The sequence below is a fragment of the Thioalkalivibrio sp. ALD1 genome (genome assembly GCF_000381245.1).
Taxonomy (GTDB): domain Bacteria; phylum Pseudomonadota; class Gammaproteobacteria; order Ectothiorhodospirales; family Ectothiorhodospiraceae; genus Thioalkalivibrio.
The window spans coordinates 115,343-165,215 of record NZ_KB906245.1; the positions used below are offsets into that span (position 1 = coordinate 115,343).

Consider the following 49,873-nt stretch of genomic DNA (forward strand, 5'->3'; position numbering starts at 1 on the left):
GGCCACGTTCACGTAGTCCTGCGAGATGTTCCGGATGCCGACCGAGGTGTTGATGATGATCGGCCAGATCGCAGTGATGAAGATCACGAAGATCGCCGACGGGTTGCTGGCCTGGAAGGCAGCCAGGGAGATCGGCAGCCAGGCCAGCGGCGGCACGGTGCGCAGCACCTGGAACAGCGGGTCCAGCCCGCGCATCGCCCAGGTGGACTGGCCGACCAACACGCCTAGACCGATCCCGGCGACCACCGCCAGGGCATAGCCGTAGGCCACCCGCTCGAGACTCGCGAGCAGCTGCCAGGCCATGCCCACGTCGTTGCCACCGTGGTCATAGAACGGATTGACGATCAGTTCCCAGGTGTCGGTGACCACCTGACTCGGGGCGGGCAACACGGCTCCCTGGGAAGACGAGAGCATCTCCCATATGAGCAAAAAAAACGCAGTCACGATCACCGGCGGCAGGACTACCGTGGCGGCGTTGCGCAGGCGCCGCGACCAGACGCCGGGATCGGCGGGCACCGCGCCGGACCGGGCCGGAGGCGCTGTCTGTCGGGCCACTGGGGCCGTGGAGGTTTCCCTCACCGCCGGGCGTTCGCGCCCGGCACCGAAGGTCATGGTGCGGTCTATAATGGCACTCATCATCCAATCCTCTTGAATCGTCGGTACAGGTGTCGTCGGGCCGTCGCGTCAGGACGCGATGGCCTTGATCTCCAGGCTGTCGAGGTAGGCCTGCGGGTCTTCCGGGTCGAAGACCTTGCCGTCGAAGAATTCCTCCTTGCCACGCGAAGTCGACTCGGGGATGGCGGCCGAGTCGATGCCGAGCGTGTCGGCCGCCTCGCGCCAGATATCCTCGCGGTTGACCTCGTCTACCAGGGCCTGCATGTCGAGATCCGGCGGCAGGTAGCCCCAGCGGATGTCCTCGGTAAGGAACCACAGGTCGTGGCTCTTGAAGGGATAGGAGGCCTGATCGTTCCAGTAGCGCATGCGGTCGGGGTGGTCCTCGACCACGCGGCCGGTGCCGTAGTCGAAGTGCCCCTGCATACGGTCGATGATGTCGCCGTACGGGGCATGGATGTAGCGCCGGCGCGAGCAGATCTCGGCGACCTCCTCGATATTCGCCGGGTCCTCGCAGTACATCTGCGCCTCCATCACCGCCATGGTCAGGGCACGGGCCGCATTCGGGTTCGCCTCTACCCAGTCCGCGCGCATGCCCAGCGCCTTCTCGGGATGGTTGTGCCAGAGTTCGCCGGTGGTGTTCGCGGTATAGCCGATGCCCTGGTTGATCAGCTGCATGTTCCAGGGCTCGCAGACACAGAAGGTGTCCATGGAGCCGACACGCATGTTGGCGACCATCTGCGCCGGCGGCACGACGATGGTGGAGATGTCGCGGTTTGGGTCGATGCCGCCGGCCGCCATCCAGTAGCGAATCCACAGGTCATGGGTGCCGCCGGGGAAGGTCATCGCCGCGCGCACCTCGTCGCCCCCGGCGCGCTTTTCCGCCAGCGCGGTCTTGAACTCGCCGGTATCCAGGCCGACCTTCAGATCGGCGTACTCATCGCCCACCGAGATGCACTGCCCGGCCAGGTTCAGCCGCGCGAGGATGCTCATCGGCGTACCGCGGCGATGGATCAGGTAGGGCATCGGCGTCAGGATGTGGGATCCGTCGATGCCGCCGCGGCTCGAACCCAGTTCCAGGTTGTCGCGCACCGTGCCCCAGGAAGACTGCTTCAGCACCTGCACGTCTGGCATCCCGTGGTCGGCAAAGAAGCCCTTCTCCAGCGCGATGAACAGCGGTGCGGCATCGGTCAGGGCAATAAAGCCCAGCTTCGCCTCGGTGGTCTCCGGCTTGCCGTTGCCCGCCTTCGCATAGCCCCAGGGCGCGGCCCCGGACACGCCCAGCGCGGTCGCGCCGATCCCGGCGGCCATGCCGCCCAGGAAACGCCGGCGCGACAGGCCGGAGGTCTTTTTCGTGTCATTCGTGTGATCGGTCATTTCGGGTTCACTCCCCTTGTCAGATTTCCGCCCAGAAACGAAAAAAGGCGTCGCATCAGCCCGGCCGCGGTTGCAGCCGGTTGATGGACGCCTTTGTCCAGTCCCATGGGAGGCCCGGTCATCGGGTCTCCCAGTTGTCAGGTGACGAACCGCCATTGGCTCGTCTTGCTCAATGTCCTGCAGGAGGTGTGCCAGTTAGCCGTTACTAATCGACCCCGCGAGGAAGAATCGCACCGTGGCGCGGGAAAATCGGATGGTCTCGGCTACTCAATCGAACCCCGGGAGACCCACGCCGACCGCAATCCCGCAGACAGCGGCACCACCCTGGGGCGCGCTGGCGGTGCAGGTGAACTGCATTGGTGCACCGCGCGAGGAAACTACTACAAGCCCTTGCCCAGCAGATCCGACATCGCGACCGTCGCCTCGGCGACCTCGGCCAGGCGCCGGTTCTGGTTCATCGCCGTCTGGCGCAGGAGCTTGTAGGCCTGGTCCTCGCTGAGGCCACGGTGCTGGATCAGAAGCGCCTTGGCACGCTCGATGGTCTTGCGTTCGGCCAGGGCCTGGCGTGCCGCATGCAGTTCGTCCTCCACCGACTGCAACCGGGCGGCCTGGCGCTGCACCAGGTCCATCACCGAGTGCCCGACAATCGGGACGTTGAGCACCGTCTCGCCATCCTCCTCGTGATCCAGACCCTCCGGCGCCCCGAAGAACACCGCATACGGAACGCTGTCACGCAGCTCGGATTCCGCCAGTTGGGCGATGCGGTCACGCACCGCGCCCAGGTCCGCGCGATCCGCCGTAATGCGTGCCGAGCAACGCTCGTTCAGGTGCATCTCCAGGAGGTCCTCGATCTCCTTCATCGCGTCGATGCGCGCGGTGGTGCAGGCAAACCAGGTCTCGGCACGGGCCGGGTCCGGCAGGGACTCGTCCCGGGTGCAGGCCAGACGGCGCAGCCGCTCGACCTCCGCCGAGAAGCCCGCGCCCTGCAGTTCCTGCCAGGCCGCGCAGGCCGGCTCCGGGGCAAACGCGGAGAAGATCCGAAACGAGCGTTCCTGCGTATCGATCCGATGCAGCAGGGACTGACGCAGTTCGCCATCAAACGCGCCCCGGCCAAAGCCGGCGGCCCCGATCGCGCGTTCCTGGCCCGCCAGCTCCTTGCCCTGCATGAAGTTCAACAGGGCGACCAGAGCTCGCGAGACCTCCGGGTCCGTGGCGGAATCGGCGGCCTCGAACACCACCGCCAGTAGCGACCGGATCAGCTCGCTGAAGCCGCGCATCGCCTCCATCGGCGAGAGCGTGCGTTCGCTGACCTCCGCCCGCAGGCTGGGCAGGCCCGACAGGCCATGCAGCGCCAGCGCCATGCGCCCCAGCAGACGACTGCGCGCGTGGGCACAGGCCCCGGGCTCCAGCCAGCCATCGAGGTGTTCGCGAAACGCTTGGGCGGTAGTGTCGGATTCGGCTCGGTACTGCGCCAGCTCGTCCGCATAGCGCTGCCCACCGGAGCCGATCCAGAGGCTGGAGGCCCCGCGTTCGCGCTGGAGCTGATGCACCAGCGCACGGATGCGCCCGACCAGCTGTACTGCGTCCAGCAGGCGCTCCAGGCTCACCACCTCGCACTTGCGCGAGGCGACCAGGAAATCGCCAATGGCCTCTTCGAAGGAAAAACTCGGGGATGCGTTCTGGGTCATGCTCGTCGTCCGCGGATCATTCCCGGAACAAACAAGCATGCGATGTGCCAGTTCGAGGGACTGGCACAGGAAGTGCGGGTAAATACGGGCGGGGGATCACACCCCGCCCGCGGACCGGCCCGCTCGATCAGAAGCTCATGGAGCGATCGAACTCGGCAACGGCCTGGACGTACTGACCCATGCCGGCCATCTCGGCATTCGGCAGGAAGTTGTGCTCGCCGACGTCGCGGCCGTTGGCGCAGGCCTCGCAGGCCCAGAACGGGACGCCTTCCTCGACCAGCGAGTCCACGATGTCCTTCATCGCCGGCATGTTGTGGCCGACGATCTTGTCGTAGACATTGCGGTTGGCGATGTTCACGGCCTCGCCCTGCAGCCAGACGGTCACGTCATGGCCCTGCTGCTTGGCCACATTGGCGGCGATCATGCCGAGGGTGGCACGGGTGGGGTCGTCGGTACCGGCGGTGACAGAAACGATAAAACGCATGGGACTCTCCTTGGTCACGTCAAAGTGGCAGGCACCGTAGCGACCCAAGCCGGGGCCGTCGAGTTCCCACAAGCCTCAAGGAGACGCCGAGTCAGGAAGCGCCTTTCGACGCAATACTCATGCGATAGAGCTTGAAGGCCATCAGCAACCAGGGGATGGCGTGCATGATCAGGTCGAGGATATCGATCGCGCGAGTCAGTTCGCCCTGGAAGAGCCAGCGGATCTTCTCGACGATGTGCGGCTCGGGGACATAGGGCGACAGCCCCAGGGTGGCCACAAACAGAATGAACAACCACAACGGGGCACGGTCGACCCAGGCAACAAACGCTTTCATGGCGCGCATCCTACCCGAAGCCTGGCCCAGCTTGCGACTGCCCCGGGACCGGGCGCGTCCTGGAGAGCCGTTCTCAAGGCGTCGTTATGCCACGCAGGAGAACCGGCGGACAATGCGCCAGGTCCTCCGGGCGGTCGATGTCGGCCCGCGCTTCCAGCTCCGCCCAGACAAGACCCTGAGCCCGGGCCCGCTCACGGGTCTGTTCCAACACCCAGTCGCTGCCCCACTCGATGGCCTCGAACAGCTCCGGTACGGGCCGCGCGGCGGCCAACAGCACGTAACCGCCATCCAGCGCCGGGATCACTACCACATCCTGGCCTCCGGCCAGTGCACTACGTGCGGCGACCAGATCCCCAACACCCAGCGTCGGGGCGTCGGACCCCATCACCAGTGCCGGAAACGGCCCGGCCTCCAGTGCATGGCACATGCGGGCCCCGAGGTCATCACCCACCTGGCTGTGCAGGGAACAGCCAAAGCGTTCGGCACAACGCTCGAGGAACGGATGATCGGTATCCGGGGTGCACCACAGCTCCACATGGTCCGGTGCCACTTGACGGGCCACGTCCAGCGCGTGCTCCAGCAACCGCTCGTGCAGCCGTGCGGCGCCCTCGGCGCCCAGCGCTGGGATCAGCCGGGTCTTGGTCCGGCCCGGATCGGGCGCGCGGGCAAAGACCAGTACACGCAGTGCTTCCGACGGCCGCCGGTCAGGCATCGCCACGATACAGTCGCGCCAGCCCATCCGGGCTTACACCCAGCCAGTAGGCCAGGCGCAACCGCCACATCAGCCAGATCGTGCGCCATGCGCCCTTCTGTTCCCAACGCCGCGACGACGTGACCAGCCGGGTGCGCAGGCACCTTGGGCGCCCCACCGAGCGCTTCAGTCGCCGCGAGAGCTCGATGTCCTCCATCAGCGGCTGATCCGGCCAGCCGCCCACGGTATCGAACGCCGAACGCGTGACGAAGACACCCTGATCCCCGGTCGCGATCCCGCTCAGACGCGAGCGCAGGTTCATCATCGCACCGATCAGCGCGAATATCGCGCGCCCCCCCGACAGCCGGACATCGAAACGCCCCCAGGCGCGATCGCCCCGGGCCACCGCATCACGCAGGGCGTGCACCGCCACCCCAGCCCTGTCCGGGAACGCCGTGTCCGCATGCAGGAACCAGAGCACCTCGCCGCGGGCGCGCTCGGCACCGGCATTCATCTGCCGTGCGCGGCCGGGGGCACTGGACAGCACGCTCACGCCGCGTTGCTCTGCCTGCTGGACAGTACCGTCCGTGCTCCCCCCGTCGACCACGATCACCTCACAGTCGAGGATTTCGCCCAGCGTATCCAGCAAGGACGGGAGGGATCCGGCCTCGTTCAGCACCGGGATGATCACGGACAGGAAGGGTGACTCCCGTGACATGGTTACCGTGGGACTCAGGCGGGCGACTGGACGGATTTCTGCCCCTGCCAGATCCGGTGCAACAGCCGAGGAAGCAACAGCACAAGGGCCAGTACGGCGAGAATCGCGAGCCCCAGCTGAACCCGGTTGTCCGCATCGCCTGCCACCATCTCTCGCGTGGCGTGGCCCAGCCAGGAATAGGCGAACAGGCTGGGGATCAGTGCGACCAGGGTCGTGACTGTGAACACAGTGAGCGGCATGCGCACCAGGCCCAGGGCGTAGTTGGTCGGGGCGAACGGGAACACCGGCACCAGCCGTGTCAGTGCGACCACGCGCCAGCCCTCGGCCTCCACATCCTCGCGCAGCCGTGCGCTGCGCGGACCCAGACGCGGTTCCAGCCAGGGTTGCAGCAGGGTACGCGCCAGCGTGAACGCGATGATCGCGGCGATGGTCGCCGCCAGCAGGCTCAGAGCCCCGCCGGTGAACGGCCCGAACAACGCCCCTCCCAACAGGATCCAGAAGGTGCTGGGCAACGGAAACAGCGCAAGGACGACAAAGGCCAACACAAACACCATGTAGGCGCCCGCCCCCCAGCTGGCGAGCCACGCCTCGACGTCCTGCAGCGGCAACAGCTCGGGCCATTCGGTGGTAAGCGCCACCCAGCCCAGCGATCCTGCCAGCAGGATCGCGGCCAACAGCCACCAGCGTCCGGGATGATGTATCTGCATGGGTCCCTATTCCTTGTCGTCGCCGCGCAGTCGCTCCAGCCGCTCGGCCAGCGCGCGCTCCGTACCCTCGCGTTTCGCTCGATAGAAGTGCTGATCCTCCAGCCCTTCGGGCAGATAGACCTGCCCGCGCGCGAAACCATCCGGTTCATCATGATCATAGCGATATCCCGCGCCGAACCCCTCCTCGCGCATCAACTCCGTAGGGGCATTGCGAAGATGCAGGGGCACGCCGGGGCTGCCCGTCTCGCGGATGCTTGCGCGGACCTCGTTCAACGCCGCATAGGCGCTGTTGCTCTTGGGGGCGGCGGCCAGCTCGATCGCCACCTGGATCAGCGCGAGGTCGCCTTCCGGCCGCCCCAGGCGCTCCATGGTCTGCCAGGCCGCCAGCACCCGCGCCCCCAGCCCCACGGCCGCCAGCCCGATGTCCTCGTAGGCCATGCGTAGCAGGCGCCGACCGAGATAATCCGGGTCGCAGCCGGCATCCAGCATGCGCGTGAGCCAGTACACAGCCGCACTGGGGTCTGACCCGCGCACCGACTTGTGCAGGGCGGAGATCTGGTCATAGAAGGCATCGCCCTGGCGATCGAAGGCCAGGCTCTGCGCCCCCATCACCGCGCGCAGCGCGTCGGCGGTGATCTCGCCGTCGCGTGCCAGATCCGAGGCGGTCTCCAGCCAGTTCAGTGCGCGCCGGGCATCGCCATCCGCCGCACGCGCCAGCCGCTGGCATTCGGTGGCCTCCAGCCGCAGCCCGCGCCCCCCGAGTCCGCGCTCGGGATCGCTCAGCGCCCGGTCAATCAACGCCTCGATCGCCTCGGCGCCGACGGACTCCATGCGATAGACACGCGCTCGCGACAGCAACGCACTATTGAGCGCGAACGAGGGATTCTCGGTCGTCGCACCCACGAAGGTCAGTGTCCCGTCCTCGATGTGCGGCAGCAGGGCATCCTGCTGGCCCTTGTTGAAGCGATGGATCTCGTCGATGAACAGCAACGTACCGACCCCGTTGCGTCGCCGGGCCTTGGCCGCGTCCACCACCGCGCGCACGTCCTTGACCCCGGCCAGTACCGCGGACAGCGTCACCAGGCGCTGCGCCCCGGCCGCCGCTACCAGGCGGGCCAGCGTGGTCTTGCCGCAGCCCGGAGGGCCCCACAGGATCATCGACGGGGTCTGCCCCTGCTCGATCGCCTGGCGCAAGGCGGCATCCGGGCCGACCAGATGATCCTGGCCCACCATCTCGTCCAGCCGCGCCGGGCGCATGCGCTCGGCCAGCGGTGCGTTCGGGTCCGGACCCTGTACGGCCGGTTCGGGCTCGGGGGGCAGTCCGCCCGCATCCGGACCGAACAGGTCGTCTTCGGAAGTATTGCTCATCATTTCAGTGTACCGCGCCCGCCGCGAACATTGGCCGAGACATGGCACACTGAGCGGCGGGCTGGCTCACAAGCCCTGCACAGTTGCGCCCTCTTCACTGACGAAAGGTTTCCATGCCGCGAAACGGAATCACAGCATGAAGATGCCCTGGCAATCCCTCCGCCTGCCGAAGGGCCTCGGCTGGCGCAAGATCATGCAGGTCGTCCTGCGGCCCGAAGCGGAGGCCCCCGATGCCGACGTCGTGGCCGAGCGGGCGCGCGAGCAGGCCCCCGTGCTGTGGCTGCTGGGCAAGGTGCAGTCCGGCAAGAGCACGCTGGTGCGCGCGATCACGGGCGACTCCAATGTGGCGATCGGGACCGGTTTCAAGAGCTGCACCCGGACTGCACGCGCCTACGACTTCCCGGCCGAGGCGCCGGTGCTGCGCTTCCTGGACACGCGGGGTCTGGGCGAGGTCGCCTATGACCCCGGCGAGGATCTCGCCGAGCTCGCAGGCCACGCGCACATGGTGGTCGCCGTGGCGCGCGCGATGGATCTGCAGCAGGAGCCCGTCCTGAATGCCCTGCGGGACATTCGCCGCCGGCATCCGAACTGGCCGGTCCTGGTGGTGCAGACCTGCCTGCACGAGGGCTATCCCGACGGGCGCGATCATCCGCCCTACGCCGAGCTGGACCGCAGCCCCGGGCTGGAGGAACTGAACCGCGCGCGGCGCACCCAGGCCGAGGCCTTTCGCAACCTGCCCGGGACCGGACCGGTGCAGATCGTGCCCGTCGATATCACGCCCGAGGACGAGGGCTTCACCCCGACCCACTACGGGCTGGACGCCCTGCTCGACGCCCTGGAGAATCTGGCTCCCGAACGCATGGGGGTGATCCTGCAGGGGCTGCGCCAGTCCACAGGCGGCGACGCCCGTCGGCTGCGCGCCCGATCGCACATCATCGGCTACGCCAGCGTGGCCGCGACTACCGATGCCGTACCCCTGCTGGGTCTGTTCTCCGTGCCGGCGGTCCAGGGAAAGCTGCTGCACAGCCTGGCCAGCATCTACGGGGTCACCTGGGATTCCCGCAGCCTGCGCGAGTTCTCCGCGGCGCTCGGTTCCAGCACCCTGCTCGGCCTGGGCCTCAGCCACGGCGCCCGGCAGGTCGGCAAGCTGGTCCCGGTCTACGGCCAGACCGCGGGGGCGGCGGCGGCGGCCGCCACCAGCTTTGCCACCACCTATGCGCTGGGCTATGCCGCACGTCACTACTTGGCCCGTCGACATGACGGGCGCGAGGCCACCGCCGGGGTAGAACAGGCCTACCGCGATGCCCTGCGCGAGGCCCTGAACCTGGCCCGGCACCGCCAGGCCGGGCCCTCGGGGAACGACACGCCATGAAACGCCGCTGGCTCACCCGCCTGCAGGTCACGGGCGTCACCTTCGCCGCGGTCCTGCTGCTGTCGCCCTTTGTGGTGGCCTTCGTCCTGGGTCTGCTCTGGCTCTACGAACACAATATCCTGCTGATCTGGATCGCCGCGGCCGCCATCGCCGCGGGCAGCGTATGGGGCATGACGCTGTGGGCGCGCTACCGGATCAAGGTCCACACCCGCGAGCGGACGACCGAGCCCGTGCGCCCCGCCGATGGCGACTGGGCGCCACTGGAGCACGCCGCCTGGGCCGAGGTCATGCGCCTGAGCGAGCATGCCAGCGGCGAGATCGTCACCGACTACGACCGTCTGCGGGAGGCGGGCGAGGAAACCCTGCGTACGGTGGCCGCGCACTATCACCCGGAACAGGAAGACCCCATCTGGGAATTCACCGTGCCCGAGGCCCTGCTGCTCAGCGAGCGGGTCAGCGCCCGGCTGCGCAAGATCCTGCTGGAGGAAGTCCCGTTGTCGGATCGCCTGCGCATGGGCCAGATCCTGCGCATCTGGGGCTACCGCCCCATGGTGACATCGGGGTTGTCCTACGGGCGCACGGCCTACAAGGCCTATCGTATTGCTCGCCTGGCCAATCCCCTGCACGCCCTGGCCGCCGAGCTGCGCGACCGCTTCTTCAACGAGCTCTCTGGCACCGCACGCGAATACCTGCTGCGACGGGTCGCACGCATCTGGATTGAGGAGGTCGGCCGCGCGGCGATCGAACTCTACTCCGGCCGCCTGCAGCACGATGCCGACGCCCTGGCCAAGATCGCCGACCAGGAGACACAGGCGAGTAATCCTGCAGAGGAGGCGTTCCCGGGCCGGCCGAAGATACTGGTCGTGGGCCAGCCACAGGCCGGGAAATCCACGCTGGTCAACGCGCTACTGGGGGAATACCGCGCGGCTACGGACGTGCTGCCGCTGACCGCCGAGCAGGAGGGCTATCTGCTGACCCTCGCGGACGGCCAGGAACTGCTGCTGGTGGACACCCCGGGGCTCGGCGACCGCATGGATGTCGATACCCTGGTTGAAGCCACCCGGACCGCGGACCTGGTGCTCTGGGTCGCACCGGCGCACCAGGCCGACCGTTCCCCGGACAACAAGGCGCTGCAAGCCATACGGCGCTTCTTTGCGGAGCACCCGGATCGACGCCAGCCCCCCATTCGCATTGTGGCCAGCCATATCGATCGCCTGTCCCCCGCACGCGAATGGGAACCGCCGTATGCGATCGACCCGCCGGAAGCCCGGCCAAAGGCGCAGAACATCGCCGCCGCCCGGCAGGCGATCGCCGCGGACTTCGGCCTGCCCGAACAGGAGGTGATTCCTGCCCGGCTCGATGGCGCAACGCCCTACAACATCGACGGCCTGACCAGTGAACTGGAAACGCTGATCCCGGCCATGCAGCAAACCCGCAAGACCCGGCTGCTGCGCCACCCGTCGTCCCGAAGCTGGCGCCAGATCTGGCGCCAGACCCGCAAGGGGGCCGGTCGCCTGTTGGGTCGCCGATGACCCTCCGTCGACGCCAGCATCAGGGCGATCCCTCCCTGGACTCCCCGACCGCCTGGCTCGCCTGCGGGCTCTCCCTTGTGGCGCTGTTCGTGGCCTTTGGCATCGCGTACAGCTACGGGGCGTTTTTCTCCTCCATGGCACAGGAGTTCGGTACAAGGCATGCCGGATCCGCGCTGTTCTTTTCCGCAACTGCCCTGTTGTTCTTTGGCCTGAGTGGCGTAACCGGTCCTCTGTCCGACCGTATCGGCCCGGGCCCGCTGCTCATTGCGGGTGGCCTGTTCATCGCGGCGGGTCTTGTCGGGACGGCGCGTGCCGGCGAACTCTGGCAGGCCTATCTGGCCTATGGTCTCGGCGTGGGTATCGGGGCGAGCTGCGTGTTCGTACCCGTCGTGGCCGCGGTCGGGCGCTGGTTCTCCCGCAGGCGCTCCATGGCCCTGGGCATCGCGGTGTCCGGCATCGGGCTGGGCGTCCTCGGCTTTGCACCCTTGTCCGCCTGGCTGATCGAGCTCCACGGCTGGCGCTCGACATACCATTTCTACGCGCTCGCGGCGGCCATCATCCTGCCGCTGGCCGGTATCCTGTATCCGCGGCCCGGGCGCGCGCCGGATGGTACCCATGCCGCCACCACCCGCTGGGGTGGGCGCCGCTTCGCCCAGCTCTACCTGGCGACCTTTCTGCTCAATACGATTATGTACGTCCCGTTCGTGCACCTGCCGCCCGCGGCCGAGGCGGGCGGCATCGATCCGCTGCGCGCGGCGGGTCTGGTCGGGATCATCGGGCTGGCGAGCGTGGTCGGGCGGCTGGCGATCGGCATGCTGGGCGATCGCTATTCCCTGATGCATCTCTATCGCGGGTGCTTCGTGCTGATCACGCTGAGCTTTCTGATCTGGGGCACCGCAGACAGCTATGCCACCCTCGTGCTGTTCGCGGTGGTACTTGGTTTCGGGTACGGCGGGTACATCGCCCTGACACCGGCGATCCTGGCCCGCCTGTTCGGCCTGTACAGCCTGGGCCGCCTGCTGGGCATGACCTACACCGCCGTGGCCCTCGGCGCGGCGCTGGGTCCGGTCCTCACCGGGCTTGGGGTCGACCTGACCAGCAACTATCTGATGATCCTGATCGTGCTCCACCTCGTCGGTCTTCTGGCCGTTCTCGCCACCCTGCCAATCCGCAACGAGGCCGTCACGGCGAGCACGCACTCCCGACACGACAGTGATCCCTGAACTCCTTGCCTATCATCACGATCCGCCCCGCTGCCGCAAGGCGGCATGAACCCTGGTCGCATCCGGAGATCGAATTCTTCGACAGGCCGCCGATAAAGCGACAGCCGCAACCCGGGAGGTACATTCGATGCGAACGTGGCCCGCCCTCCTCCTGGCTGCCTCGATCTCATGGATCCCCGGTGCGGCACTCGCGGTGGAGGTACTCGAACGGCATTTTGATACCGATGGCGACCGGTACACGCTGGAGGTAACCTTCCTGGTCGAAGTCCCACCGGAGACCCTGTGGTCGTACCTGACGGATTACGACGCACTGAACCGTTACTCGGAATCCATCCGCGAGAGCCGGCTCGTGTCCCGATCCGATGACCAAGCCGAGGTCGCAAGCGTCGTGCACAGCTGCGTGTTCGTGTTCTGCCGGACCATCCGCCGGCACGAGCGAGTGACCGAATACTACCCCGAACGCATCGATGCCGAAGTCGACCCGGAACACAGCAATCTGCTCTCGGGCGCCACCCGCTGGGATCTCCAGCCCGAGGCCGGCGGCACCCGTCTGACGATACACATGCATGTGGAACCGGACTTCTGGATACCCGGATTCATCGGGGAGACCCGCATTCAGCGCGCCACCCTGCGGGAGACGACCGAGCTGCTGCGCTACATCGAACGCGATTACCGCTCCAGCCGCTGACGCGCAGGCACCAGCACTGCAGGTCCTCTACGAACGTCCGAGCAACGGGTGCCCTGCCAGCAGCCGGTCAAGACGATTACGCAGTTCGTCGCGTACCGGACCAGCGCGATCCGCATCGAGACGGGAGGTAAAGAGGGACTCGTACCATTCCTCTTCTTCGTCCATGTCCCAGTCGACCTCGCGCAGCAGGGCCTGGCCGGCCTCCGGGATTGCGGCGGGGAGCTCGCGACCGGTCAGCAGGGCCCAGACCCCGGTCCAGCAGCGCGCCAGCGCCAGCGGGTGATAGCCGCCGCCTCCCAGGACCAGGAGCCTCGGCGTGCCGTCGGCGTGGCGCGGGCTGGTCTCGATCACGTCGTCGATGCAGGCGAGGAAGCACTGGGTGGAGATGCCGAACTTGCCGAGCGGATCCGGCAGCAGCGCATCGGTACCGGCCTGAACCACGACCGCATCCGGCTGCCAGCGAATGCGCACGGCCTCCCAGACGGCCGTGAAGGCGGCGCGAAACTCGCTGTCGTTGGTCTCCTTCGGCAGCGGCAGGTTCACGACGTTGCCCAGCGGTCCGGTGTCCTCGATGCGGCCGCCCTCGAAGGGGTAGCCGTATTCGGTATCCATGTGCAGGGAGACGGTGAGCACGTCCGGGGCGTCGGTGAACGCGGCCTCGACCCCGTCGCCGTGGTGGGCGTCGATGTCCAGATACAGCACGCGCTGCCCGGCCTGACGCAGGCGCAGGATCGCCAGTGCCGGGTCATTGAAGTAGCAGAATCCACGGGCCTGGTCGGGGGCGGCATGGTGCATGCCCCCGGCCGGGTTGAAGGCCATGCGGCCGTCCAGCACCACCTCGGCCCCCTGGATGGAACCCCAGGTGGCGGTCGCCGGCGTGGAGTAGAAACCAGCAAAGAACGGGTTCTCGAAGTTGCCGATGTTGTGGCGGTCGCGGTAGCGCTGGAACACCTTGCCGAGCGCCTCGGCGCGCTGCATCGCGGCCACGTACTCGCGGGTGTGGAACCACTCGAGCTCGGCCGGCTGTGCCTTGCGCGATACGGCCATCTCCTGCGGCGTGATCGCGTCATAGGCCTCGATCAGGTCGATGGTCAGCGAGACGCGCGGGATCCCGAGCGGGTGGTTGTCGCCGTAGCTGTGGCCGCGGTAGCGCGGGGCATGCAGCAACGTGGCATGACGGCGGGCCGGCTCCGGGTGCCGGTCCGCGGCCCCGGTGGAGGCATCGATGGCTTCGGGGGTGGCACTCACTGTCGCAGCCTCAGGTAGATCTCGGGCAGACGGCGCGGCAGCTCGTCCACGTGGTCGATGATGGTGTAGTGACCGGGACCGAAGATCGCCGGCAGGTACTCGGAGCCGGACGGATCCAGAGTGATGCAGAACGGGTGCACGCCGGCGTCCACCGCCTCCTTCATCGCCATGCGCGTGTCCTCGTGCAAGTAGCGCTGGTCACCGCCGTCGTCGTAGTCGGCCGGGCGGCCGTCGGACAGGATCAACAGCAGCCGGCGCTGGGCCGAGCTGCGCCGGAACGCCTCCAGCGAGTGCCGAATGCCCGCGCCCATGCGCGAGGCCAGGCGCCCGGAGACCCCGGCGATGCGGGCGCGGACGGTGTCGTTCAGGTCTTCGTTGAAGTCCTTCAGCCAGTAGTAGTTGACCTGGTCGCGCTGCTTGGAGGCGAAGCCGGAGATCGCGTAGGGGTCGCCGACCTTCTCGATCGCCTCGGCGAACAGCATCATCCCCTCGCGCACGCGGTCGACGATCTTGCCCTGCCCGCCCGGGTGGCGCGCCATGATCGAGGTGGACATGTCCGCCAGCATCATTACGCCGGTGTCGCGGTGCTGCACCGCACGACGCCGGTAGATGAAGGCCTTCGGCGACAGCCCCGCCTTCTTGTCGGCGATGAAGTCGATTACTGCCTCGGTGTCGAGCTCGTCGCCGTCCATCTGCTTGCGCTGCGGCGCCAGGCGCATCGGACGCTGCATCTCGAGACCGCGGGTCAGGCGTTTCAGGGTGTTGGCGTTATCCGACAGGATCGTGGCCGCGAGCTCCGGGTTCTCGTCGTCCAGCACCCGCTCGTAGAGATTCACCCAGTCGGAGATGTAGCGCTGCTCGCGGTAGTCCCATTCCGGATACGGGATGCCGTCCTTCTTCGGGATGTAGGGCGCGGCGCGCTTGGCCACCTGCGCCGGCTGCGGGATACCGGTGCCGATCCGCCCGCCGGTGCCGGAGGTTTCCTGCTGCGGGGTCTGGATGTCGGCGTCCGGGTCCTTCTGCGCCTGCTCCGGGGCCTGCTGCGGCTGTTCCTCCTGCTTCTGCTGCTCAAACTTGTGCTCGTCGTGCGCCTCGTGGTCACGGAAGTCGGCCAGACTGCCATCGCGTTTCTTCTGCGGATACACCGGCAGCGACTGGTTCAGCGACAGCCCGGGCAGATAGGCCTCCGCGCGTTCCTCGATGGTGATCTCGGGAAAAGCTTCGTCGGCGAACAGCTCCTCGCCAACCGCCCAGGCGGTGACGACGTCCGCGTCCGACTCCAGTACGCGCGTCAGACGCGGGTCCTGCGGCTCACCCCGTAGCAGGGCCTGGTGGGCCTTCAGCGCGAAGTCGAAATAGACGCCGGCCGCGCCCTCCGGGCGCCCGTGGACTTCGGCCAGCGCCACCAGGCGCGGCAGGAAGTTCGGGATGCGCGGGGCCAGACGCGCGTTCACACGCAGGTCCTCGGCCAGGTCGAACAGCACCTGGAAGCGGAACATGCGCGCCTCGAATGGCGCGAACAGTGGGCGCCAGGTGATGCGCGAGCGGTCATCCAGAGGCGGATGCTCGGCACCGGCGCGCTCGAACAGGCGCTCGACGTCGGCGTGCGCATACGTATCGAAGGCGAGATGCGCGGCCGCGTGCTGGGTGGCGACCATCGCCTCCTCGCGCGAATCCATCACCGCCGGCATAAACAGTCGCCGGCCGTCGGTCTCGAGCATCGGGCGGCCCTCGCCCGGCTTCCAGCTGGAATCGGCCAGCGGGATATCGGCATCCAGCCAGGCCAGCAACACCAGGCGCAGGAAACGCCCGTGCATGCGCGGGCGAAAGCCCGGCAACGCCTCCAGGAGCAGCTTCAGGCTCTCGTCGCTCTCCAGGCGAAAGTAGGCCTCGCCGCGCGAGCGCCCGGCCTTCAGCAGGTCCGCGCCGCGCCGGGCCCAGGACAGCAGGCCCTGATCACCGACCAGATTGCGGGCGATCGGCGCACCCTCGAGATAGGCGTCCAGGGTCAGGCCGCGTTCGTCGAACAGTGTCTCGGCCGGCTCGATCAGCGCACGCAGGCCCTCGATGCCGCGCCCGGCGGAGAGCTTGTCGAAAGGCGTCTCAAAGTAGGCACGGGCATCGGGCAGGCTGCGTTCGCACCAGCGCAGACCGATCTCGGCCCACTCGCGCTCGCCGGCCTCGCCCCAGGCGTCATACACGCGATCGGCCTGGGCCATAAAGCCTTCCAGTGCATCGGCGGAGTTGACCCACTGCTTGAAGCGGGCAGCCTGCTCCAGCCACAGGTCCACTGTCTGCATGTGCTCCGCGAGTCGTGCGGAATTGCGCATGAAGCTCTTGCCGGCCTCGCGATCGTGGAAGAACAGGTCGCGCACGGTCTCGATCCAGCGCCGCGCGGTGGCCGCGCCGAACGCGCGGATGGCCGGGAGGGCCTCCTTGGTGTCACGGTGGGCGACGAAGCTGATGTCCTCCAGATGCTGGAGGATCTCCTCGATCTCGACGAGATCTTCGGCTTCCGTGTTCGCCCCGCCGCTGTTGCGGGCCTGGTCGCTCACGCGGCTTCGGACTCGGGGAAGTGGGCGTCGAAGATCTCTTCCAGCGCCTGAATCAGCTCGGGGTCATCGGTGATCGGGGCGATCATCGCGGCGCGGCAGGCCACGCGCGGGCTCAGCCCCGCCTGCATCAGCTCGCCGGCATAGGCCAGCGCACGGGTAGAGGTCGCCTCTTCCAGTCCGTGGTCCTTCAGGGCCCGCGCCTTGCGTCCGGCGGCCACCAGCTTCTCCACGCGGTCGGCGTCCAGGCCGCCGGATTCCTTGGCCACGATCTCGCGTTCGACATCCTCGGCGGGGTAGTCGAAGTGGATGCCGACGAAGCGCTGCTTGGTCGAGGGCTTCAGGTCCTTCAGTACCGTCTGGTAGCCGGGGTTGTAGGAGATCACCAGCATGAAGTCCTCGTGCGCATCGATGATCTGGGACTTCTTGTCGAGCGGGAGCTGGCGGCGGTGGTCGGTCAGCGGATGAATCACCACGGTGGTGTCGGTCCGCGCCTCGACGATCTCGTCGAGGTAGCAGATCGCGCCCTCCTTGACCGAGCGGGTCAGCGGTCCGTCCTGCCAGACGGTCTCCTCGCCCTCCAGCAGGAAGCGACCGACCAGGTCGGAGCTAGTCAGGTCCTCGTGGCAGGAGACGGTGACCAGCGGCTGGCCGAGGGTGTGCGCGACATGTTCCAGGAAGCGGGTCTTGCCGCAGCCGGTCGGGCCCTTGAGCATCACCGGCAGGCGCTTCGAGTACGCGGCCTGGAAGATCTCGATCTCGTCGCCCTGGGCCTTGTAGAACGGGGCATCGCCCGTATCGCCGGGCTTCTCGATCACGTCGCGTTCCACACCGCGGATACGGTTAATCAGGTTCTTCATGGGGTCTCCGATGCCGACCGCGGGGGCCGGGGCTGGTGTATGCGCGGGAGCGGCGTTACCCTCCGCCGGGCTGGCGGCATGCCCTGTGGCATCCCGTCGTGTTCCCGCAGGCTTTGTTGTATCATTGGCTGTTTATATTCTATCGAACCTGCGCACTTCCATGAACCAAATGCCCTCCCCGGTACGGGATCGGGCAGGTGAAGGCGCCCGCAAATCGGATTCAGCGCTTCAACAGAGGACCCGGTATGAAACTTGTCAAACTCGTCAAGCTGAACAACCTGCAGTACAACCCGAATCGCGATCCGGAAGTCTACCGGCGCCCGATCAACGAGGAATTCCGGGTGCAGGCCCTGCTGAACGGCTCCGGCACCGCACAGTGCAAGTTCTCGGTGGAAGGCGAGGCGCTGTGCGAGAGCAGCGTGTCCCTGCCGGGCACCTTTGACTGCAAGTTCAGCTTTGATACCGCCGGCACCCGCATGGGTGACCTGGTGATCGAGGCCAACGGCGAGACCTACCACGAGAAAATCCGCATCGACGTGCTGGAGCACGCCTGGATCGGCTAGGAGCCATATCCCGCGATCCGCGTCACGCCGCGGATTCGCGAATCAAAAAGGCCCCGAGGCAGACGCCCGGGGCCTTTTTGATGGGACGCTCAGCCCCAGTCGTACATGCGGATGAACTCGGGGATCTTGTCGATCATCTCTTCGCGGTCGAAGAAGCGATCCGCCCGCGCCAGACGCATCTCGTCGCGGATGTCCTGGTCCCCGCCAAAACAGAACACGGGCAGGTTGATCTGATACTCCATGCGCAGGATGCGAATCACATCCAGCGGGTCAAACACCTCGATCTCGTCCAGGTCCAGCAGCAGGAAGCGATAGAGCAGCACCTCGTTCCAGGCACCGAGATCCTCCAGATCGGTCACCGGGTGCAAATGCCAGTCATCCGGTAATGCGGCGCGGATCTGCTCGATCATCGCCTGATCCTGGCTCATCAGGATCAGGCGTTTTTCCAGCCGCCGTTCAATGGTCGGTTCGGACATCGGTTCGCCTCGTAAAGCTTGTTTGGGGAAGTATCCAGCGGCGCGCGGACCCGAATCAGGCGGCGATTCCGCGGTAGAGGCCATCGATCCGGGCGCTGACCTCGTCGACAATCACCGCGTCGAGCTGGCCGTTCAGGCGCGAACGCACACGCAGTCGCTCCGGCGACTCACCCACCAGGGTCTCGCGCAGCACGCGATCCACGCTCGGGTCCTCGCACCAGATGCGCGCAATGTGTGTCCCGGCGATATGCAGACGCAGGCGGCCGCAGTGCCCGCGCGTCTCGAATACATGGTTGTCGCGATTCACACGGATACCGTCGCGCACGGCCGGCCCGCCCTGACTGTCGGCCAGGTCGGCGAGCTCCTCGCGCCCGGCCGCCAGCCACCGGTCCCATTCCGCAGGCTTTGGACGGTAAGGCCGCGCGGGGGTACTGAAGCGGCGCTCCAGCACCTCGCTCAGCGCCGCCCCCAGTTGTTCCGGCGTCGGGGCCGCCTCGGCGCACTGTTCCGCACAATCGGTCATGCCCTCCTCCAGCGCCGGGCGCAGCCATTCTCGGTAGCCGTCGCTGGGGGCATGCACGCAGGCGAGAAATTGTTCCACCGGGAAGCGGCGCAGGAAGCTGGCACCAAACACACAGCCCTCGTTCAGCGTGGCCGCGCCCGTGCCCATGATCTTGCGTCCCTGCACCCAGACGTCCTGGCCGCGCGCCTCGACGCCTTCGAGCCCCAGGTCCCGCAGGACATCCATCGCGATGCCCAACCCCAGCGCGAACAGGTGCCGGTGGCCACGGGCAAGGACCTGGCGGGGCTGAATCAGGAAGAAGCAGGCCTGGTCGGCATCCACCCACACGGAGCCACCCCCGAGCGGACGGCGCACCACGGGCACGCCATTGGCCTCGCAGGCGGCAAGGTCCAGATCCACGGCCGGGTCCTGGCTGGCGCCCACGGAGATGTGCGCCTCCTGCGAGTGCACCCACAGCACGCGCAACGGCGACTCCGGCGGCGTGCTGCCCGCCAGGCCGGTATACAGGGCGTGGAGTTCTTCCGCGGAGCGGGCCCCGGCATCAATCCATTCCGGGGTGACCGTGGATGCGACCAAGGATCAGCCCTCGGGTTTGTCCTGCTCGGACGGGGCCTCGTCGTCCTTGCCGGGCTTGTAGAAGTAGCGGAAGTAGAAGTCGCTGCGCGAGAGGTCCTCGTACAGCTTGGCACGCTCCTCGACACCCCCGCGCATGATCTCGACCATGGCCATGGCCTGCTCGCCGTCGATGATGTGGATCCCGCCGGTCAACTCCTGGTCGGTATTCAAAAAATGTGCGGCCAGCTCTTCCGGCTCCTGGATATACACCAGGAAGGACTTGCATTCAGGGTCCTCTAGATCCAGCGGCTGCATCACGATCTTGCCCAGCCAGGCCAGACGCGCCACCTGGTTGAACTGGTGGATATCGAGCTTCTTGCCCTTCTTGTACTTGTTGAGCTCGTTACGGATCTCGCCGATGTTGGCGATCTTCATCGATTTCATGGGGCGTGCATCCTGCCGCGAATGAACCGGGAGCATAAACAAGTCCAGCCCCCGGCCGTAAAAAAACCCCGGCGGACCGGGGTTCTTGAGAGGAACCCTGGGCTATTAGCTGGGTTCGTTCGCCATCCCTGGCGTTATGCTTCTACCAGTCGAAACCGTCGTCTGCGGGCTCCTCAAAGCCGGCCACCTCGCGCAGGGCATCTTCCAGCGCGCCCGGGACGCGGCGAAGCTGCATGAAGCTGTGATCGCCGAGCATGCGCAGATCCGGCCAGTGCAGCGCCGCACGAAAACGCATGTGCAGCGCCTCGATATCGCCCCCCTCCACCAGGATCTCGTATGGCACGTAGGCGGTGTGGCGAAGCTCGCGCACGTCGATCGTCTCCAGGGTGTTGAGGTCGGTGGCCTCGGAATCGGCGCCATCATCGGCCCGAATCGCCACGCCGATCAGCGTAGCGTCCGTTCCGGGGATATCCAGCCGGTAGATTTCCGATACCCCCGCACGCCGTTCCTCCAGCCCGCGATCGAGCTCGGACAGGGCGGCATCACGCGAGCCATGGCTACCCAGATCGTACGGGGCGTCGAAACGCTCCATGCCGAAGGTGTAGCGGTAGCGCTGCAGTTCCCTCGGCGTCATGCCGTCTTCCGAGCCAAAGTGCTGCTCGTCGCCCAGCACGTCGGCCAGGCGCGAACTGACGTCGTTCACCGACGCGTCGATGCGATAGGCATGCCGAAAGTACTCGAGGTTGTTGTAACTGACCTGAACCTCGCCGTTGGTCGCGGTCACGGCGACCCGGATGGGTGCGATGTATGCCGCCCGATCCTGGGAGCCCGCCACCGCCAGCAGGTCATCGTGGGTCACCACGATCACATGGCGATCGTCGCTGACGGCATATTCGCCCAGGGTCTGGAAATCGGCCCCTTCCAGGCGTTCGCGGACCGTCTCCGCCTCACTGCCGACATCGGAACCGGACGTGGTATAGGCCAGCACCAGTGGGCGATAGACATCGTCCGCCAATGCCGTGGCGGCCGCGCCCAGGGTCAGCAGACACACGCTGAAAAACGCGAGAACGGCAGGCACGCGAATGCCTCCGCGCAATGCGTGGATTGCTCGCATGGGATCCTCCTTTGGATTTGGTTCGAGCACAGGCTCGATCAGAATGCCTTCCGACGAAAGGGCCCGGGCCCCACCCCCCGATGGGTCCCGGTGCCCGGCGCCGTCCGCCTTCCCTGGCGACAACCGGCCCCTACTCAAGGGCCGGTCGCTCATCCCGAAGCCCGCGCCGGGCACCGGTGCGGCCGACGACGGCCGCCCGGACACAATCGATCAGAAGCGGTACGCGTACCCGATCTCGAGTTCGTACTGCCGCATCTCGATCTCGATATCCTGCCCCTGGTACATGATGTTATCCCCGGATACTCGGTTACGCGGTGCGTACATCGCCGCGAAATTGACCTCGTGAGGACCAAACTCGCGAGTAAATCCGGCGGTAAAGTGATGCTTCACCACCCCGGGTGCCAGGATGTTCAGCATCACATCACGGGACTGAACGGGGTTTTCACCGCGGTTGTACCCGACTCGCCACGTCCAGCCGTTGCCACCGTCGATCTGCGCACCAAACTTGAAGATATTCACGTCCTCCCAGCCGAACCCAGGTCCGCCGTCGGCTCCGAACGGTGCCTGATTGGTGCTGGGATTCGAGATCGCATCGATCTCCGAGTAGCGAATCTTCTGATAGTCGGCCGATAGCGTCACACGGGGGCTCACGTCCAGCGAGACGCCAAGACCGTATGTCGACGGGATATCGAATTCTCCCCCATTGGCAAACAGCCCCGCGTAGCGATCGAAGTCACCCGCACGGATTTTCGAGCGATAGCTCGCGCCGACCCGGGCACCTTCGGCAAGCTCGGCCTGAAACCCGATCTGGGCGCCGTAGCCCCAACTGGAATCGGTGCGCCCACTACTCAGGTTGTCAGGGTCTTCGCTCATCGGGCCGAACGACCCAATCCCCTCGGCGCTGAACCGCTGGTAGCTAATGATCGGACTGAAACCAACACTCACCCGGCCATCGGCGAACTTCTGGGCATAGGTGGGAATGATGGCCAGCTGTTCGAGATTCACACCCGCAGTGCCATCACAAAAAACACCTCGCCCTGGCACGGGATTGCCCTGCTGATCCTGGCACTCTCTATCAATGGCCGGATAATCAGTGTTCATCCCTCCGTTACCAAGCAACGCGATGCCCCAGGAGCGATCCGCATCGATCTGCTGGACAAAGGCGAGGGAGGGAATGAAGAAGTTGTTGCTGTCGCTGTCGACACTGCCGCCGGCAAGCGGAAATTCACCTTGCTGTGGCTGCCGGTGCGGATCGCTAGCCTCGAACGAGCGTTCCGGGCGGAAGTAGGCGACCGATGCGTCGAAGCGGGTTTCCATGCCGGCGATACCGGCGGGGTTGATGCCAGGGGCGTAGGCGTCCTGGGAGATGGCCATGCCGACCCCGCCCATGCCCTTGGCCTTGGTGCCGAAACCGTGAGCGAAATAGCCGTTGGTGGCATTGGCGACGCTGGCGCTGCCCATTGCAAGGCCGACCGCGAGCGTCACCAGACTGCGGCGAATGATGCGTGCTTCCATGTTGTTCTCCTTTGGTGGTCTTCTTGTTGTATGGTCCCGGCACCTCCGGTTACCTGCGGCCCCCTTGTCTGCCGCGGGTCCGGTTTTGTGGTGCAGCGACCACTCGCGGGTGGACGACCCATCCCCCCGGGAGTTCTTTCGGCGGGGCCCCTGACATATCCCCACTCGAAACCTGAATATTCAAAAAGTCTAATCGACCCCCCTGACGTGCGAAAGCCCCGGAAGACCGGGGCTTTCAGCATACATCGAGTTTTATGCGGACTTCTCGTCCTCGGCCTCGTCGGCATCGAAGTCGAAGGTGCCGACATCCTCCCCGGCCATTTGCCGCTGGACAAACCCGACGTCCGTCGAGTTGAGGGCAAACGGAAAGGACAGGATGTCCGTCGGGCTGGAATCGCCGTAGGGGCGGTTACAGGCCGAGACCTCCTCGTCCGACTTCCCGGGGCAGCCGGAGGTCTGGAACGGCTTGCCGGAAGCAATCAATTCGTCGACCTCGGACTGCGGCAGGCCGAAGTCCACCACCTGGCCGTCGGCATTGAACTTCATGTCGTCGATACGGCCGCCGGCGTAGTCGATCACGAAGCGGCCCAGCTGTACGCGGCGCCACTGGTCACGCGGGACCGGGTTCCAGTCCTCCATCAGCGAGCCCTCTTCCGGGAAGAAGGCAAACATGTGGTTGTGGCCACCCAGGTCGCGGATGCGCTGACAGACCTGCAGGATCTCTTCCTCGGTCTCGCCCATGCCGCAGATCAGGTGTGCACCGAACTTTTCCGGGCCGAAGATCTCGGCGGCCCACTCGATCGCCTGCCAGTACTTGTCCCAGGTGTGCGGGCTCTCGACCGACTTGCCGCGGGTGCGCTCGAAGATCTCCGGCGTGACCGCGTCCAGTGCGACGGTGAAGATGTCCGCGCCCTTGTCCCGCAGGAGCTGGAGGTCCTCGTAGCTCATGGTGGTCGGGTTGGACAGGATCGACACCGGGATGTGGTTGACCTCGGCGACCCATTTCTCCAGCAGCTCGACGGTGTCGGCATCGGAGTTCGGGTGCGTGATCATGGAGATGCACATACGCTCGAACTGACCGGCGTCGGAGTTGTTTTTGACGCGTTCGATCACCTCGTCGTACTTGGCGGTCGGCCAGTCGACGCGGATGAAGTTGCGGTCGGCGTAGTCACGCGATTCCTCGCGGTGGCGCGCCAGGCCGCAGTACGAGCAGTTCGCACGGCAGCCTTCCGGGTAGGTCACCAGCAGGTTCAGGCAGTGGGTGCAGGACGTGCGGTGCATGGTGCCCGGCACCAAGCCCAGCGTGATCGCAGCCGCCGTGGACATCTGCACGTATTCCGGCGAACGCATGTCCGGGGTCTTGATGTGATAATCGGGCCGGTAAAAGTTGATCGGCGCGACCATCTCCTCTGCACTTGCACTCATGGAATTCCTCCAGCGTTGTTCACCGGGTGCGGGGCACCCGCCAACCGGGCCTACGCGGCCTGGTCACCATCGTTGAAATATTCGGAAAAAGCAATCCATCCGCGGCGCTGCGTGGCATCGTCCTGGGCCCGCGGCGTCCGCCAGTGTTCATTGAGGAACGCGCGGCGCTTGCAGGCGCGTTCCAGGGCCGGACCGTACTGATCGCGCATCTCTTCATCGTAATCGTCGAAGGCCTCGGCGTCACCCTCGAGATGCGCGATCGCGGCCTCGCCCGCCGCCTCGCCCGACACCACCGCCGCGGCAATCCCCGCCCCGGTAATCGGGTGGGTAAACCCTCCGGCATCACCCACGAACAGGACATCGCCCTGGTACAGCGAATCGCGCAGGCCACCAACCGGGATCGCGCCACCCGTGCGGTGGCGGATCTCCTCGCCCAGCAGCCCCTGCTCGACGAGCTGGGCATGCAGGGATTCCAGCGGCGTCTTCATGTCGTGTTCGATACGCTTGTCCGCGCCCAGCCCGAGGTTCGCCCATTCCCCCTTGGGGAACAGCCAGGCGTATCCACCCGGGTAGTCGTCCGACAGCCAGACATCGGTCGCGGTGTACGGCTTTTTCAGCGGCACCGTGTACTGCCGGGTCTGCACGACCGGAAGCGCGGGCAGGCCCAGAGACTCGGCCACGGGGGAATGCGGGCCATCGGCGGCGATCAGCACACGGTACTCGACCGTGTGCTCCTGCCCCTGGTGCTTCACGGTCGCCACATGCCGTTTGGCCTCCACGCGTTGCAGCGGTGTCGAGGTCACCAGTTGCGCGCCGTTGGCCTTCGCCGCCTGGATGATCGCCCGGTCGAACTCGCCGCGATCCACCATCAGGCCAGGGAAGTCGGAGTGCTCTACGGCCCCGGAGGGCAGGAAGCTCTGCATCGAGTCGATGCGCTGCAGCAGAACGCCGTCCGCCCTGGCATAAGCGCCCATCGGGTTCGGGATGAACTCGGCACACTGCACCGGCTCGCCGAAGGCCTTGTTGCGCTCCACCGCCAGTACCGACAGGCCGGCCGACGCGCACACACGTGCCGCCGAGGCGCCGCCCGGCCCCAGTCCGACGACCACGACATCGACTTTTCCGGGGAGCATTACGACTTCCTCCCGGCCAGGAGAGTACGCAGGGACTTCATCCCGCCGATTCCTCGGTCTCGGCCATCGCCAGGGCGGACTGGATCGCTGCGATGACGTCATCCACCGTCAACTGCAGCATCTCGACATCACGCTCGGCAAAGAAGGCGCGCACGCGCTCTTCCATCTCGGCCTGTGGCGTATCGCGCAGGGCCGCTTCGAGATCGGCAATGGTGCGCGCGGGCTTCACGAAGATATCGCCGGTCAGCCACAGCTGCTTCAGGCGCTTGCGCTCCGGGTCCAGGGCCACACCGACGCGCATCAACCCGCCGTCAGACTTGAAGATGCTCTCGAACATCGGGGCATCGGTGGCCGGACGATTGCGTTGGTAGACCCACTCTTCGGTGTCGATCTCGGACAGGGCCTCTTCGAAGGACTTCTGCTCCTCGGGCAGCAGATCCGACGGCGCCAGTTCGACCGCGAACTCTGCCGCAAAGGCCCTGGCGATCGCGTCCTTCACGTAGTCCAGGTCCGGGCGCTCGCCCAACAGCGTGGCCAGATTGACCACCCGGTCACGCGCCGACTCGATCGCCTTGTTGGAGAGCTTCTCGGCCGGAATCCGCAGAATGCGCAGCATGTCCTCGACATCGAACTCGATCAGCAACGTGCCCTGATACATGATCGAGTCGCCGTCGAATGCACCCCCCGTGCCGGAGATCTTGCGGCCATCGACCTCGATGTCGTTGCGCGGACGGAACTGTGCATCCACGCCCAGCGTACGGATCCCGGCGGCCGCGGCATTGCAGATGCGCTGCGCGATCTGCCCCATGTCCGCCGTCCCGAGGAAGCGTTTGTCGAGGTACAGCTCCCAGCCAAGCTGGGTGGAATCGAAGTAGATCGCGCCGCCGCCGGTGATCCGGCGCTGGATCGCAATACCATTTTCCTTGCAGTACTCGGTATTGATCTCCTGATCCACGTTCTGGTGAAAGCCCACCAGCGCGCAGGGCTCGAACTGCAGGAAACGCAGGGTGTGCGGAGACACGCCTTCCTGGTGGCACTCGAGCAGAGACCGGTTAAAGGCCATGTTCTCGGCCGCCGGGCGCAGACCGGTGTCGAGAACGCGCAGGGTGTTTTGATCTCGTTCAGACATGGCAACCGCCTCCGGCCGCGACATTGCCCTCGGTCACGATGCGGATCCCGCCCAGGCCCTGGCGCGCCTTGCGTTCTTGCTCGCGACGCCGGGTTTCCTCGGCGACGATGGTGTCGAGATCGATCTCGACACCGCTGTCGACCGCGGTACCGTCCGCCATCACCTCGTCGCCCACGGCAATCGAACAGCAGGCCGGCGTCACACGGACCTTCTTGCCCAGACGTGCCGCCAGTTCGACCACACCCTCGGCCGGGTGCGCAATACCGGACAGGCCGGCCATCACCGCATAGCTGTCGATCTGGCTCTTGGCCTCGCCCGGCGGACGCGCACAGCCCAGCAGCAACGGGGTATCCCCCAGGCGCTCGCGAGCATCGTGGAAGAAGCGCCCGACCGCATGCACGTCCGGGGTCTCGAACGGGCGACTGGCAGGGGCGTAAAACGGCATCACGACCACCAGCACCACGGCGTCCGGCAGGTGGCGCGCGAGCATCTCCAGCGCGTTCCACTCGCCCAGCAGCTTGCCGTAGTGCAGGCCGATCACGATGTGCGGCACCACCTTCATATTGGTGTTGACCAGGCTCTCGAGCGTCTGCTCGAAGTCATCCACGCTACGGCGCAGATGGTAGACCTGCGTGATGGTGTCCTGAGCACCGATCACGTCCATCATCGCCGCGTCGATGCCGGCCTGCTCCATCGACGTCGCGATGTTGTCGTCGACCAGTGCAGTGTGCAGCGCGATACGGAATTCGGGGAATTCGTCCTTGATGCGGCGAATCGTGGAGTAGTACGGGTCGTACTCGACCTCATTACGATGATTCGAGCCGCCGGTCAGGAGCATGCCCTGCGCTCCGGACTCGATCACATTGTTTACCTGGGCCCAGAGGTCTTCCGGGGTACGCACCGGGATCATCGGCTCCAGAATCTTGGCCTTGCAGTGATCACAGGCGAGCTTGCAGTCACCACCGGTGATCGACATCGCCGGCCATGCGCTCTTGCCGCAATCCGCAAGCTCGCTGGACTGGTACGACTTGAACGTCGGGGTGTAGAAATGCACCGATCCGGGATCAGAGCCCGGCTGAGCGCTATGCTGGAGATCGTTCACCAACGCCGCATCGACAGGGATGTCTTCCAGGGGTTCAACCCGCTGGATCACCTCGTTCCAGGTCGTCATCAGCTTGCTCCGGATACCGCAGAATCAAAAAAGGCCGCCGAACGCTGGGGAACGGCGGCCCGAGGCTCGATCGGCACTTAACAGCCGCCGAAACCGTCCGCTTCCATCTTGGATTCGAACGCGGACAGGGCGTCGGAGCCGGTCTTCAGGTCGCCGGCTTCGCCGTCCCAGTCTTCCGGCTTCAGCTTGATCAGCCAGCCTTCGCCGTAGGGATCTTCGTTGATCAGACCCGGGTTGGAGGCCACTTTGTCGTTGGTCTCGGTCACTTCACCGGTCACCGGGGTCTTGGCCGGACCGACCCACTTGCCGGATTCGACGGTGGTGCAGGACTTGTCCTTCTTCACGTTCTTGCCGACTTTCTTGGGGGTGTAGGACACGATCGTGCCGGCCAGCGAACACGCGTAGGAGGTCAGGCCCACAGTCGCGGTGCCGTCGCTTTCCTTGCGCACCCACACGTTGTTTTCAACGTTGTACATCAGATCTTCCGGAATATCACAACCCCGTACTGCGCCCATGTTTTCCTCCAAGCGTGAAAGTAAAAATGCGGGAAAAATTAAAACGTTATCGTTTTGTCGCTACGCAAAATCAGGTCTGCCAGCTCGCTCGCCCGATTCACTTCATCGACCTCGTCGATGAGATCCGAAGACGCGTCGATTCTATACCCCGGCAAAGCGGGCTGGCAAACGTGCAAGCGCACACCTGCGCGTTTTGCGTCCTGGATAAAATCCTTGATCAGCTTGCCGTCTTCCATAGCCCGCAGATCGTCCGCGACCCCCTTCTCCATCAGGCGCACGCCTTCCATGGTGAAAAAGATATAGACATCCACATCCATCGAGGCCATAACCGCTCCAAGATAGAACGGCGTGGCACATCGATGCGGAGTCGACGGACCGGAGGTCATGATGATCACGACCGTCTGCTCGTCATTGTCCAGATAATATTCGTTGTCCAGATCGGCCATCGTGCTCTCTATCGCAGCTTGCGCTGACACTCGATGTCTTCATCCTTGGCCCGCTTGCAGTAGCCTTCCTCCGCCTTGTCGCCGGTGAGGAACTGCTCCAGGGCGTCGTCGGCGCCGTTAGTGGCCTCGACACGCGCGATCCATGCATTGTAGGGGTCGGAGTTCAACAGTACCGGATTCTCCAGCACCTCTTCATTGCCCTCGACGATCTTGCAGTCGATGAAGTTCGGGATCGGCCCGGCCCACTTGCCGCTCTCGATGGTCGCCACCGGCTTCCCCGGGGGCCGCCGAGTCCCGGGTCGGCGCACTCGCACGTGGATGATCTTGCCCGCGATGGTCTGCGACAGATCCGTCATCCCCACGGTAAGGGTGTCGTCGTCCTCGCGACGAAGCCAGATCTGAAACTCGTCGTCGTAGAACAGTTCGGGATGAAACTCGCAACCGTTGCAATCCATGTTTCGCCTCGTTCCCGGCATCGACACAAAAAACGGGCGCGAGGCGCCCGTTTTTCGAAGATACTACTGGGCCATACGGGCCTTGAATCCGGGGATCAGATGACCCCCTTCTCCTTCAGCAGCCCGATGGAGTCACTCACGTTCTCGTGGATACCCAGCTTGCGCGGGGAGAGCCCCATCGCCAGACCCAGCAACTGCGTGAAGTACAGCACCTTCACGTCGGTCTTGATACCGAACTCGGTCTCGGCCCGGACCTGGTGCATTTCCAGACCGGAGTGGCAGGTCGGACATTCGGTGGCGATCACCTCGGCCCCGGAATCTTCAGCCGACTGCAGCAGGTTCAACACCAGCTGGGTCGACGTATCGGAATCCGAAAGGGTGTGCGCACCACCGCAGCAGGCGGTCTTCAGCGGATAGTCCACGTTGACCGCGCCGGCGGCACCCAGCAGATCGTCCATGAAATGCGGCTGATAGCTGGAATCCGATCCCGGGCCATTGTCCTTCTCGGGGAAGATCTGGCGCGGACGGGTGTACATGCAGCCGTAGTAGTTGGCGATCTTGATCCCGTTCAGGCTCTTGGTCATCTTCTGCTTGATGCCCTCGGGCCCCAGCTCTTCCATCAGCCACTCGAGCAGATGCAGGGTCCGGACATCACCGGTGTAGACCGGGTCGTCGGACTTGCGCGCCAGATCCTGGACGGTGTCCATCGCATCCTGGGAAGTGGCGGTCTCGTACTCGGCCTTCTTCAGGTTGTGGTAGCAGCCGTTGCACGGTGCCATCACGGTGTCCATGCCCATCTGCTCGGAAGCAATCGCCATGTTCCGTGCCGACAGGTAGGTCTGCAGCATTGGGTGAATGTTCTTCACCTCCATCGCGCCACAGCAGTTGTAGTCGCGCAGGTTCTCCATCTCGAGCCCCAGCGCCTTGACCAGCACGCGGGTGGAGCGGTCGTACGGGCCGCCAGAGCCCTCGAGCGCGCAACCCGGATAGTAAGCAACCTTAGCCATGAGCGGCCTCCTTCTGTTCGCGCACGTAATTCTTCAGCACGTCTCCGGTTTTGCCCCAGGACTTGGTGCGCGGCGTATGTACGGTGTTGAAGCCCATCCGCATCAGGTGCTTCACCGGCAGATGCTTCATCATGCGGAACACGAACAGCTTCAGCCATTCCTGCAAGAGCGGCTGGCCGGTTTTCTTGAAGAAGTTCTGCGCAACCTTGCCGTCTTCGATGCGGCCGGTCTTGTAGATCTGATCGGCAAACTCTTCGTCGAAGATGGTGGACGGGGCCTTCTCGGTGATCCCTTCCTCTTCCATCCAGTGCGACAGCGCCTTCATCACGCCCTCCGGCTTCACGTCCTTCGGGCAGATATTGGTGCACTTGTTGCACGAGACGCACTGCCAGATGATGTCCTTGTCCTTGACCAGCTCTTCCTTCATCCCGAGGCGGGTCAGGTAGATCCAGTAGCGCGGATTGAACTGCACGTTCTGCGCGTACATCGTGCAGGAGTTGGTGCAGGACCCGCACTGCCAGCAACGGTGCACATACTCGCCACCGGCATAGCCCTGAATCTTCGACTCGAAATCGTCGTCGTAATCGCGGACCGTACGCGGGGCGATCATGGTGTTCCAGTGCCCGGACACATCCACCCCGTCCACCACCAGCTCGTCGTGCTGCTGGAGGCGCTCGTCCTCGATCAGTGCCTTTTCATGTATTGCCATGACGTCTCTCCGAAAACCTGTGTAGCCAGGCTCAAGTTCGTTTCATTATTCAATGCAGCGACGCATCGTGACCTTTCAGGCGGCCTTCCTGGGAATCAATCCCCAGGAGCTTTACGCCCAGTTCCAGTGGATCCTGCTTGGCACCGAACTGGTTATCGATCATGCCCAGACTCATCGACAGCGCCCGTGCGTAGTCCGAGTAAGCCTGCACCCAGACCAGATCCGTTACGAACGGCAGGTCGCGGTAGAAGCCTTCCTCGGCCAGCGCGTCATAGAACCAGCGTCTGGCCCCCTCGATCGCGCCGACGGTCTCGCCAATCGGGATCGAACGCAGGGTGTCGTTCCCGCGAATGAACTCGCGCAATGCCCCGGTCGTCGTCCCCGTGTCCCAGACCCAGCGCGTGGACAGCGGGACCGTCTCGGGATCGGCGAAATGCAGGATCTCGGCACCGAAGTCCCAGAACCCGCGTCGCAGCTTCTTGTCGTCTCCAGCGAGGTTGGCAAACGCCGCCAGCCGCGAATCCAGGTCCGTATCCGGGCGCACCAAAGCGCGCATCCCGTCAACAAGAGCGCCCTGGCGTTCGGCCATCACCCCCGCCAGCTTGCGGCGAACGGCGAAGACCAGGCCGCCCAGGGTACGCAAATCCTCGGCATCCATCTCGTCGCCCTTGGCGACGGTCGTGGCGAACACTTCGTGCTTCGCCCGCAAGGCCTCGATAAAGGTTTCCAGCCCATTGACCCCGCCGGCTTCGGCGATGGCCTCATTCAGACTGTTCAGCTTCGTCGCCAGGATCTCCTGATCAAAGGTCACCTGCAGCGGCTCCGGGTGCACACCCGAAGCCGCTTCGTCACTGACGACCTCAGCCGGCTTTCGAAACCAGCGCATGCAGATCCGCCACCGCACGGCCACCGGCAGCGGCACCCTGGGTGATCGAGTCATCGATCGTCTCGGGGCCATAGGCCGCGCCGCAGGAGTAGATCCCCTTGCGGGTGGTGCCACAGGTGTTGGTGTACTGCTCGGCCTTCTCGATGAATCCGTGCTTCTCCAGGCCGACTCCGAAGACCTGCGAGATCTCGGGATTGTCGGCGTTCGGATCCATGCCAATCGCATGCACGACGATATCGAACGGGATCACGATCGGGCGCTTGACGAGGGTGTCCTCACCCTTGACCAGCAGCCGGCCGTCGCCCGAGGCGGTGACTTCCGCGATACGCGCCTTGACGAACTTGGTTTTGAACTCTTCCTGGGACTTCCAGTAGAACTTGTCCTCGTACAGACCGTACGTACGGATGTCCATGTAGTAGATGAACACGTCCGTTTCCGGCGAGAGTTCCTTGATCTCCATGGCCAGATTGGCGGAGACGGTGCAGCAGATCTTGGAGCACCACTCACGGCCGATCTGGCGATCGCGCGAACCCACACACAGCAGGATGCAGACCCGCTCCGGCACACGGCCGTCGGACGGGCAGGCGATCTTGCCAGAGCCCACCATCTGTTCCATCTGGGTCGTGGTCAGCACGTCTTCGTACGTACCAAAGCCCCATTCCGGCTTGTTGATCGAATCGAAATGGGTGAAGCCCGTGGCGAGCACGACGGCACCGGCCTGGACCGATTCGCCGTTGGTCAGCGTGGCGGTGAAGTTACCGGCCTCGCCTTCCAGCTTCTCGACCTTCGCACCCTTGTGCACAGTCGCGCTGGAATCGTCTTCCACGCGTTTGACCATGCGACCAATGGCGTCCTTCGCCCACTCGCCGGAGGGCACCAGCTTGGCGTAGCCCGAGAGAATCGGCGCGCCACCGAGGACGTCTTCCTTTTCGACCATCACGGCCTTGAAACCGGCCGAGGTGACATTGGCGGCGGCGGCCAGCCCAGCCGGGCCGCCACCCACTACTAGAACAGTATCTTGCTGCATCAGACTTTGCCCCCGTAAGCGAGCTCAGGATTGTAGAGGTATTCGATATTGCCGGCCTCGACTTCCTTCAGGTATTCCTGGAAGGTCTTCTTGGCCTCATCCCAGGAGATTCCCATCTTCTCGACCAGATCTTCGCAGGGCGATGCATGCCACTGCAGCTGGACGATCTTGAACGGATCCGCGCCGCAGGCCAGGGCCGCGAACTGGACTTCCGCCATGATCGGAATCTGGAAGTTCTGGTTGTGGGCCTTGCCGATCCACTGGTTCTTGTCCATGGTCGTGACGCAGCCGGTGTCGTTGGCCAGCAGCACGTCGGCGTTGGCTTCCTCACGCGCCACACGGATCTTGCGATCCATCGTGAAGGAGCGGGTGAACTCGCGCTCGGAGATGATGTGGCGGAATCCGAAACCGCAGCAGTCATACCACGTGGAGTAGTCGATCACCTGCGCACCCAGGGCCTGGGCGGTGGAGGTGATGATCGCGGTACGGTTGCCGCCCAGCACGGACGGGTCGTAGATCGCATCCTCGTGGACCATCTTGTAGTAATGGCAGGCCACGTGGGCGGTGGTACGGATGTTGGAGACATCGATGGTCTGCAGCTCGGAGGCGATGCGGTTGCGCATCACGTGCACCCACTCGGAGTAGTGGATGACCTCTTCCGGGATGACCAGCTTGCCGTCCACCAGGCGACCCAGCTTGCCAAGGATCTTGGTGACCTTCTCGCGCAGCTCGGCGGACTCGACCAGATACTTGCGGATCTCCTTGTAGTTGCCGAAGGAGGTGCCACAGTGGACGAGCGGGTAGAAGTGACCCAGTTCGTGACCGTGCTGCTTGCCGGAGACGTAGGCCTGGTGGAAGTTGCGCAGGAACACCGCCGCCAGCGACTCGACGTTCCCGATACCGGAGCCGTGGTAGTTCCACGCGGTGCAGGAGGTCTGGTCGGTCTCGTCAAGGTAGTCCTTGCCCGGCTCGAAGCCGAACTTGTTCATGAACCACAGCAGCGAGGTCGGGTAGCCCGGGATGTTCCCGCACTGACCGCAGGACTTGTGGTGCCACAGCTGCTTGCTCGGAATCTTCTTGTCCCAGCCGAACAGGGTGTTCACGGTGACCGGCTCGTGCTGGTCCTCGACACGGTGGATGATGATCTGGCCGTCCTTCTCGAGCTCGTACATGTGCTCGCGGACGTCATCCATGCGGTCGCCGAGGTCGATCGTGCGACGGTCGACGTGCTTGCGCACCCAGTCGGTCGCCTTGATCGCATCTTCCTTGGACAGGTCGGTCGCCTGGAAGAAGGAACCGTGGCCGGCAATACCCTGACCATCGGTGTTGTGGAAACCGGGCTTCATGGTGCCAGCACCGGCACCTTCGCCGTTCTGATTGTGATTGCCTGGGGTCTGTTCACTCATAACGCTTCTCCTGATGTCCTGGAGTGGAGTCGGAAACGGGACGACTTACTCGTCGTCTTCCTCTTCCTGCTCCTCGAGCCAGTCTTCGTAGTCCTCGCGCTTCTCGTCGATGAAGTCTTCGATCACGTCGAAGAGGTTCTCGTCCATCAGCTCGAGGGACTTCAGCACCCCGGTCATTTCCCAGATGGTGTACATCTCGACCGAGGTTTTCAGGGACACTTCCCAGGCGGTCTCGACCGTCTGCAGCGTCTTCACCGGAATGGCCTTGCGCAGGATGCGCAGGTCACCTTCCACCTTCTGGATGTTGGGACCCCAGTCGGGGAAGTGGTCGGGCTGGATCATGTCGGGCGACAGCTGGTTACCCGTGGTGATCAGCTTCAGCATCACGCGACCGAACGGGCGCAGCACGTCCTTCGCGGATTGCATTTCGTGCTTGATGGCCACTTCGCGCATGATCGCGACCAGGCCACCAGGCGAATTCTTGAACGGGCAGCGCGCGGCACAGGTCATGCACTGAGCGCAGGCCCAGATCTTCTCCTGCATCGCGTCGTAGATCTGCTCGACGTTCTCGGTCCACAGCAGCTGGACGATCTCGCGCGGGGAGTAGTCGTAGAACTGGGCGGAGGGGCAGGTCGCCGTGCAGATGCCGCAGTTCAGGCAGCCGTTGAGTTCGTGGTCGTAGCGAAAATCTCCGCGGATGTCGTCGAAGATTTGCTGCATCTCAGCGTATGTCGCCATATGTCACCTCTTCGCTGTTGGCGATGCAGGTTTCTGAGAACCTTGATCAGCCAGCCTAGACCTCGTCCAGGCACCTATCCAGTTACCGCATGGCAACCGTCGTTTTTCAGGAATCGGGGCGGTCGACCCTGCCGGATCGCCGCCCCGTTTCAGGCACTTAGAGACGCCTCAGGCTTTCTTCACGAGGAAGTAGAACTTGCCGCCTTCTTCCTTGTGTTCCATCAGCTCGTTGCCGGTCTGCTTGGCAAAGGCCTGGAAGTCCTTCACGGCACCCGGATCGGTGGCGATGATGTGCAGAACCTGACCGGAATCCATGGCCGCCAGGGCCTTCTTGGCGCGCAGGATCGGCAGCGGGCAGTTCAGGCCGGAAGCGTCGAGTTCTTGGTCAAAGTTGGCCATGGTGTGTCTCCTTTAGTGCGTTACCAAAATCAGTTGGGTGCTGAGGCCCGGATCGGGGTGGTCAGGCGACCACGACAATCGAACCCTTGCCAGCCGAATCCACCCTTATAGGGGAAACGGGATCGGAATACAACCGAATTCTAATCCGGGGTGACGACCGACTTGCCGGCCTGAGCCCACCCCACGATACCGCCACGCAGACTATTCGCGGTCTCCAGCCCTTGCTGCGCCAGGAACGCGCAGGCCTGGGCGGAACGAGCGCCGCTCTGGCAATACAGAACCAGCGGCGTATCGCCCTCCAGAAACTCGTCCTTGCGCAACGGGAGGACAGCAAGCGGCATCAACTCGGCACCGGGTATGACCCCCCGCGCGGTTTCGCCGGGGGAGCGCACATCCACGAGCCGGAAGCTCTTGCCTTCCGCACGCCACTGTTCGAGTTCGTCGGCCGTAATCTCCGAGAATCCGTACACGTGCATTGCTCCGAGTTGCCAAAACCAAGTCTGTTCACCCCGCTCGCGGCCACCAACATCCAGGGCGGCCGGTCGCAAAGGATGGGCGCGGAGGATAGCGAAACGGCCCGCAAATGCAAACATGTCCAACCCGCGGCGGGTGGTTTGTTCTCTCGCGGACAGAAGTCGTGCTATCGTTCCGAGTTGAAGCAAACACTGATGGACGCGGCCCTCTTCCGGGCGCGGCCAGACGATCAACCCCTAAGATTCATTCGCGGAGGACTTTGCGGTGGACAAGAGCGAATTCCAGGTCGACGGCCACTATGCCGTGACGATGAAGGACGAAAACGGCAAGCTGCGCCCGGCCAACATCTACGTGCACGACATGCAGGATGGCTACATGATCGTGCGCCGCACCTCCGGCGGCGATGTGGGCCTGCTGTTCAAGCTGAAGTACGACGACGTGGTCAAGATCGTGCGCACCCACAAGGTGCTGGATCGCAAGAAGTTCATGGTTCCGGAAGCCATGCTCAAGCCGAAGCTCTGGGAAACCCGTGACAGCATGCGTACCTATTCCTCGGCTCCGGGCCTCGGCAAGTAACCGACCCCGCGATGCCAAGATCCTTCGGAGGCCGGCCCCACTGGCCGGCCTCCGTCGTATGAAGACACGGCTTCTTACACTACTTTCGACCCTGCTCCTGGCGCTCACGCTGGGAGCGCCAGCAGTTTCGGCCTCCGGGACCGCCCTGCCCGATCTGGGCGAGGCCTCCGGTGGTGTGCTGACCCCCGCGGAGGAGCGCGAACTCGGCCGCTCCCTGCTTCGCGAGATCCGACGGTCGCTGCCGCTGGTAACCGACCCGGAAATCTCTTTCTACGTCGATTCGCTGGGTCGGCAGTTACTCGCCAACGCCCCCGATGCCGACGGCCCGTTCTATTTCCTGACCATCGACAATGGTCAGGTCAACGCCTTCGCCATGCCCGGCGGCATCATCGGCGTGCACTCGGGACTGATGCTCGAGGTCCGCGACGAGGCCGAACTGGCCGCCGTCATGGCCCACGAAATCGCGCACGTCACGCAGCGCCACCTGGCCCGCATGTTCGCACGTGGACGGGAGGTGAACTTCACCACCGGCCTTGCAATCCTCGCTGGCGTCCTGGCATCCATGGCAGACCCGACCCTGGGGTCGGCCATCATCACCGGCGGTGTCGCGGGCGGCATCCAGCAGCAGATCAACTTTACCCGTGCCAACGAGGCCGAGGCCGACCGCGCGGGCATGCGCATCCTGGCCAGCGCCGACTTCGACCCGAACGCCATGGCGGATTTCTTTGAGCGTCTGCAGGAACTCTCGCGCGGCGCGGGCGACGCAGTACCCGAATACTTGCGCACCCACCCGGTCACGCTCGACCGCATCACCGATGCCCGCAACCGCGCGGCAGGCCTGCCCGCGGTGGAGACGCGCAACCGCGGACCCGAGTTTCAATGGATGCAGGCGCGAACGCGCGCCCTGAAGGATCCGCGCCGTGCGATCGAGATCCATCGCGGGGCCTCGGACCCGGCCGCTCACCAGATCTACGGCGCCATGGTCGCGCACCTGGAGCGTGGTGAACTGGAACGGGCCGCCGAACGGTTGGAGGAAATCCCCGTCGAGGAAGCCCCCGGGATGACGCTGGAACTGGCGCGCGCGTCATTGGAACGCGAGCGCGGCGACCACGACGCGGCCCTCGAGATCCTCAACGACCTGGACGCGGTCTACCCGGGCCACCCGGTGATTCAGGAGTTGCTGGCCCGCGTACACCGCGATCTCGGCAACCCCGACCGCGCCATCCGCATCGTGAACGAGATGATCCGCCATGAACGGGCACCCAACCCCGAGCTCCTGCGACTGAAGGCAGACATCGCCGACGGAGCCGGCTATATTGCGATCAGCCGCGAGGCCATGGCCGAATATTTCTTCCACCGGGCACAGTACGAAGAGTCCGTGCGCCAGTTCGAGGCCGCGATCGACGCACGCGATGCCAGCGAGCGCGATATCCAGCGGATCGAGGACAAGCGCGACACGGCCAAGGAAACCGCGCGGCAGGCGCGCGAGCAGCGCCGTTAGGGAGACGCCGCACCCCACGAAGACACGGGGCACGGTCAGGCAGACATCAGCATCCGCCACGGCCAGAAACCGGGAATCCGGCTCTGGAGCACTGCACGCTGAATACGGCCTCATACCAGCCGGGCGCCGCCCGGTCGGCAAGGGAGTTCCATGCTCGGGGAATGTTCCACAAAGACCCAGCGTCTAGATTGCTGCTTTGAGATCACAATAAACCAATTTAGAGAAAGGTAGGGCCCTCATGCATATCTCACGCCGCGAATTCATGCAGCTGCTGGCGGCCGCCAGCGTGGCCGGCTTCCCCCTGGCAGGCTGCGGCAAGGCCACCAGTGGCAAGTACGGTACCTCGGGAGACCCGTACGACATGCTGGATCGCTTCGGCAATGTGCATCTGTTGCACTACACCGACTGCCATGCGCAACTCAAGCCGATCTATTTTCGCGAGCCCAACGTGAACCTGGGCGTGGCCGAGATGCGCAACCGCCCGCCACACATCGTCGGCGAGCACTTCCTCAAACACTATGACGTCGAGCGCGACAGCATCTTCGCGCACGCCTATACCAACCTGAATTTCATGGAAGCGGCCGAACAGTACGGTCGCGTCGGCGGCTTCCCTCAGCTGAAAACGCTGGTCAAGAAGCTGCGTGACTCACGCCCCAACTCCCTGCTGCTGGACGGCGGCGACACCTGGGGTGGCGGATCGGGGACCGCGCTGTGGACCAACGCCCAGGACATGGTCGATGCGCAGAAGCTGCTGGGCATCGACATCATGACGGCCCACTGGGAATTCACCTACGGGGCCGACCGCGTGGAAGAGGTCGTCAATGGTGACTTCGCCGATGCCGGCATCGACTTCGTCGCCCAGAACGTGCGTGACGTGGACTGGGGTGACCTGATCTTCAAACCGTACGTGATTCGGGAAGTGAACGGCGTCAACGTCGCGGTGATTGGCCAGGCGTTCCCCTACACCCCAATCGCCAACCCGCGCTGGATGGTCGAGCAGTGGTCGTTCGGTATTCGCCCGGACGACATGCAGCAGCAGGTCAACGCCGCGCGCGAAGAAGGCGCCGAGATCGTGGTCGCCCTGTCACACAACGGCATGGATGTGGATATCAAGATGGCCGGCATGGTCGAGGGCCTGGATGCCATCATGGGTGGTCACACGCATGATGCCGTCCCGCAGCCGCTGCCAGTGGAACGCCCCGATGGGGGCACTTGCCTGGTCACCAACGCCGGCTCCAATGCGAAGTTCGTCGGTGTGCTGGACTTCGATTTCCGCGACGGCGAGATCAAGGACTGGGAGTACCGCCTGGTCCCGGTATTCGCCAACCTCCTGGACGAAGATCCGGAAATGGCCGAATTCGTCAACAACATGCGCAGCCAGGAAGTCACCTACGACGGCGACACCTTCAATATGGAGGAGAAGCTATCGGAGGAACTGGCCGTGGCCGAGGACCTGCTGTTCCGCCGCGGCAACTTCAACGGCACCTTCGACCAGCTGATCTGTGATGCGCTGATGGAGGTCCACGACGCCGAGATCGCGTTCTCGCCGGGCTTCCGCTGGGGCACGACCGTGCTCCCCGGCATGCCGATCACCTTCGAGCACGTCATGGACCAGACCGGCCTGACCTATCCGGAGACGACCCGCAACGCCATGACCGGCGCGCAGATCAAGGACATCCTGGAAGACGTCGCCGACAACCTGTTCAATGCCGACCCGTTCTACCAGCAGGGTGGCGACATGGTGCGCGTCGGTGGCCTGAGGTACGCGATCGATCCGGAAGCCGAGGTTGGCAACCGTATCTCCGAAATGGAGCTGGGCGGCGAGAAGATCGACCCGGACAAGGAATACATTGTCGCCGGTTGGGCCAGTGTCCAGCAGGAGCCGCCAGGCGGTACCGGCACGATGATCTGGGACAACGTCGCCGAGTACCTGCGCAATCAGACCGATGGCGTACGCATCAGCGAACTGAACGAGCCGAAGGTCAAGGGCATCAACGAGGACAACCTCGGTTATATCCCAACGACCGAGGACATGTATCGTCCCGCCTGATCCCGCAGCAGGCCCTGGGACGAAAAAGCCCCGCAATGCGGGGCTTTTTCGTGGGTGGTTATTGCGCTTACTGATTCACCCACTGTCCTTGCGCATTCCGGCACGCTGTACCGGTGACCGTTTCCGGCTGTCCGTTCATCGTCGTCTGCACCTGGTAGTCCCGGCAGTCCTGCCCATCGGACTCATAGGTCCGCGTGGGGGTTGCCTGATACTGATGCCCGGTATTCGGGTTCTGCCAGGTGGATGCACGATGGTCCGGGTTGTGCTCCAGGGTATGGGACACCTGCTGGCGATCGACCTGATCCATCGTGCGCCCCACCGATCCGCCGACTGCCGCACCCGCGAGGGTACCGGCGATAATCGCCGCGGTACGCCCGCGGCCACCACCAATCTGGGAACCGATCACGCCACCGGCCGCGCCGCCAATCACCGCCCCGGTCTGCTCCTTGGTGGGCGGGGTCTGGCACCCGGCAAGCACAAAGACCATGCTCGCCACCGCCGCTAACACCACTGCCTTCTTCATCTCTGCCTCCGTTGCGCGGCCACATGACCGCGCTACTCAACTACAGTGATCAGGCTAGCGAGCGAGACCTGAACGCTGCGTGAAGACAGCAGGCAAAACGAACCCGGCCGACCGAATGTGACCTCCAGTCCGCAAAACTTCCAATCCGTTCAAAACACGTGCGAGAAACCTCGTACTGACCTCTCAGAATTGGTTGCATCCCCTGTTCCCCCGTGGCCCTCCTTCCTAGACTGTCCAGCGGGTAACAGACACCCCCGGTGAAGCGAGGAATGTGACTATGATCAAGAAGATATTTGCCACGGCAATTGTTGCCAGTCTTTTCGTATCCGGCCCCGTGATGGCGCAGTCGGCCGGCGCGGGCGCCTCCGCTGGTGCCGGCGCGGGCGCGAGTGCCAGTGCCCCGCAGGGGAACGCCAGCTCGCCCGTCGCTGGCGGCTCGCCCTCGGGTGGCATTTCCGCGGCGGCACGCTCGGAACCGGGCGCCGTCTCCCGTATCGCCACCCGTTCCGGCCGCTTGGTGGGCTTGATTGCCTCCACCGGCACGACCCCGGGAACCGGCACTACCCCGGCGACAGGCACCCGGTAGCGAAAGCCCATGCGAACCAATTCGCACTTCCTTCGCGAAGGCCGCCTCCGGGCGGCTTTCGCATGTCTGGGGCTTGGAGTTTTCGTGAGCGTGGTCACGGGCTGTGGCAGCGGGGGGCCCACGCCGCTTGGGGCCTCGCTACAGGGCATGGTGTCGGGCGGCCCGGACGTCAGCTCCCGTGCGGAAGAGATGCCGTATGCCTCGCTTGCGGTCGAGACGGACGATCACCAGGGGCTGCTGATCCTTGGGGCCACATCCAATGAGCACACCTACTGGCCGAGCGCTGAGGGGCTCTCGCTGCAACTGCGGGACGGCGGGCTGTTTGCCACGTCCGGCCTTGAGCAGGACTTGCTGGGGACGCACCACCCCGGTGCCGACTCGCCCCCCTGGCGCCAGGCAACCCCCGAAACCTATCGCGTCGAACGCCATGTGCGCGGGCCCACCGGGGCGGTCGTGCGGCATGTTGGCGAAGGCACGCTGGAATGCAGGACTCGCACATCGCGGGACTTGCCGCTGGTGACCCTGGAGCTTGAGCGCTGCCGCGAACGCATTGACTGGGAAGGTGCCGGAACGACGCGCGCTGAACTGTGGCGCGAACCTGAAACCCTCGACTTGTGGGCCTACGACGGCCAGGCCTGGCCGGACGGCCCCTCGATTGCCTGGCAAGTGGCCCGCCCCTGGTGGTAGTCCTCACAGGAGGCCTGATGCGCAAACATGTCCACACCCTTTGGCTGGCCCTCGGCTTGCTGGCCCTGGCCCCTTCTGCTGGTTCGGCCGACGATGCGCCCGCCGAAGACTCGCTCGCCGAGACCTGGGTGGCCTGGCAGGACGAACTGTCCGAGCCCATCGACTGGGCCTATGGCTTCGCACTGCGCAGCCGCGATGTGCGCCCCATCGAGCACGAGCGCAGGCGGCTTCTGGCCGAGATCGAACTGGTCGGACAGACAATGGATATCGCAGGCCGCCCGGAGGTGGCCCAGGCACTGGGGGCCTGGAGCAATACGGTCGAAGCCATGGAGGCGGCACCCGAGGCACGCAGCGCGGAACGCCTCGACCTGCCATGGCTCCTGGCCAACCTGCGCCATGCACCGGCCGCGGCGAACATCGAGCACATTGGCTACTGCACCCCACCCGACTGGGTCGAGTTGTGGTCGCTGGACGGAGTCGACCGCCACGAATGGACCCCGGGCATGACCCTGCAGGACCTGCTGGCCAAACCCCCACGCGCCGCGCTGCGCGGTACCGATACCGCTGCCGTGGTCTCTCCCCTGGGTGAGGTCCACGAGTTTGGGGTCGCGCCCTGGAACCGCGAGAACACGGCAATTGCTCCCGGGACCCGGGTGATGGCGCATCTCCATATCCGTGACCTGGGAGGGTCGGTGGAGGGCGATCTGCTCAACCAGCGCCTGCCCCGCTTTCTCGCAACCCGCCTGCCGGGTGACAACTGCACAATTCGGAAAATGCCATGAACGCTACTCCTTTGCGCATGCGCCGCCGCAACCTGGTGGTCGCCGTGCTCCTCGGCCTGGGCCTGCCCACCGCACAGGCCGAGGAGTTCGGGCTTGGCCAGGGTCAGCGGGATACCGGCGGTATTGGTCTGATGCAAACCCCAACGGCCCGCACCGGTGATGCCGGCCACTTCGCCGCGGGCTGGAACCGCACCTTTCCCTACCGCCGCTGGAGCGTGTTCGTCCAGCCGCTCGACTGGATGGAACTCGGATTTCGCTACGTACAGATCGAGAACCGCCCCTTCCTGGCCGCGGGTGACGATGACCGCCACAACATCGACAAGGGGGCGGACCTGAAACTCCGCCTGGTCGAGGAAACCCGATTCATTCCGGAGGTCGCGCTTGGCTTTCAGGATCTGGGCGGCACCACCCTGTTTGGCGGTGAATACCTCGTTGCCAACAAACGCTGGAACAACTTCGACTTTTCTCTGGGCATTGGCTGGGGCTACCTCGGCAATCACGGCGACATCGAATCGCCACTTGGCTGGATTGACGACAGTTTCGACGAGCGGCCACGTTCCGCCGGTGGCGGACAGGGGGGCGAGATCGCGACGCATCAGATGTTCCGTGGCCCGGCCGCCCTGTTCGGCGGGGTCGAGTACCAGACGCCCTGGGACCGCCTGCTGCTGCAGGTCGAATACGAGGGCAACACCTATCAAAACGAGCCGCAGGACAACTTCCAGGAGCAGGATTCGCGCTTCAATTTCGGCGCGCGGCTGCGCCTGACCAACAATGTGGAACTGCATACCGGCTGGCAGCGTGGCAATACCGCGATGGTCGGGCTGCATTTCACGACGAATCTCGCGCGACTCTCACAGCCCAAGGCCGACGATCCGGCCCCGGTCGACCCCGCTCATGTGGAACAGCGCGACTGGGACGCGGTGGCCGCCGACCTCAACACCAATGCCGGGATATACGTCACCGAGATTCGTCAGGTCGGCGACACCATCGAGGTAACGGGCGAACCCAGCCGATTCCGCAACCTGAAACAATCCGAGGGGCGGGCCAACCGCCTGCTCGAGGCCCAGGCCGATGCCGGCATCCACACCTTCCAGTACCGCTGGCAGACGCTGGGCCTCGACCTGCGCGAGAGTCTGCATGACCGCGAGGCCTTCGGCCGCGCCCTGGCCTCCGCTGATCACGAAACCGACTACCGCCACAGCGTGCGGGTACGCGACATCGAACCCACCGCGAACGAGGATCGTGGCGAGGTCCTGTACGCAGCCGAGCCGCGCCGCTTTGAATGGGGGGTAGGGCCGTCTCTGGAGCAGAATTTTGGCGGACCGGATGGCTATTTGTATCGCCTGTCCGCCTATCTCGACGCCAGTTACCACCTCGCCCAGGGAACCTGGATCTCGTCGATGCTCTCGACGACCCTGGCCGACAACCTCGAGAACTACGAATACATTGCCGATTCGGATCTGCCCCGCGTGCGTACGCACATCGGTGACTATCTCGCCGAGACGAACGTCGGCATCACCAACCTTCAGGCTACCCATACCAAGCGCCTGGGCGACAACTGGTACGCGATGGGCTATGGCGGCATTCTGGAGACGATGTATGCCGGCGTGGGGGCCGAGGTGCTCTACCGTCCGTTCAACAGTCGCTGGGCCATTGGCGTGGATGCCAACTGGGTACGCAAGCGCGAATTCAACCAGCAGTTTGGCCTTCGGGACTATGAGCAAGTGACCGGTCATGTCACCACTTATGTCGACACCGGGATACAGGACATCCATGCGAGGGTGAGCGTGGGCCGTTATCTGGCCGGCGATTACGGGACCACCCTCGACTTCTCGCGCGAGTTTGCCAACGGCGTGCGGGTCGGGGCCTGGTCGACCTTCACCGACGCCGGCGAAGACTTCGGCGAAGGCAGTTTCGACAAGGGCCTGTACCTGTCAGTCCCCTACGACTCCTTCTTCTCGACCTCCAGCCGCAACCGGGCCAACATCGCCTGGCAGCCGCTGACCCGCGACGGTGGTGCACGCCTGAATCGGCGCCATCAGCTGTTCGACATCACCGAGGAGCGCCAGGTCGGCCGCTACTGGGACGAGCCCGACGCCACCTGGCGCTAGGGCCAGGTGGCGGGGCTCCGAATCCCGGGCACCCGCCTCCCTCCACAGACCCTCCCCGCGTGCATGCACCCTTGTCCACAGCCACGCTCGACGCAACCAGACCACCTCTGAATCGAGAGGTCCGCGACGGTCGCACATCCCTGACCGGAACCGACCAGCAGGCTTCGCCCGCTCCCGAGATGCACCCGGTACGCTGGCTTTCAGCTCTCCACCGCCGGCCAGGGAATCCTCTCCAGCTGCCCGAACGACTGGGTACCCCAACGTCCGGTCGCCAGTTCAGGCTGCCACGATCATCCTCCAGGCATGCAGCTGGAACTTCGCCCCCACGCAGCTGGCACATTCGCCCCACACCGCCCAGGTTGCGGCGCGCCCAATGACGCACTGCACCCGAGCAGCGCCACAAAAAAGCCCCGGCAAGTGCCGGGGCCAGGGGTGAGCCAGTCGGGACCGCCGTTTAGAGACCCCTGGGACCACTCTATTTGTAGGAGTAGTGGTAGTAACCGTAGCCGTAACTGGTCGAGGCCTTGTACTCGATCGAGTTCAGGATACAGCCACGCACATCGACCCCCGCCGAATCGAGACGGTGCCGTGCCGACTCGATCTCGCGCAGCGGATTCATCTGGAAGCGCACCACCATCAAGGTAGTCGAGCACTGGCGCGCGACCACGGCGGCATCGGTGACCGCCAGGATCGGCGGCGTGTCGATCAGCACCAGGTCGTAGTCGCGGCTGAGCTGTTCCAGCATGCGGCTGAAACGGTCACTCATCAGCAACTCCGACGGGTTCGGCGGGGCACTGCCGCGCGCGATGTAGTCCAACCCCTGGGTGTCCGTGCGACGCAGCACCCCCTCCAGGGACTCCTGGCCTCCCAGGAACTCCGAAAGCCCCCCGTCGCTGCGCTGTCCGAAGGCGTGGTGCACATGCCCCTTGCGCAGGTCAGCATCGATGATCAGCACGCGTTGCCCCGCCTGGGCACAAACAGTTGCCAGGTTGACCGAGACAAAGCTCTTGCCCACATTCGGGCTCGGGCCGGTGATCACCAGACGGTTGTTTTCGGCCTCGAGCATCGCGAAGTGCAGGCTGCTGCGCAGGCCACGAAGGGCCTCGACGGCATCGTCGGCCGGATCCTGCGAGGCCAGCACGCCCCCGGGGACGTCATGGCCACGCGACTGGTTGCGCCGCTTCACCCGGCGCAGGAGATTTTCCTGCGCCCTGGAACGCGGCACGCTCGCGTAGACGGGGAGGTCGATACCTTCGATCTCCTCCTGCGATTCCACCCCGCGGTTGAACATCCCGCGCACTAGCACCAGCGCAATGGCCAGGCCACCGCCAAATACCGTGGACAGCATCACGATCATGTTTCGCTGCGGCTCGACCGGCGAGAGCCCCGCCTGGGCATCGTCCAGGATGCGGACATTGCCAACCGTGCTAGCACGGGCGATATCCATCTCCTGCATGCGATTGAGCAGCTGGACGTAGATGTCCTGATTAACCTCGACGTCTCGGTTCAGACGCAGGATCTGCTGCTGGGTTTCCGGCAGGGCGCTGACCTCCTGGTTCAGCCGGTTGCGCTCCTCCTGCAGCTTCTGACGCTTGTCGATCAGAGCCGCATAGGTCGGATGGCTGGGCGTGTACCGCCGGGAGATTTCGGCTTCCTCGAACTCCAGCTCGTTGAGCTGGCGCTCAAGGTTGACCAGCCGGTCGAGCACGGCACGCGTCTCCTGCGAGAGATCCACGCTGTCGCGCTCCGTGCGGTACTCGTTCAGTGCATCCTCGGCCGTTTGCAGTTGCTCCCGCACGTCCGGCACTTTGTCCTCCAGGAACTCGAGACTCTTCTCGGCCTCGGCGGCCTTGCGCTGAACGTTCTGCGTCAGGTAGATCTGGCTGATCGTGTTCAGGACGCGCTGAGCATGCTGCGGATCGGGATCGGTCAGCGTCAGGCTGAAGACACCACTCTCGCGACCCTGCTGGCCCGCTTCGAACTGCGTACGCAGGGTATTGATCGCAGCCAGACGCGAGCGGCGCTGGATATCGAAACGCGCACCCGGACCCGCGTCCAGCTCGGCCAGGCGCAGACGTACATCACCGTCGAAGAACTCCACGTCCTCGCCAACACGCCCCTCACCCAGTTCATTCTCGCCGTTGAGCAGGCGGTAACGATCGTCGTCCAGGACCTCCAGCGTAAAGGTGCGCCCTTCGTAGGCGCGGGCCACCTGGAACTCGCCCACGTTGATCGACTCGCCCGCCCAGACACTGGACTGGGCAAAGGCGGGGCGTTCCATGCCCCGGCGAACCAGGTAGTCGCCCACCACCGGCATGCGGTGCGGGCGCACCACCAGATCCAGCGCCTCCTGGTCGACCGTGCGCCCGAGCACCATGCGTGAACGCAAGATCTGCAGTTCCGCCTCGACCCGGGGCTCCTGGCCCAGCATCTCGCGCATGTTCGACAAGGGACTGCTAAAGCGTCCCATGTCCTCCACCTGCACCAGCGAATCCGCCTGATAGATCGGGGTGGACAGTGTCGAATAGGCCGCGCCCGCGAGGGCGAACAGCGCGGTGATGAATATGATCAGCCACTTGTGATCCAGCAACTGGCCAAGCAGTCGGCCAATATCCAGTTCGCCTTCCGGCACCCCGGGGGAATGGTTCTTTGTCATCGGGATATACCTGTGTCGGAGATCATCGGTTCAGCCGCGAAGCCCAGGCATCGGCGGCCTCCACGAGCAGGGCATGAGCCTGGGCGAAGACCTCGGGGCTCTTGCCGTAGGGATCGGGAATGTCGCGGCCCCGGCCGCCTTCCAGCCAGTGGCCAAAGCGCATGGTCTTGCCGAGCACCTCGGGGTGTTGTCCGCCCACCGCCTGGCGCTGGCCCTCACTCATCACCAGCACCAGATCGGCGTTGTGCAACCAGTCCGGTTCGATCTGCCGCGCCGTGTGGGCGGAGACATCCAGACCGTCGGCCTCGGCCAGGCGTAGCGCCTCGGGGTGGACGCCCTCCCCGACCATGGCCCCAAGGCCCGCCGATTCCACCGAGCGGTCGGGCAAACGGTCACGCAGCAGGGCCTCGCCCACGGGACTGCGGCAGATATTGCCGGTACAAACGACCAGAATCCGGTTAAACATGGCTAGAAGTCATCCGAGAGGCGGCGCACGTCGCGCGTGGTACGGGAGGATTGATAAACGGCGCTGACCGTGGGCAACAGCTGGCTGATCACGCGGTTCCAGCGGCCCAGCGACGTCGTCGTTACGTACACGATGTCCAGCGGCTCCAACTCGAATTCGGCACCCAGCATCAATGCGGAGGCGTTGCGCGCATCCAGCTGATAGACAGTCGCGAGCTTGTCGCTCTCGGGCGACGCACGGCGGATCACGAAGATGCCACTGGCATCCGCCCGGGTTTCGTTGAAGCCACCGGCCTGGCTGAGCGCATCCATCAGCGTCAACTGACCGCGGCCCAAGGGCAAACGCTGCGGGTCACCCACCTCGCCCATCACATAGACCTGCTGACCGGCGGTATCCGGGACATGCAGTACATCGCCATCGCGCAGGAGCCGGTTTTGCGACATGTCGCCGTAACGCAGCATGTCGTACAGCGAGATGACGATTTCCTCGCCCTCCCGGGTCAGGATCACCTCATGCCAGTTGGCGTCTTCGGCAAGCCCACCTGCATGGTGGATCGCATCCAGCACGGTCAGCGGGACATTGGTGACCGGCTGTACGCCCGGCTCGCGCACCGAGCCCGTCACCTGCACCTTTTGCGAGTTGAAGGCCGCCACGCGCACCTCGACCTGAGGCTCGTTCACGAAAGTCGCGAGGTCGCGGGCGATCCGGTCACGCACTTGGGAAACGGTGTACCCCTCGACTTCGACGCGACCGATATAGGGATAGAAGATGGTCCCGTCCGGGTGCACGGTATTGCCCGATTCGACGGCGGAACGCTCGCTCCCGGCCGGAATGGTCAGTTCAGGGTGTTCGTAGACAATGACGGCCAGCACGTCACCACGGCCGATGCGGTAGTCGTATTCGTCGAGATCTTGTGCCATTTCGTCACTGGCCTGGCGCAGATCGGGCGGTACCGATCGCGTCTCCTGGGCTCGAATCAGGCCAAAGGTAATCGGTTCGATATCGACGATGTCCTCGACCGGGGCGCTCGAGGTGCGCTCGGAGATGTGCCCGCCAGGGGCCCAGGCGCAGCCACCCAACACCACCGAGATGACCAGCAACAGGGTCCAGCGTACGGGGGGAATCTCGTTCATGGATCTTCCTCTTTTGCGCGTTTCCGCTACGCCCATGGCACCAGCGGTCGCGTCGTCACCTTGCGATTCATCGTGGCGAACCCGACCGGCTCCGCCTCAAGCGGGCTGACCATGTCACGAATGGCCCGGATCTTCGTCGAACTGGCGCAAAATATCGGCAGCCGACCCCTTGCCGGCAATGCCCCGATCCGAAACTTAAGGGGCTGATCACAGCTTCAGAGGATCGACCTCACGTTTCCCGCAAACGGCGTTGCGAGGCCATTCAGGCCGATGCTTGAATCCAACGCGTTCACCTCATGAACGAGTGCCCGGACCTCCGTCACACCGCACCGCGGATGACCTGAAGCCCGGGCACAACGGTCCCATTACATCCGACGAGGAAGAGGCGACATGAAAGTCCTGATCACCGGCGCGGCAGGTTTTATCGGCTCCCACCTGGCCCTGCGCCTGCTGGAGCGCGGCGACACTGTGATCGGTGTTGACGACATGAATGACTATTACGACCCGAGCCTGAAACGGGCCCGGCTGGATCGCATTCGCGCCCTGCCGGCCGCCCGCCGACGCTTTGTGTTCGAACACAAGGACATTGCGGATCGCGCGGCGATGGACCGGGTGTTTCGCGAGCACCGCCCGGAGCGGGTGGTGAACCTGGCGGCCCAGGCCGGGGTGCGTTACTCGCTGGAGAACCCGGCGGCCTATGTCGACACCAACCTGGTCGGTTTTGGCAACATCCTGGAGGGCTGCCGGCACAACGGCGTGGAGCACCTGGTCTATGCCAGTTCCAGCTCCGTCTACGGCGCCAACACCACGATGCCGTTCTCGGTGCACGACAACGTCGACCACCCGCTGAGCCTCTACGCCGCGAGCAAGAAGGCCAACGAATTGATGGCGCACACCTACAGCCATCTCTACAACCTGCCGGTCACGGGCCTGCGCTTCTTTACCGTCTATGGCCCCTGGGGTCGCCCGGACATGGCGCTGTTCCTGTTCACCCGGAAGATCCTGGCGGGCGAGCCGATCGACGTCTTCAACTACGGTCACCACCGGCGCGACTTCACCTACATCGACGACATCGTCGAGGGCGTGATCCGCACGCTGGATCGCCCGGCACAGCCCAATCCGGACTGGAGTGGCGAGACACCGGACTCGGCCACCAGTGCAGCGCCCTACCGGTTGTACAACATTGGCAACCACGAGCCGGTGGAGCTGATGCGCTACATCGAGGTGCTGGAAGACTG

The 49,873-nt window shown here is 64.8% G+C and carries 49 protein-coding genes (1 of these 49 only partly in view); 13 read left to right on the forward strand and 36 right to left on the reverse strand.

Annotated elements, in window-relative coordinates:
- From ntrB to F623_RS0110360, 9 genes are all read right to left on the reverse strand, one after another.
- Positions 1–636: the 5' portion of a nitrate ABC transporter permease gene (gene ntrB / locus F623_RS0110315; protein ID WP_018862467.1), read on the reverse strand. It extends 297 nt beyond the left edge of the window; the window shows 636 of its 933 coding nt (coding positions 1–636); it begins with the start codon at positions 634–636; its stop codon lies off the left edge, out of view.
- A 48-nt stretch (positions 637–684) separates the two neighbouring features.
- Positions 685–1,989 (reverse strand): CmpA/NrtA family ABC transporter substrate-binding protein, encoded by a 1,305-nt coding sequence (locus tag F623_RS0110320; protein ID WP_018862468.1) that lies wholly within the window; start codon positions 1,987–1,989, stop codon positions 685–687.
- Between the two features lie 380 nt (positions 1,990–2,369).
- Positions 2,370–3,677 carry a nitrate regulatory protein gene (locus tag F623_RS0110325; RefSeq protein WP_018862469.1) on the reverse strand — a complete coding sequence of 436 codons (1,308 nt, stop codon included), beginning with the start codon at positions 3,675–3,677 and terminating at the stop codon, positions 2,370–2,372.
- Positions 3,678–3,804: 127 nt separating this feature from the next.
- Positions 3,805–4,161 carry a DsrE family protein gene (locus F623_RS0110330; protein WP_018862470.1) on the reverse strand — a complete coding sequence of 119 codons (357 nt, stop codon included), beginning with the start codon at positions 4,159–4,161 and terminating at the stop codon, positions 3,805–3,807.
- 91 nt (positions 4,162–4,252) lie between these two features.
- Positions 4,253–4,495 carry a hypothetical protein gene (locus tag F623_RS0110335; protein ID WP_018862471.1) on the reverse strand — a complete coding sequence of 81 codons (243 nt, stop codon included), beginning with the start codon at positions 4,493–4,495 and terminating at the stop codon, positions 4,253–4,255.
- Between the two features lie 73 nt (positions 4,496–4,568).
- The gene (locus tag F623_RS0110345) at positions 4,569–5,207 is read right to left on the reverse strand and encodes a TIGR04282 family arsenosugar biosynthesis glycosyltransferase (RefSeq protein ID WP_018868580.1); all 639 of its coding nucleotides are present in this window, start codon (positions 5,205–5,207) and stop codon (positions 4,569–4,571) included.
- Entirely contained in the window at positions 5,200–5,904 is a 705-nt protein-coding gene (locus F623_RS0110350; RefSeq protein WP_018862473.1) for a TIGR04283 family arsenosugar biosynthesis glycosyltransferase, read from the reverse strand. Before F623_RS0110350 ends, F623_RS0110345 begins: the two co-directional genes overlap by 8 nt.
- A gap of 14 nt (positions 5,905–5,918) precedes the next feature.
- Positions 5,919–6,611: a TVP38/TMEM64 family protein gene (locus F623_RS0110355; RefSeq protein WP_018862474.1), complete on the reverse strand. Its 693-nt coding sequence runs from the start codon at positions 6,609–6,611 to the stop codon at positions 5,919–5,921.
- Positions 6,612–6,617: 6 nt separating this feature from the next.
- The gene (locus F623_RS0110360) at positions 6,618–7,982 is read right to left on the reverse strand and encodes a replication-associated recombination protein A (RefSeq protein WP_018868578.1); all 1,365 of its coding nucleotides are present in this window, start codon (positions 7,980–7,982) and stop codon (positions 6,618–6,620) included.
- 133 nt (positions 7,983–8,115) lie between these two features.
- Here F623_RS0110360 and F623_RS0110365 point away from each other — a divergent pair, with 133 nt between their 5' ends.
- The 4 genes from F623_RS0110365 to F623_RS0110380 all read left to right on the forward strand — a co-directional run bounded on the left by F623_RS0110365 (position 8,116) and on the right by F623_RS0110380 (position 12,794).
- Positions 8,116–9,351: a GTPase family protein gene (locus tag F623_RS0110365; protein ID WP_018862476.1), complete on the forward strand. Its 1,236-nt coding sequence runs from the start codon at positions 8,116–8,118 to the stop codon at positions 9,349–9,351.
- On the forward strand, positions 9,348–10,883 hold the full coding sequence (locus tag F623_RS0110370; RefSeq protein ID WP_018862477.1) for a GTPase family protein: 1,536 nt from the start codon (positions 9,348–9,350) through the stop codon (positions 10,881–10,883). Before F623_RS0110365 ends, F623_RS0110370 begins: the two co-directional genes overlap by 4 nt.
- Positions 10,880–12,106, forward strand: a complete 1,227-nt coding sequence (locus F623_RS0110375) for an MFS transporter (RefSeq protein WP_018862478.1) — start codon at positions 10,880–10,882, stop codon at positions 12,104–12,106. Before F623_RS0110370 ends, F623_RS0110375 begins: the two co-directional genes overlap by 4 nt.
- Positions 12,107–12,233: 127 nt before the next feature.
- Positions 12,234–12,794 (forward strand): SRPBCC family protein, encoded by a 561-nt coding sequence (locus F623_RS0110380; RefSeq protein WP_018862479.1) that lies wholly within the window; start codon positions 12,234–12,236, stop codon positions 12,792–12,794.
- Positions 12,795–12,821: 27 nt separating this feature from the next.
- On the opposite strand, the gene F623_RS0110385 is transcribed toward F623_RS0110380, so the two are convergent.
- Genes F623_RS0110385 through F623_RS0110395 form a run of 3 tightly spaced genes read right to left on the reverse strand, consistent with a single transcriptional unit; the run spans position 12,822 to position 17,454 of the window.
- The gene (locus F623_RS0110385; protein WP_018868577.1) at positions 12,822–14,042 is read right to left on the reverse strand and encodes an acetoin utilization protein AcuC; all 1,221 of its coding nucleotides are present in this window, start codon (positions 14,040–14,042) and stop codon (positions 12,822–12,824) included.
- Complete coding sequence (locus F623_RS0110390) at positions 14,039–16,597, reverse strand: nitric oxide reductase activation protein NorD (RefSeq protein WP_018868576.1); 2,559 nt, start codon at positions 16,595–16,597, stop codon at positions 14,039–14,041. Before F623_RS0110390 ends, F623_RS0110385 begins: the two co-directional genes overlap by 4 nt.
- Positions 16,594–17,454, reverse strand: a complete 861-nt coding sequence (locus F623_RS0110395; protein ID WP_018868575.1) for a CbbQ/NirQ/NorQ/GpvN family protein — start codon at positions 17,452–17,454, stop codon at positions 16,594–16,596. The genes F623_RS0110390 and F623_RS0110395 overlap by 4 nt, the downstream gene beginning before the upstream one ends.
- A 245-nt stretch (positions 17,455–17,699) precedes the next feature.
- Here F623_RS0110395 and F623_RS0110400 point away from each other — a divergent pair, with 245 nt between their 5' ends.
- A complete protein-coding gene (locus F623_RS0110400; protein WP_018862483.1) occupies positions 17,700–18,017 on the forward strand; it encodes a hypothetical protein in 318 nt (105 codons plus the stop codon).
- A gap of 89 nt (positions 18,018–18,106) precedes the next feature.
- Here the strand turns inward: F623_RS0110400 and F623_RS0110405 are convergent, their stop codons facing one another.
- The 20 genes from F623_RS0110405 to F623_RS0110500 form a co-directional block, all read right to left on the reverse strand.
- A complete protein-coding gene (locus tag F623_RS0110405; RefSeq protein ID WP_018862484.1) occupies positions 18,107–18,493 on the reverse strand; it encodes a hypothetical protein in 387 nt (128 codons plus the stop codon).
- Between the two features lie 55 nt (positions 18,494–18,548).
- Complete coding sequence (locus F623_RS0110410; RefSeq protein ID WP_018862485.1) at positions 18,549–19,592, reverse strand: lipoate--protein ligase family protein; 1,044 nt, start codon at positions 19,590–19,592, stop codon at positions 18,549–18,551.
- A 3-nt stretch (positions 19,593–19,595) separates the two neighbouring features.
- Positions 19,596–20,015 (reverse strand): hypothetical protein, encoded by a 420-nt coding sequence (locus F623_RS0110415; RefSeq protein ID WP_018862486.1) that lies wholly within the window; start codon positions 20,013–20,015, stop codon positions 19,596–19,598.
- 142 nt (positions 20,016–20,157) lie between these two features.
- Positions 20,158–21,129, reverse strand: coding sequence for a hypothetical protein (locus F623_RS0110420; RefSeq protein WP_018862487.1), 972 nt, complete (start codon positions 21,127–21,129; stop codon positions 20,158–20,160).
- A gap of 210 nt (positions 21,130–21,339) precedes the next feature.
- Positions 21,340–22,644 (reverse strand): OmpP1/FadL family transporter, encoded by a 1,305-nt coding sequence (locus tag F623_RS0110425; protein WP_018862488.1) that lies wholly within the window; start codon positions 22,642–22,644, stop codon positions 21,340–21,342.
- A 252-nt stretch (positions 22,645–22,896) separates the two neighbouring features.
- Positions 22,897–24,069, reverse strand: coding sequence for a radical SAM protein (locus F623_RS0110430; protein WP_018862489.1), 1,173 nt, complete (start codon positions 24,067–24,069; stop codon positions 22,897–22,899).
- Positions 24,070–24,119: 50 nt separating this feature from the next.
- Positions 24,120–25,202 (reverse strand): NAD(P)/FAD-dependent oxidoreductase, encoded by a 1,083-nt coding sequence (locus F623_RS0110435; protein WP_018862490.1) that lies wholly within the window; start codon positions 25,200–25,202, stop codon positions 24,120–24,122.
- A gap of 37 nt (positions 25,203–25,239) precedes the next feature.
- Positions 25,240–26,331, reverse strand: coding sequence for a biotin/lipoate A/B protein ligase family protein (locus F623_RS0110440; protein ID WP_026279388.1), 1,092 nt, complete (start codon positions 26,329–26,331; stop codon positions 25,240–25,242).
- The gene (locus tag F623_RS0110445; protein ID WP_018862492.1) at positions 26,324–27,502 is read right to left on the reverse strand and encodes a radical SAM protein; all 1,179 of its coding nucleotides are present in this window, start codon (positions 27,500–27,502) and stop codon (positions 26,324–26,326) included. The genes F623_RS0110440 and F623_RS0110445 overlap by 8 nt, the downstream gene beginning before the upstream one ends.
- 77 nt (positions 27,503–27,579) lie before the next feature.
- Positions 27,580–28,017 carry a glycine cleavage system protein H gene (locus F623_RS0110450; protein ID WP_081616601.1) on the reverse strand — a complete coding sequence of 146 codons (438 nt, stop codon included), beginning with the start codon at positions 28,015–28,017 and terminating at the stop codon, positions 27,580–27,582.
- Positions 28,018–28,055: 38 nt separating this feature from the next.
- Complete coding sequence (locus F623_RS0110455; RefSeq protein WP_026278768.1) at positions 28,056–28,463, reverse strand: DsrE family protein; 408 nt, start codon at positions 28,461–28,463, stop codon at positions 28,056–28,058.
- Positions 28,464–28,471: 8 nt separating this feature from the next.
- Complete coding sequence (locus F623_RS0110460; RefSeq protein ID WP_018862495.1) at positions 28,472–28,918, reverse strand: glycine cleavage system protein H; 447 nt, start codon at positions 28,916–28,918, stop codon at positions 28,472–28,474.
- Positions 28,919–29,013: 95 nt separating this feature from the next.
- Complete coding sequence (locus tag F623_RS0110465; protein WP_018862496.1) at positions 29,014–29,925, reverse strand: CoB--CoM heterodisulfide reductase iron-sulfur subunit B family protein; 912 nt, start codon at positions 29,923–29,925, stop codon at positions 29,014–29,016.
- Entirely contained in the window at positions 29,918–30,634 is a 717-nt protein-coding gene (locus tag F623_RS0110470) for a 4Fe-4S dicluster domain-containing protein (RefSeq protein WP_018862497.1), read from the reverse strand. The genes F623_RS0110465 and F623_RS0110470 overlap by 8 nt, the downstream gene beginning before the upstream one ends.
- A 49-nt stretch (positions 30,635–30,683) precedes the next feature.
- On the reverse strand, positions 30,684–31,556 hold the full coding sequence (locus F623_RS0110475; protein WP_018868573.1) for a hypothetical protein: 873 nt from the start codon (positions 31,554–31,556) through the stop codon (positions 30,684–30,686).
- Positions 31,495–32,523, reverse strand: coding sequence for an FAD-dependent oxidoreductase (locus tag F623_RS0110480; RefSeq protein ID WP_018862499.1), 1,029 nt, complete (start codon positions 32,521–32,523; stop codon positions 31,495–31,497). Before F623_RS0110480 ends, F623_RS0110475 begins: the two co-directional genes overlap by 62 nt.
- 23 nt (positions 32,524–32,546) lie before the next feature.
- A complete protein-coding gene (locus F623_RS0110485; protein ID WP_018862500.1) occupies positions 32,547–33,953 on the reverse strand; it encodes a heterodisulfide reductase-related iron-sulfur binding cluster in 1,407 nt (468 codons plus the stop codon).
- 45 nt (positions 33,954–33,998) lie between these two features.
- Positions 33,999–34,673, reverse strand: a complete 675-nt coding sequence (locus F623_RS0110490) for a 4Fe-4S dicluster domain-containing protein (protein ID WP_017941141.1) — start codon at positions 34,671–34,673, stop codon at positions 33,999–34,001.
- A gap of 186 nt (positions 34,674–34,859) precedes the next feature.
- Complete coding sequence (locus F623_RS0110495; RefSeq protein WP_018862501.1) at positions 34,860–35,090, reverse strand: sulfurtransferase TusA family protein; 231 nt, start codon at positions 35,088–35,090, stop codon at positions 34,860–34,862.
- 140 nt (positions 35,091–35,230) lie between these two features.
- Positions 35,231–35,560 (reverse strand): rhodanese-like domain-containing protein, encoded by a 330-nt coding sequence (locus F623_RS0110500; protein WP_026278769.1) that lies wholly within the window; start codon positions 35,558–35,560, stop codon positions 35,231–35,233.
- Between the two features lie 268 nt (positions 35,561–35,828).
- Here F623_RS0110500 and F623_RS0110505 point away from each other — a divergent pair, with 268 nt between their 5' ends.
- The 3 genes from F623_RS0110505 to soxB all read left to right on the forward strand — a co-directional run bounded on the left by F623_RS0110505 (position 35,829) and on the right by soxB (position 39,691).
- On the forward strand, positions 35,829–36,140 hold the full coding sequence (locus F623_RS0110505; protein WP_018862503.1) for a hypothetical protein: 312 nt from the start codon (positions 35,829–35,831) through the stop codon (positions 36,138–36,140).
- A 58-nt stretch (positions 36,141–36,198) separates the two neighbouring features.
- Positions 36,199–37,641 (forward strand): M48 family metalloprotease, encoded by a 1,443-nt coding sequence (locus F623_RS0110510; RefSeq protein ID WP_018862504.1) that lies wholly within the window; start codon positions 36,199–36,201, stop codon positions 37,639–37,641.
- A 238-nt stretch (positions 37,642–37,879) separates the two neighbouring features.
- Positions 37,880–39,691: a thiosulfohydrolase SoxB gene (gene soxB / locus F623_RS0110515; protein WP_018862505.1), complete on the forward strand. Its 1,812-nt coding sequence runs from the start codon at positions 37,880–37,882 to the stop codon at positions 39,689–39,691.
- Between the two features lie 67 nt (positions 39,692–39,758).
- Here the strand turns inward: soxB and F623_RS0110520 are convergent, their stop codons facing one another.
- Positions 39,759–40,214 (reverse strand): RT0821/Lpp0805 family surface protein, encoded by a 456-nt coding sequence (locus F623_RS0110520; protein ID WP_018862506.1) that lies wholly within the window; start codon positions 40,212–40,214, stop codon positions 39,759–39,761.
- A gap of 277 nt (positions 40,215–40,491) precedes the next feature.
- On the opposite strand from F623_RS0110520, the gene F623_RS13285 reads away from it, so the two are divergent.
- The 4 genes from F623_RS13285 (at position 40,492) to F623_RS0110540 (ending at position 44,380) form a co-directional block, all read left to right on the forward strand.
- A complete protein-coding gene (locus F623_RS13285; RefSeq protein WP_081616602.1) occupies positions 40,492–40,800 on the forward strand; it encodes a hypothetical protein in 309 nt (102 codons plus the stop codon).
- 147 nt (positions 40,801–40,947) lie between these two features.
- Complete coding sequence (locus F623_RS0110530) at positions 40,948–41,487, forward strand: YjbF family lipoprotein (protein ID WP_018862508.1); 540 nt, start codon at positions 40,948–40,950, stop codon at positions 41,485–41,487.
- 17 nt (positions 41,488–41,504) lie between these two features.
- Positions 41,505–42,269: a capsule biosynthesis GfcC family protein gene (locus F623_RS0110535; protein WP_018862509.1), complete on the forward strand. Its 765-nt coding sequence runs from the start codon at positions 41,505–41,507 to the stop codon at positions 42,267–42,269.
- Positions 42,270–42,286: 17 nt separating this feature from the next.
- Entirely contained in the window at positions 42,287–44,380 is a 2,094-nt protein-coding gene (locus tag F623_RS0110540) for a YjbH domain-containing protein (protein ID WP_018862510.1), read from the forward strand.
- A 475-nt stretch (positions 44,381–44,855) separates the two neighbouring features.
- On the opposite strand, the gene F623_RS0110545 is transcribed toward F623_RS0110540, so the two are convergent.
- From F623_RS0110545 to F623_RS0110555, 3 genes are read right to left on the reverse strand one after another with little or no spacing between them, the layout of a single operon-like run.
- A complete protein-coding gene (locus tag F623_RS0110545) occupies positions 44,856–47,036 on the reverse strand; it encodes a polysaccharide biosynthesis tyrosine autokinase (protein ID WP_018868572.1) in 2,181 nt (726 codons plus the stop codon).
- Positions 47,037–47,058: 22 nt separating this feature from the next.
- A complete protein-coding gene (locus F623_RS0110550) occupies positions 47,059–47,502 on the reverse strand; it encodes a low molecular weight protein-tyrosine-phosphatase (RefSeq protein WP_018862512.1) in 444 nt (147 codons plus the stop codon).
- Positions 47,503–47,504: 2 nt separating this feature from the next.
- Positions 47,505–48,635 (reverse strand): polysaccharide export protein, encoded by a 1,131-nt coding sequence (locus F623_RS0110555; protein WP_018862513.1) that lies wholly within the window; start codon positions 48,633–48,635, stop codon positions 47,505–47,507.
- 390 nt (positions 48,636–49,025) lie between these two features.
- Between F623_RS0110555 and F623_RS0110560 the strand changes: the two genes are divergently transcribed.
- A partial coding sequence (locus F623_RS0110560; RefSeq protein WP_018868571.1) for an NAD-dependent epimerase/dehydratase family protein occupies positions 49,026–49,873 on the forward strand: 848 nt, incomplete at its 3' end.

What these genes read in the sequence shown, in the direction of transcription:
- F623_RS0110465 (WP_018862496.1), bottom strand. Translation starts at nt 29,925, where the DNA reads ATGGCTAAGGTTGCTTACTATCCGGGTTGCGCGCTCGAGGGCTCTGGC.
- F623_RS0110445 (WP_018862492.1), bottom strand. Translation starts at nt 27,502, where the DNA reads ATGACGACCTGGAACGAGGTGATCCAGCGGGTTGAACCCCTGGAAGAC.
- F623_RS0110350 (WP_018862473.1), bottom strand. Translation starts at nt 5,904, where the DNA reads ATGTCACGGGAGTCACCCTTCCTGTCCGTGATCATCCCGGTGCTGAAC.
- F623_RS0110425 (WP_018862488.1), bottom strand. Translation starts at nt 22,644, where the DNA reads ATGGAAGCACGCATCATTCGCCGCAGTCTGGTGACGCTCGCGGTCGGC.
- F623_RS0110325 (WP_018862469.1), bottom strand. Translation starts at nt 3,677, where the DNA reads ATGACCCAGAACGCATCCCCGAGTTTTTCCTTCGAAGAGGCCATTGGC.
- F623_RS0110355 (WP_018862474.1), bottom strand. Translation starts at nt 6,611, where the DNA reads ATGCAGATACATCATCCCGGACGCTGGTGGCTGTTGGCCGCGATCCTG.
- F623_RS0110520 (WP_018862506.1), bottom strand. Translation starts at nt 40,214, where the DNA reads ATGAAGAAGGCAGTGGTGTTAGCGGCGGTGGCGAGCATGGTCTTTGTG.
- F623_RS0110460 (WP_018862495.1), bottom strand. Translation starts at nt 28,918, where the DNA reads ATGGATTGCAACGGTTGCGAGTTTCATCCCGAACTGTTCTACGACGAC.
- F623_RS0110370 (WP_018862477.1), top strand. Translation starts at nt 9,348, where the DNA reads ATGAAACGCCGCTGGCTCACCCGCCTGCAGGTCACGGGCGTCACCTTC.
- F623_RS0110335 (WP_018862471.1), bottom strand. Translation starts at nt 4,495, where the DNA reads ATGAAAGCGTTTGTTGCCTGGGTCGACCGTGCCCCGTTGTGGTTGTTC.
- F623_RS0110555 (WP_018862513.1), bottom strand. Translation starts at nt 48,635, where the DNA reads ATGAACGAGATTCCCCCCGTACGCTGGACCCTGTTGCTGGTCATCTCG.
- F623_RS0110365 (WP_018862476.1), top strand. Translation starts at nt 8,116, where the DNA reads ATGAAGATGCCCTGGCAATCCCTCCGCCTGCCGAAGGGCCTCGGCTGG.
- F623_RS0110375 (WP_018862478.1), top strand. Translation starts at nt 10,880, where the DNA reads ATGACCCTCCGTCGACGCCAGCATCAGGGCGATCCCTCCCTGGACTCC.
- F623_RS0110530 (WP_018862508.1), top strand. Translation starts at nt 40,948, where the DNA reads ATGGTGTCGGGCGGCCCGGACGTCAGCTCCCGTGCGGAAGAGATGCCG.
- F623_RS0110455 (WP_026278768.1), bottom strand. Translation starts at nt 28,463, where the DNA reads ATGGCCGATCTGGACAACGAATATTATCTGGACAATGACGAGCAGACG.
- F623_RS0110395 (WP_018868575.1), bottom strand. Translation starts at nt 17,454, where the DNA reads ATGAAGAACCTGATTAACCGTATCCGCGGTGTGGAACGCGACGTGATC.
- soxB (WP_018862505.1), top strand. Translation starts at nt 37,880, where the DNA reads ATGCATATCTCACGCCGCGAATTCATGCAGCTGCTGGCGGCCGCCAGC.
- F623_RS0110495 (WP_018862501.1), bottom strand. Translation starts at nt 35,090, where the DNA reads ATGGCCAACTTTGACCAAGAACTCGACGCTTCCGGCCTGAACTGCCCG.
- F623_RS0110450 (WP_081616601.1), bottom strand. Translation starts at nt 28,017, where the DNA reads ATGGGCGCAGTACGGGGTTGTGATATTCCGGAAGATCTGATGTACAAC.
- F623_RS0110550 (WP_018862512.1), bottom strand. Translation starts at nt 47,502, where the DNA reads ATGTTTAACCGGATTCTGGTCGTTTGTACCGGCAATATCTGCCGCAGT.
- F623_RS0110490 (WP_017941141.1), bottom strand. Translation starts at nt 34,673, where the DNA reads ATGCAGCAAATCTTCGACGACATCCGCGGAGATTTTCGCTACGACCAC.
- F623_RS0110320 (WP_018862468.1), bottom strand. Translation starts at nt 1,989, where the DNA reads ATGACCGATCACACGAATGACACGAAAAAGACCTCCGGCCTGTCGCGC.
- F623_RS0110345 (WP_018868580.1), bottom strand. Translation starts at nt 5,207, where the DNA reads ATGCCTGACCGGCGGCCGTCGGAAGCACTGCGTGTACTGGTCTTTGCC.
- F623_RS0110545 (WP_018868572.1), bottom strand. Translation starts at nt 47,036, where the DNA reads ATGACAAAGAACCATTCCCCCGGGGTGCCGGAAGGCGAACTGGATATT.
- F623_RS0110420 (WP_018862487.1), bottom strand. Translation starts at nt 21,129, where the DNA reads ATGCGAGCAATCCACGCATTGCGCGGAGGCATTCGCGTGCCTGCCGTT.
- F623_RS13285 (WP_081616602.1), top strand. Translation starts at nt 40,492, where the DNA reads ATGATCAAGAAGATATTTGCCACGGCAATTGTTGCCAGTCTTTTCGTA.
- F623_RS0110400 (WP_018862483.1), top strand. Translation starts at nt 17,700, where the DNA reads ATGAAACTTGTCAAACTCGTCAAGCTGAACAACCTGCAGTACAACCCG.
- F623_RS0110470 (WP_018862497.1), bottom strand. Translation starts at nt 30,634, where the DNA reads ATGGCAATACATGAAAAGGCACTGATCGAGGACGAGCGCCTCCAGCAG.
- F623_RS0110485 (WP_018862500.1), bottom strand. Translation starts at nt 33,953, where the DNA reads ATGAGTGAACAGACCCCAGGCAATCACAATCAGAACGGCGAAGGTGCC.
- F623_RS0110405 (WP_018862484.1), bottom strand. Translation starts at nt 18,493, where the DNA reads ATGTCCGAACCGACCATTGAACGGCGGCTGGAAAAACGCCTGATCCTG.
- F623_RS0110330 (WP_018862470.1), bottom strand. Translation starts at nt 4,161, where the DNA reads ATGCGTTTTATCGTTTCTGTCACCGCCGGTACCGACGACCCCACCCGT.
- F623_RS0110440 (WP_026279388.1), bottom strand. Translation starts at nt 26,331, where the DNA reads ATGTCTGAACGAGATCAAAACACCCTGCGCGTTCTCGACACCGGTCTG.
- F623_RS0110415 (WP_018862486.1), bottom strand. Translation starts at nt 20,015, where the DNA reads ATGAAATCGATGAAGATCGCCAACATCGGCGAGATCCGTAACGAGCTC.
- F623_RS0110435 (WP_018862490.1), bottom strand. Translation starts at nt 25,202, where the DNA reads ATGCTCCCCGGAAAAGTCGATGTCGTGGTCGTCGGACTGGGGCCGGGC.
- F623_RS0110430 (WP_018862489.1), bottom strand. Translation starts at nt 24,069, where the DNA reads ATGAGTGCAAGTGCAGAGGAGATGGTCGCGCCGATCAACTTTTACCGG.
- F623_RS0110535 (WP_018862509.1), top strand. Translation starts at nt 41,505, where the DNA reads ATGCGCAAACATGTCCACACCCTTTGGCTGGCCCTCGGCTTGCTGGCC.
- F623_RS0110540 (WP_018862510.1), top strand. Translation starts at nt 42,287, where the DNA reads ATGCGCCGCCGCAACCTGGTGGTCGCCGTGCTCCTCGGCCTGGGCCTG.
- F623_RS0110510 (WP_018862504.1), top strand. Translation starts at nt 36,199, where the DNA reads ATGAAGACACGGCTTCTTACACTACTTTCGACCCTGCTCCTGGCGCTC.
- F623_RS0110360 (WP_018868578.1), bottom strand. Translation starts at nt 7,982, where the DNA reads ATGATGAGCAATACTTCCGAAGACGACCTGTTCGGTCCGGATGCGGGC.
- F623_RS0110380 (WP_018862479.1), top strand. Translation starts at nt 12,234, where the DNA reads ATGCGAACGTGGCCCGCCCTCCTCCTGGCTGCCTCGATCTCATGGATC.